The 57671-nt window shown below is 63.9% G+C and carries 55 protein-coding genes (2 of these 55 cut by a window edge); 19 read left to right on the forward strand and 36 right to left on the reverse strand.

Annotated elements, in window-relative coordinates; translation table 11 throughout:
• Window positions 1-1456: the 5' portion of an ATP-dependent DNA helicase UvrD2 gene (locus CPI83_RS18180; RefSeq protein ID WP_097387527.1), read on the reverse strand. Its footprint begins 683 nt before the window's first position; only the first 1456 of its 2139 coding nucleotides appear in the window; its start codon is at window positions 1454-1456; its stop codon lies off the left edge, out of view.
• Window positions 1457-1559: 103 nt separating this feature from the next.
• Here CPI83_RS18180 and CPI83_RS18185 point away from each other — a divergent pair, with 103 nt between their 5' ends.
• Complete coding sequence (locus tag CPI83_RS18185) at window positions 1560-1817, forward strand: mycoredoxin (protein ID WP_003942350.1); 258 nt, start codon at window positions 1560-1562, stop codon at window positions 1815-1817.
• 30 nt (window positions 1818-1847) lie between these two features.
• Here the strand turns inward: CPI83_RS18185 and nudC are convergent, their stop codons facing one another.
• Both nudC and CPI83_RS18195 read right to left on the reverse strand, forming a co-directional pair.
• Window positions 1848-2747 carry an NAD(+) diphosphatase gene (nudC, locus tag CPI83_RS18190; protein ID WP_007731249.1) on the reverse strand — a complete coding sequence of 300 codons (900 nt, stop codon included), beginning with the start codon at window positions 2745-2747 and terminating at the stop codon, window positions 1848-1850.
• Window positions 2748-2785: 38 nt separating this feature from the next.
• Window positions 2786-3853 carry a potassium channel family protein gene (locus tag CPI83_RS18195; protein WP_003942296.1) on the reverse strand — a complete coding sequence of 356 codons (1068 nt, stop codon included), beginning with the start codon at window positions 3851-3853 and terminating at the stop codon, window positions 2786-2788.
• A 156-nt stretch (window positions 3854-4009) separates the two neighbouring features.
• Here CPI83_RS18195 and CPI83_RS18200 point away from each other — a divergent pair, with 156 nt between their 5' ends.
• On the forward strand, window positions 4010-4411 hold the full coding sequence (locus tag CPI83_RS18200; RefSeq protein WP_019747824.1) for a membrane protein: 402 nt from the start codon (window positions 4010-4012) through the stop codon (window positions 4409-4411).
• Here the strand turns inward: CPI83_RS18200 and CPI83_RS18205 are convergent.
• Both CPI83_RS18205 and CPI83_RS18210 read right to left on the reverse strand, forming a co-directional pair.
• Window positions 4408-7800, reverse strand: a complete 3393-nt coding sequence (locus tag CPI83_RS18205; RefSeq protein WP_097387528.1) for an ATP-dependent DNA helicase — start codon at window positions 7798-7800, stop codon at window positions 4408-4410. The genes CPI83_RS18200 and CPI83_RS18205 overlap by 4 nt on opposite strands.
• Window positions 7801-11163 (reverse strand): ATP-dependent DNA helicase, encoded by a 3363-nt coding sequence (locus CPI83_RS18210; RefSeq protein ID WP_020969239.1) that lies wholly within the window; start codon window positions 11161-11163, stop codon window positions 7801-7803.
• A gap of 55 nt (window positions 11164-11218) precedes the next feature.
• Between CPI83_RS18210 and CPI83_RS18215 the strand changes: the two genes are divergently transcribed.
• Genes CPI83_RS18215 through CPI83_RS18225 form a run of 3 tightly spaced genes read left to right on the forward strand, consistent with a single transcriptional unit; the run spans window position 11219 to window position 14112 of the window.
• On the forward strand, window positions 11219-12004 hold the full coding sequence (locus CPI83_RS18215) for an alpha/beta hydrolase (protein WP_085989608.1): 786 nt from the start codon (window positions 11219-11221) through the stop codon (window positions 12002-12004).
• A gap of 10 nt (window positions 12005-12014) precedes the next feature.
• On the forward strand, window positions 12015-12311 hold the full coding sequence (locus CPI83_RS18220; RefSeq protein ID WP_019747820.1) for an MGMT family protein: 297 nt from the start codon (window positions 12015-12017) through the stop codon (window positions 12309-12311).
• A 49-nt stretch (window positions 12312-12360) separates the two neighbouring features.
• Window positions 12361-14112: an NTP transferase domain-containing protein gene (locus CPI83_RS18225; RefSeq protein WP_097388208.1), complete on the forward strand. Its 1752-nt coding sequence runs from the start codon at window positions 12361-12363 to the stop codon at window positions 14110-14112.
• Window positions 14113-14117: 5 nt separating this feature from the next.
• Here CPI83_RS18225 and CPI83_RS18230 read toward each other — a convergent pair whose 3' ends face one another.
• Window positions 14118-14471 (reverse strand): hypothetical protein, encoded by a 354-nt coding sequence (locus CPI83_RS18230; RefSeq protein ID WP_019747818.1) that lies wholly within the window; start codon window positions 14469-14471, stop codon window positions 14118-14120.
• Window positions 14468-15046: a hypothetical protein gene (locus CPI83_RS18235; protein ID WP_097387529.1), complete on the reverse strand. Its 579-nt coding sequence runs from the start codon at window positions 15044-15046 to the stop codon at window positions 14468-14470. Before CPI83_RS18235 ends, CPI83_RS18230 begins: the two co-directional genes overlap by 4 nt.
• 89 nt (window positions 15047-15135) lie before the next feature.
• On the opposite strand from CPI83_RS18235, the gene CPI83_RS18240 reads away from it, so the two are divergent.
• On the forward strand, window positions 15136-15903 hold the full coding sequence (locus tag CPI83_RS18240) for a hypothetical protein (RefSeq protein ID WP_003942311.1): 768 nt from the start codon (window positions 15136-15138) through the stop codon (window positions 15901-15903).
• A gap of 35 nt (window positions 15904-15938) precedes the next feature.
• Here CPI83_RS18240 and CPI83_RS18245 read toward each other — a convergent pair whose 3' ends face one another.
• The 7 genes from CPI83_RS18245 to CPI83_RS18275 all read right to left on the reverse strand — a co-directional run bounded on the left by CPI83_RS18245 (window position 15939) and on the right by CPI83_RS18275 (window position 24255).
• Window positions 15939-16586, reverse strand: coding sequence for a maleylpyruvate isomerase family mycothiol-dependent enzyme (locus CPI83_RS18245; protein WP_020969235.1), 648 nt, complete (start codon window positions 16584-16586; stop codon window positions 15939-15941).
• Window positions 16531-17280, reverse strand: coding sequence for a sirohydrochlorin chelatase (locus CPI83_RS18250; RefSeq protein WP_020969234.1), 750 nt, complete (start codon window positions 17278-17280; stop codon window positions 16531-16533). Before CPI83_RS18250 ends, CPI83_RS18245 begins: the two co-directional genes overlap by 56 nt.
• Window positions 17267-18427, reverse strand: a complete 1161-nt coding sequence (locus CPI83_RS18255) for a uroporphyrinogen-III synthase (RefSeq protein WP_019747814.1) — start codon at window positions 18425-18427, stop codon at window positions 17267-17269. The genes CPI83_RS18250 and CPI83_RS18255 overlap by 14 nt, the downstream gene beginning before the upstream one ends.
• Window positions 18424-18837, reverse strand: coding sequence for a nitrite reductase small subunit NirD (gene nirD / locus CPI83_RS18260; RefSeq protein WP_019747813.1), 414 nt, complete (start codon window positions 18835-18837; stop codon window positions 18424-18426). The genes CPI83_RS18255 and nirD overlap by 4 nt, the downstream gene beginning before the upstream one ends.
• Window positions 18838-18927: 90 nt before the next feature.
• Entirely contained in the window at window positions 18928-21429 is a 2502-nt protein-coding gene (gene nirB / locus CPI83_RS18265) for a nitrite reductase large subunit NirB (protein WP_097387530.1), read from the reverse strand.
• A 49-nt stretch (window positions 21430-21478) separates the two neighbouring features.
• Window positions 21479-22879 carry a nitrate/nitrite transporter gene (locus tag CPI83_RS18270; protein WP_097388209.1) on the reverse strand — a complete coding sequence of 467 codons (1401 nt, stop codon included), beginning with the start codon at window positions 22877-22879 and terminating at the stop codon, window positions 21479-21481.
• Between the two features lie 113 nt (window positions 22880-22992).
• Window positions 22993-24255, reverse strand: coding sequence for an MFS transporter (locus tag CPI83_RS18275; RefSeq protein ID WP_070796175.1), 1263 nt, complete (start codon window positions 24253-24255; stop codon window positions 22993-22995).
• A gap of 93 nt (window positions 24256-24348) precedes the next feature.
• Between CPI83_RS18275 and CPI83_RS18280 the strand changes: the two genes are divergently transcribed.
• Window positions 24349-25029 (forward strand): FadR/GntR family transcriptional regulator, encoded by a 681-nt coding sequence (locus tag CPI83_RS18280; RefSeq protein ID WP_020907120.1) that lies wholly within the window; start codon window positions 24349-24351, stop codon window positions 25027-25029.
• Here the strand turns inward: CPI83_RS18280 and CPI83_RS18285 are convergent.
• The 3 genes from CPI83_RS18285 to CPI83_RS18295 are packed head-to-tail and all read right to left on the reverse strand — an operon-like array spanning window position 25026 to window position 28162.
• Entirely contained in the window at window positions 25026-25880 is an 855-nt protein-coding gene (locus tag CPI83_RS18285) for a TIGR02569 family protein (RefSeq protein ID WP_007731227.1), read from the reverse strand. The two genes, CPI83_RS18280 and CPI83_RS18285, sit on opposite strands and share 4 nt — an antisense overlap.
• Before the next feature lie 45 nt (window positions 25881-25925).
• Window positions 25926-27113, reverse strand: a complete 1188-nt coding sequence (gene moeZ / locus CPI83_RS18290; RefSeq protein ID WP_019747808.1) for an adenylyltransferase/sulfurtransferase MoeZ — start codon at window positions 27111-27113, stop codon at window positions 25926-25928.
• A 47-nt stretch (window positions 27114-27160) separates the two neighbouring features.
• Complete coding sequence (locus CPI83_RS18295; protein ID WP_019747807.1) at window positions 27161-28162, reverse strand: DUF3152 domain-containing protein; 1002 nt, start codon at window positions 28160-28162, stop codon at window positions 27161-27163.
• Window positions 28163-28536: 374 nt separating this feature from the next.
• On the opposite strand from CPI83_RS18295, the gene CPI83_RS18300 reads away from it, so the two are divergent.
• Entirely contained in the window at window positions 28537-29208 is a 672-nt protein-coding gene (locus CPI83_RS18300) for a TetR/AcrR family transcriptional regulator (RefSeq protein ID WP_003942309.1), read from the forward strand.
• Window positions 29209-29277: 69 nt separating this feature from the next.
• Here the strand turns inward: CPI83_RS18300 and CPI83_RS18305 are convergent, their stop codons facing one another.
• The gene (locus CPI83_RS18305) at window positions 29278-29508 is read right to left on the reverse strand and encodes a DUF3107 domain-containing protein (protein WP_003942312.1); all 231 of its coding nucleotides are present in this window, start codon (window positions 29506-29508) and stop codon (window positions 29278-29280) included.
• 107 nt (window positions 29509-29615) lie between these two features.
• On the reverse strand, window positions 29616-30311 hold the full coding sequence (locus CPI83_RS18310; protein WP_029255047.1) for a ferritin-like fold-containing protein: 696 nt from the start codon (window positions 30309-30311) through the stop codon (window positions 29616-29618).
• A gap of 400 nt (window positions 30312-30711) precedes the next feature.
• Between CPI83_RS18310 and CPI83_RS18315 the strand changes: the two genes are divergently transcribed.
• Together CPI83_RS18315 and CPI83_RS18320 are read left to right on the forward strand one after the other, a co-directional pair.
• Window positions 30712-32316, forward strand: coding sequence for a DEAD/DEAH box helicase (locus CPI83_RS18315; protein ID WP_029537929.1), 1605 nt, complete (start codon window positions 30712-30714; stop codon window positions 32314-32316).
• Between the two features lie 9 nt (window positions 32317-32325).
• On the forward strand, window positions 32326-33528 hold the full coding sequence (locus CPI83_RS18320) for a PQQ-binding-like beta-propeller repeat protein (RefSeq protein ID WP_198586310.1): 1203 nt from the start codon (window positions 32326-32328) through the stop codon (window positions 33526-33528).
• Between the two features lie 15 nt (window positions 33529-33543).
• On the opposite strand, the gene CPI83_RS18325 is transcribed toward CPI83_RS18320, so the two are convergent.
• Window positions 33544-34341, reverse strand: coding sequence for an AAA family ATPase (locus tag CPI83_RS18325; protein ID WP_003940948.1), 798 nt, complete (start codon window positions 34339-34341; stop codon window positions 33544-33546).
• Window positions 34342-34412: 71 nt separating this feature from the next.
• Here CPI83_RS18325 and CPI83_RS18330 point away from each other — a divergent pair, with 71 nt between their 5' ends.
• Window positions 34413-35036 carry an acid phosphatase gene (locus CPI83_RS18330; protein ID WP_019747801.1) on the forward strand — a complete coding sequence of 208 codons (624 nt, stop codon included), beginning with the start codon at window positions 34413-34415 and terminating at the stop codon, window positions 35034-35036.
• 17 nt (window positions 35037-35053) lie between these two features.
• Window positions 35054-35533, forward strand: coding sequence for a GNAT family N-acetyltransferase (locus CPI83_RS18335; protein WP_003940724.1), 480 nt, complete (start codon window positions 35054-35056; stop codon window positions 35531-35533).
• A 26-nt stretch (window positions 35534-35559) separates the two neighbouring features.
• Here CPI83_RS18335 and CPI83_RS18340 read toward each other — a convergent pair whose 3' ends face one another.
• Window positions 35560-36030 carry a hypothetical protein gene (locus CPI83_RS18340; protein ID WP_020907115.1) on the reverse strand — a complete coding sequence of 157 codons (471 nt, stop codon included), beginning with the start codon at window positions 36028-36030 and terminating at the stop codon, window positions 35560-35562.
• Window positions 36031-36071: 41 nt separating this feature from the next.
• Between CPI83_RS18340 and CPI83_RS18345 the strand changes: the two genes are divergently transcribed.
• Complete coding sequence (locus CPI83_RS18345; protein ID WP_019747798.1) at window positions 36072-37028, forward strand: diacylglycerol kinase family protein; 957 nt, start codon at window positions 36072-36074, stop codon at window positions 37026-37028.
• A 255-nt stretch (window positions 37029-37283) separates the two neighbouring features.
• Window positions 37284-37538 carry a WhiB family transcriptional regulator gene (locus tag CPI83_RS18350; RefSeq protein ID WP_003940950.1) on the forward strand — a complete coding sequence of 85 codons (255 nt, stop codon included), beginning with the start codon at window positions 37284-37286 and terminating at the stop codon, window positions 37536-37538.
• Window positions 37539-37657: 119 nt separating this feature from the next.
• Here the strand turns inward: CPI83_RS18350 and CPI83_RS18355 are convergent, their stop codons facing one another.
• The 4 genes from CPI83_RS18355 to CPI83_RS18375 form a co-directional block, all read right to left on the reverse strand.
• Window positions 37658-39160: a histidine kinase N-terminal domain-containing protein gene (locus CPI83_RS18355; protein ID WP_019747797.1), complete on the reverse strand. Its 1503-nt coding sequence runs from the start codon at window positions 39158-39160 to the stop codon at window positions 37658-37660.
• 8 nt (window positions 39161-39168) lie between these two features.
• A complete protein-coding gene (locus CPI83_RS18360; protein WP_007731208.1) occupies window positions 39169-39384 on the reverse strand; it encodes a biotin/lipoyl-binding carrier protein in 216 nt (71 codons plus the stop codon).
• A gap of 313 nt (window positions 39385-39697) precedes the next feature.
• Window positions 39698-39979, reverse strand: a complete 282-nt coding sequence (rsrA, locus tag CPI83_RS18370; protein WP_003940722.1) for a mycothiol system anti-sigma-R factor — start codon at window positions 39977-39979, stop codon at window positions 39698-39700.
• Window positions 39976-40623, reverse strand: coding sequence for a sigma-70 family RNA polymerase sigma factor (locus CPI83_RS18375; protein ID WP_085989606.1), 648 nt, complete (start codon window positions 40621-40623; stop codon window positions 39976-39978). The genes rsrA and CPI83_RS18375 overlap by 4 nt, the downstream gene beginning before the upstream one ends.
• 258 nt (window positions 40624-40881) lie before the next feature.
• Here CPI83_RS18375 and ybaK point away from each other — a divergent pair, with 258 nt between their 5' ends.
• Window positions 40882-41376 (forward strand): Cys-tRNA(Pro) deacylase, encoded by a 495-nt coding sequence (ybaK, locus tag CPI83_RS18380; RefSeq protein WP_019747794.1) that lies wholly within the window; start codon window positions 40882-40884, stop codon window positions 41374-41376.
• A 24-nt stretch (window positions 41377-41400) separates the two neighbouring features.
• Complete coding sequence (locus CPI83_RS18385; protein WP_021332569.1) at window positions 41401-42114, forward strand: SIMPL domain-containing protein; 714 nt, start codon at window positions 41401-41403, stop codon at window positions 42112-42114.
• A gap of 3 nt (window positions 42115-42117) precedes the next feature.
• On the opposite strand, the gene CPI83_RS18390 is transcribed toward CPI83_RS18385, so the two are convergent.
• Window positions 42118-42870 (reverse strand): SOS response-associated peptidase, encoded by a 753-nt coding sequence (locus CPI83_RS18390; RefSeq protein ID WP_042951416.1) that lies wholly within the window; start codon window positions 42868-42870, stop codon window positions 42118-42120.
• A gap of 49 nt (window positions 42871-42919) precedes the next feature.
• Between CPI83_RS18390 and aroA the strand changes: the two genes are divergently transcribed.
• Both aroA and rsgA read left to right on the forward strand, forming a co-directional pair.
• The gene (gene aroA, locus CPI83_RS18395; protein WP_019747791.1) at window positions 42920-44233 is read left to right on the forward strand and encodes a 3-phosphoshikimate 1-carboxyvinyltransferase; all 1314 of its coding nucleotides are present in this window, start codon (window positions 42920-42922) and stop codon (window positions 44231-44233) included.
• Window positions 44182-45219: a ribosome small subunit-dependent GTPase A gene (rsgA, locus tag CPI83_RS18400; protein WP_007731200.1), complete on the forward strand. Its 1038-nt coding sequence runs from the start codon at window positions 44182-44184 to the stop codon at window positions 45217-45219. The genes aroA and rsgA overlap by 52 nt, the downstream gene beginning before the upstream one ends.
• Window positions 45220-45311: 92 nt before the next feature.
• Here rsgA and CPI83_RS18405 read toward each other — a convergent pair whose 3' ends face one another.
• The 6 genes from CPI83_RS18405 to CPI83_RS18430 all read right to left on the reverse strand — a co-directional run bounded on the left by CPI83_RS18405 (window position 45312) and on the right by CPI83_RS18430 (window position 51542).
• A complete protein-coding gene (locus tag CPI83_RS18405; RefSeq protein ID WP_019747790.1) occupies window positions 45312-46553 on the reverse strand; it encodes a fatty acid desaturase in 1242 nt (413 codons plus the stop codon).
• Window positions 46554-46691: 138 nt separating this feature from the next.
• On the reverse strand, window positions 46692-47954 hold the full coding sequence (locus CPI83_RS18410) for an acyl-CoA desaturase (RefSeq protein ID WP_097387532.1): 1263 nt from the start codon (window positions 47952-47954) through the stop codon (window positions 46692-46694).
• A gap of 24 nt (window positions 47955-47978) precedes the next feature.
• A complete protein-coding gene (locus CPI83_RS18415) occupies window positions 47979-49097 on the reverse strand; it encodes a ferredoxin reductase (protein WP_003940928.1) in 1119 nt (372 codons plus the stop codon).
• A gap of 92 nt (window positions 49098-49189) precedes the next feature.
• Window positions 49190-49690, reverse strand: coding sequence for a hypothetical protein (locus CPI83_RS18420; protein ID WP_029255041.1), 501 nt, complete (start codon window positions 49688-49690; stop codon window positions 49190-49192).
• A 23-nt stretch (window positions 49691-49713) separates the two neighbouring features.
• Window positions 49714-51123 carry a wax ester/triacylglycerol synthase family O-acyltransferase gene (locus CPI83_RS18425; protein WP_020969222.1) on the reverse strand — a complete coding sequence of 470 codons (1410 nt, stop codon included), beginning with the start codon at window positions 51121-51123 and terminating at the stop codon, window positions 49714-49716.
• Window positions 51117-51542: an HAD-IA family hydrolase gene (locus tag CPI83_RS18430; protein ID WP_097387533.1), complete on the reverse strand. Its 426-nt coding sequence runs from the start codon at window positions 51540-51542 to the stop codon at window positions 51117-51119. Before CPI83_RS18430 ends, CPI83_RS18425 begins: the two co-directional genes overlap by 7 nt.
• Window positions 51543-51597: 55 nt before the next feature.
• Here CPI83_RS18430 and CPI83_RS18435 point away from each other — a divergent pair, with 55 nt between their 5' ends.
• A complete protein-coding gene (locus tag CPI83_RS18435) occupies window positions 51598-52191 on the forward strand; it encodes an Rv3235 family protein (RefSeq protein ID WP_020969220.1) in 594 nt (197 codons plus the stop codon).
• A 52-nt stretch (window positions 52192-52243) separates the two neighbouring features.
• Here the strand turns inward: CPI83_RS18435 and secA are convergent, their stop codons facing one another.
• The 4 genes from secA to lpqB form a co-directional block, all read right to left on the reverse strand.
• Entirely contained in the window at window positions 52244-55087 is a 2844-nt protein-coding gene (gene secA / locus CPI83_RS18440; RefSeq protein WP_046378336.1) for a preprotein translocase subunit SecA, read from the reverse strand.
• A 130-nt stretch (window positions 55088-55217) separates the two neighbouring features.
• The gene (gene raiA, locus CPI83_RS18445) at window positions 55218-55898 is read right to left on the reverse strand and encodes a ribosome-associated translation inhibitor RaiA (RefSeq protein ID WP_003940893.1); all 681 of its coding nucleotides are present in this window, start codon (window positions 55896-55898) and stop codon (window positions 55218-55220) included.
• 175 nt (window positions 55899-56073) lie between these two features.
• Window positions 56074-56772 (reverse strand): ComF family protein, encoded by a 699-nt coding sequence (locus tag CPI83_RS18450; RefSeq protein ID WP_020969219.1) that lies wholly within the window; start codon window positions 56770-56772, stop codon window positions 56074-56076.
• Between the two features lie 48 nt (window positions 56773-56820).
• Window positions 56821-57671, reverse strand: the 3' end of a protein-coding gene (gene lpqB / locus CPI83_RS18455; protein ID WP_019747782.1) for an MtrAB system accessory lipoprotein LpqB. The gene runs 928 nt beyond the window's last position; the window shows 851 of its 1779 coding nt (coding positions 929-1779); the start codon falls outside the window, past its right edge; its stop codon occupies window positions 56821-56823.

The following is a 57671-nucleotide window of genomic DNA, read 5'->3' on the forward strand; positions in this document are numbered from 1 at the left end:
GGGCTGTGAGCTCTTGTAGAAGCCCGGAGAGCGACAGTTCGGGTTCGTGGACGAGCTGTTCTTCGGTCAGCGCCACGAGAGCCGAGAGCGACGCCCAGCGCTCGCGGGCTTGCGTGCCCGAAGGTTCTTCATTGGTCAGACCGAGTGGCGCGAGTACAGCGCGAACCAGTGAAACCAGCGCTTCGCCGTTGTCTGCGCCTTCGGGGAGGTCGTCTCGTCCGGCGGCCTGACGCAGTGCCGCCACTGCCTGACGGACCTCGGTGCGGGTGAAGAAGCCCTCTCCACCACGCACCTGGAACGGAATGCCGAGCTTGGTGAGTGCCTGCTCGTGCACCTCCGACTGAGCATTGATCCGATACAGAACAGCGATCTCGGCCGCTGGAGTGCCTGCCGCGATCAGCCGTTTGATCGCCCGCGCAACGCCGAGCGCTTCGGCAGGCTCGTCGTCGAACTCCATGAACTCCGGCTCAGGCCCCGGAGCGCGTTGCCCGATCAATTGAAGACGCGTCCCGGCGATCCGTCCGCGCGCTGCACCGATCACGCGGTTCGCCAGCGACACGACCTCAGGGGTGGAGCGGTAGTCCCGTTCGAGCCGGACGACGGTCGCTTCGGGGAATTTCCGCGAGAAGTCCAACAGATAGTTCGGGGTGGCGCCGGTGAAGGAGTAGATGGTCTGATTCGCATCGCCCACCACGGTCAGGTCGTCGCGGTCGCCGAGCCAGGCGTCGAGCACACGCTGTTGCAGCGGGGTGACGTCCTGATACTCGTCGACCACGAAGCAGCGGTACCGTTCGCGGAACTCGTCGGCAACCGTCGAATGCTCTTCGAGCGCAGCCGCGGTGTGTAGTAGGAGATCGTCGAAATCGAGGAGCATGCCGTCCTGGCCACGTGCCTTCAGCTCTTCGTATGCCGCGTAGACCTGCGCAACCTTGGTGGCATCGACCGGCGCCTCGCGATGAATCTTGGCTATCGCGCGTGGGTAGTCCTCGGGAGCGATCAGTGAGGCCTTGGACCACTCGATTTCGCTGGCGAGGTCGCGCACGCTTTCCGTACTGGTGGACAACCCGACACGAGCGGCGGCACTGCTGACAACCGCGAACTTCCGATCGAGCAGACGCCACGGCGTGTCACCGATCACCTGCGGCCAGAAGTACTTGAGTTGACGAAGAGCGGCGGCGTGGAAGGTGCGAGCCTGTACCTGCGGCCCACTTCCACCAACCCCCAGCTCACGAAGCCGTCCACGCATTTCGCCGGCCGCTCGCGCTGTGAATGTCACGGCAAGCACCTGGCCGGCGGAGACATGACCGTCGGCAACCAGATGCGCGATCCGGCGGGTAATGGTGCGGGTTTTGCCTGTTCCAGCGCCCGCGAGGACACATACCGGGCCGCGTGGCGCGAGCACGGCGGCCGATTGTTCTGGATCCAGTCCGGTGTCCGCAGGCATGGGGACCATCATGGCAGGACGTTCCGACACGCCATTCGCCGCGCCCGACGGTATGTGGGCAAGAGAACACGGGCCGATACGGAACAACGCTCTCGGTCGTGGTGTTATATCGGCCGTGACTTCTACCGAAAATGCGCCTGCCCTGACCATCTACTCGACCACGTGGTGTGGCTACTGCCGCCGCCTCAAGACGCAGCTCAACGCGTCGGGGATCGAGTACACCGAGATCGACATCGAGAACGATCCGGCAGCAGCCGATTTCGTCGGCAGCGTCAACGGTGGAAATCACGTCGTTCCGACCGTGAAGTACGGCGACGGCAGCGTCGCGACCAACCCGTCGCTCAACCAGGTCAAGCAGGCCCTGGGTCTTTAGAGCCTTTCAGGCAGCTGTCTGACCCAGCGCTTATTTGACCCAGCTCTCGAGCATTCCGCGAGCGATGGAGATCGAGCCGGGCAGCAGCAGTGGCGCGTCCGCTTCCGAACCCCAGTCGCCGAGTTCGAGAGCGGCACGCACCTCGTCCTTCGTGAACCAGGTGCCCTCGGCGATCTCGCCGTCCGCGAACAGAAGCGGAGCGGCGGGGTCGCCGATTGCGGCGAAGCCCAACATCACCGAGCGAGGGAACGGCCAAGGCTGGCTCCCGAGGTATCGAACGCTGTGCACGTCGATGCCGACTTCTTCCTTGATCTCGCGGACAACGCACGTTTCGAGCGACTCCCCGGCCTCGACGAATCCCGCGAGAATCGAGAAACGTCGCTGCGGCCAGGTCGGCTGACGAGCGAGTAGAACTCGATCGCCGCCGTCGTGCACCAGGCAGATGACCGCCGGATCCGTTCGGGGAAACTCCTCGTGGCCGGTGGACGTGGAAATGCGTGACCAGCCGGACATGGTGGGTTCACTCGGTGCGCCGTCGATAGCGCTGAATCCGGCACTGTCGTGCCAGTTGAGAATCGCGACGGCACCGGTCAACAAACCGGCGTCGGCGTCGTCGAGTGTTCCGCCGAGCATGCGCAACTCGGACAACGTGCCCGCCAGCAGCGACACCCGCACCGCCCAGACGTGGCGATTCTCCCGAATTCCCAGGAACACTGCACCGCGCACCGGTTCCGGACCCAGTTCGGTTGCCTCGGCGAAGACCAACTGACCTTCCGGTGAGACCTTGACCTGACCCCGTGAATTCACACGGAGGAGCAGCGCGTCCGCCCAACCCGTGGTCAGTGCGGCGGCATCCGACCGCAATTCCTCGGCGCGGCCGACGCTCGAGCGTGAGAGCAGCGGTGTTTCGGTCAGCTGGAAGTCGTTCACGCTCACGACATTACTGCGCGCACGAAGCTCGGCAGCACTCAGTTCGTGACGCGGCGGATGTAGAGCAGGCGATCGTTCTCCTCGACGGCGTCCACCTCGGGCGAACCGACGCGAACCAGACGGCCGTCGCGAACTACCCCGAGCACGATGTCGGAGAGATGACGCGGAGAGCCGCCGACCTCGTCACGTTCGACTGCGCGCTCGGCGATCGCGAATCCGGCTTCCGGGGTCAGAAGGTCTTCGATCATCTCCACGACAGTGGGCGTTGTGGTCGCGATGCCGAGGAGTCGACCTGCCGTCTCCGAGGACACGACCACCGAGTCTGCGCCGGACTGACGCAGAAGATGCGCGTTGTCGGCTTCACGGATGGCTGCGGCGATCTTGGCTTTCGGCGCGATTTCGCGGGCTGTCAGCGTCACGAGCACTGCGGTGTCGTCACGATTCGTGGCGACGATGATCGACGACGCATTCTGCGCGCCTGCCAACCGGAGTACGTCCGATTTCGTCGCCGAACCGAACACCGTCACCAGGCCCTTGCTCGCCGCGGAGTCGAGGACTGTCTGATCGGTATCGACGACCACGATCTCCGACGCCGGTACACCGTCACCGAGCATTGCTTCGATTGCCGTCCGCCCCTTGGTCCCGTATCCGACGACGACGGTGTGATTACGCACGTGCTGCCTCCAACGCTGAATTTTGAACGCCTGACGCGAACTCTCGGTCAGAGCTGAAAGTGTGGTTCCGACCAACACGATCAAGAAGAAGATTCGAAGTGGCGTGATCAACAGGACGTTGACCAGGCGCGCCGACGGAGTGAACGGAGTGATATCGCCGTAGCCGGTGGTCGAGAGCGAAACCGTCGCATAGTAGATGCAGTCGAGCAGCGACAGCTCGTTGTCCTGTGCGTCTCGGTATCCGGCGCGATCGATGTAGACGATCAACACGGCGGCGCCGAGAGCACCCAATGCGATGAGAACTCGCTTGTAGATGGCCCGCGCCGGACTGGTCTGTAGCTGGGGAATGCGCAGCACCCCGACAAGGGCGAAGTCAGGCTGATCGGTCAATGCTTCCGACCTGGTCAAACGCGCCCGGAGCTTACCGGCCATACATCGACTCTCTCACTCGAACTTACGAAATACCTACACGGACATCGGCAGGCAGCGTAACCCTCGAAGATCGACTTCGGAACTCGGGCGCCGAATAGCGCGCGGGTCGTGGCGCCGGTAGTGGCAAGAAGGTCCACCGTGAGGCAGGCTGGGCAAATGCCTTTCACCGGTTCGACGTCCACTCCCAGCCAAGCGGCCGCTCTTCGTTTGTCGGCCCTCCTTCTCGGCGCCGGCACCATGCATTTTGCAGCGCCCTCGTTCTTCGACAGCACCGTTCCCCGCCAGCTTCCCGGACAGGCCCGCACCTACACCCAGGTGTCCGGCGTCGCGGAACTGGCGATCGGCGCTGCCTTGGCCGTGCCGAAGACCCGCAAGCTCGGCGCGGGCCTTGCCGCCGCGCTCTTTGTTGCCGTGTTCCCCGCCAACATCCAGATGGCGATCGACTGGTGCCGAAGCCCGAAGACGTCCACACCGCAGAAGATCGGTTCGATCGCACGTCTCCCCCTGCAGGTCCCGCTGGTGACCGAAGCACTCAAGGCTCGTCGAAACGCAAGCTAATCTTGCGCGCCTGCCGTTCGGATGAGGCGAGCGAGAGCCTCACCGTCCGGCAGGTTCTCGGGTGCGATGGTGCGACCCGATCGAACGTAGTGAAACGCCGCCCTCACCTTGTCGGCCGGAAACTGTTCGTTGCGCCCCGCCGAACGAGCTCTGGCTGACATCAATTCGGCCCAGGCCACCCGATACGCGGCCAACTGCATCACAACAGCGTCCTCGTTGGCGGCCGACGGTTCGGCACCGGTCTTCCAGTCGATCACCGTCCATCCGCCGTCGGGATCGGCGAACACAGCGTCGATCCGACCGCGCAAAACCGTTCCGGCAATGGATGTTTCGAAAGGAACTTCCACTTCGATCGGGCTGCGATTGGCCCACGGGGACCGCAAGAACGCATCCTGAAGTTTCACCAGGTCGGTCTCGGGACCCGCGCCGGTATCCGCGGCGCCGGGTAGCTCGTCGAGATCCAACAGCCGAGTCGCACCGAACCTTCGCTCGATCCAGGCGTGAAAAGCGGTTCCACGACGAGCCAACGGGTTGGGCGGATACGGCAGCGGACGACGTAGGCGAGCCGCCAGTTCGTCCGGATCTGCCTTGAGGTCGACGAGCTGAGTCACCGAAAGCTGCGCCGGGAGAATCACTTCGGCACGCGCGTTTGCGCGGGCCTCGCGCTCGGCCAGGAGCACGTCGACGTCCGAGGCCCAGTTCTCCGGATCGTCCTCCGGTTCTTCCGCCTCTTCGCTGTCTTGCGGCAGCGAAGCGAGAGCGGACAGGACGCTCGCGGCTCCGGCCTCGACGGCGCCGCGCCGCGCACCCAGCGGATCCGGCGGCCACTGCGCCGTACGGGGCGTGGCGGCCAACGGGTTCTCGGTATCGGGTTCCGGGGCCGGCGCCCATTCCTCCACGACACCGATCGCACCGCGTGAGTCTTCCTCATCGGCATCGTTGTCGGCCGTGACCATCTGATGCAGCTCGTCCAGGAACTCCGAAGGCCCCTTCGGTTCCGAACCGGATTCCGCCCAGTGATGCGCCGAGATGAACAGCGCCCGTTCGGTTCTGGTCAGCGCGACGTAGAACAACCGCCGGTCCTCGTCCAGTCGACGGTTGGACAAGGCCTTCTTGTGCGCCGTTATCGCGTTCTCGAGGTCCTTGCGGTTGTAGAGCTCCTCGAGGTCGAGCACCGGAACTCCGTCGGCCGAATCCGCGTCGACCGCCCGGTCACCACGCAACGACGGTGGCAGTTCGGCGAGCGCCCCGAGCCACGATCCGGACGCGGTGGACGAGGGGAACACCCCGTCGCTGACATGCGGGATCGCCACTACTTCCCATTCGAGCCCCTTCGCCGAGTGCACGGTCAGGATCTGGACCCGATCCGGCGCCACCTCCACTTCGCCTGGCGTGAGGCCCTTTTCGATCTGTTCGGCTGCCGCGAAGAAAGCCAGCATCCCGGTCAGATTGGCAGTTGGACGCGTCGCGTAGTTGGCGACGACGTCGGCGAAGGCGTCGAGATGCTCGCGGCCCGCGGTCCCGACGACGCCGACTCGGGTCCGTGCGCCCGCCTCGATTCCGATCCCGAGCACCCGCTCGACCTCCGCCACCAATTCGGTGAGCGGCTGGCCGATACGTTCGCGCAACGACGCCAACTCTGCCGCTATCGCGTTGATGCGTGTGTACCCGAGAGCCGAATAGCGTTCTGCCGGGCCTGGATCGGAGATCGAGTCGACCAATCCTGCTTGCTCGGCGTTCTCCCCGGGCAGAGCATCGTGGACCGCCGAGGTGAGCGCCTCGGCGTCGGTGACCGCACCCGCCGTTCCGTATCCCGCGGAGATGGCAAGTTCGCGGGAGCGTTGAGAGAGTGCGGCCAGGTCCTTCGCGCCGATCTGCCATCGCGCGCCGGTGAGCAGCCGAACAGCTGCGCTTCCTGCAAGCGGATCGGCGACCACCCGGAGCATGGCGATCACGTCCGCAACCTCGGGTGTGTGCAGGAGCCCACCGAGTCCGACCACTTCGACCGGCAGACCTTTGGACCGCAAGGCCTCGGCCAGCGGAGCGGCATCGGCGTTCCGGCGGATCAACACCGCTGCCGTGGGCGTCGGGCGGTCTTCGGCACGTGCCGCCTCGTATTCTTCGGCGATCTTCTCCGCCACCCACTGACGTTCCTGTTCGACGTCTCCCAGAAGCGCCAGTCGAACGTCTCCGGCGACGGCTCCCGGCCGTGCACGCAGGGTACTGACGGCCACGCCGCGTCGACGCAACGGCGCCGAAGACAGGTTGGCCAGCTCGAGAGCCTCCGGCGGGTTACGCCAACTGGTGAGCAGTTCGAGCGTCGGAGCCGGTTTTCCGTTGGCAAGGGGGAAGTCGGTTGCAAACCGGGGCAGGTTGGCCGCCGACGCGCCGCGCCAACCGTAGATCGACTGCATCGGATCGCCGACGGCCGTCAGCGCCAAGCGGCCGTCGGTTCCCCCACCGAACAACGAGGACAACAACACTCGCTGAGCGTGACCGGTGTCCTGGTACTCGTCGAGAAGAACCACCCGAAAGCGCTCTCGCTCGGTCTGCCCGACCTCGGGATGCTCGGCGGCGACCCGGGCAGACAGCGACATCTGGCTGCCGAAATCCAATGCGCCTTCACGCCGCAGCGTCTCACCCAGCCGGGCGACGAGAGGCAACAGTTCGATGCGCTTATGTTGCACATCAAGGTAATTCAACAGCTCCTTGCTCGGTCCACCCCGCTGTTTCGGGCCGGCGGGCAGAGTGTGAATCAGCTTGTCCAGCTCGGTGTGTGCCTCGAGCAACTGCTCGGGATCGACCAGGTGCTCCGCCAACTGACCGGCAAGGGCCAGAACGGTTTCGGTGATCGAACCCGGATTCTTGTCGGTGTCCAGATCACTGTCCCAGCCGCTCACGACGCGGTGCGCAACCTGCCACAGTTCGGTCTCGGACAACAACGTCGCCGAGGGTTCGATGGGCAACAGCAGTCCGTGTTCGGAGAGCAACCGTCCCGCGTAAGCATGGTAGGTACTGACTTCGGGTTCGCCGGCCAGAATCCGGGAACGCACTCCGCCGGTCGGGTCGAGTGCCCGCAGAACGTCCGAACCCGCCAGCCGCGCCAACCGCTTGCGGATTCGCGACGTGAGCTGTTGCGCCGCTTTGCGCGTGAAGGTCAGGCCGAGAACCGCCTCGGGGTCGACGAAGCCGTTGGCCACCAGCCACACGACGCGAGCAGCCATCGTCTCGGTCTTTCCGGCACCGGCGCCGGCGACCACCAATGTCGGACCGAGCGGTGCGGCGATCACTGCTGCCTGCTCGGGCGTCGGAGGGTGCTGACCGAGCGCGACCGCCAGGTCGACAGGGTCGATCTTCGGTCGGCGTGCCTTCTGCGTCGCGGCAGCCACTTAGTTACTCACCTGTCGTCCCTCGTCGTGTGCCGGGCAACTCGAACGCACCGGGCAATGTCTACATCCGTCGTTGACCCTGGCCAGATACTGCGGCCCTTGGGTCGCTGCCGCTGCGTTGTGAATGACGTCTCGCCACATCTCGACAGCTTCGGCCGTCAGCGGCGGCTGAACTCGCTGCGCCGCACCGTCCTTCTTGTTGGACTTGGCCACGAATACCAGGCGCGCACCGCCGGGTTGTGTGGCCGGTTCGCCGGCAATCGCACCTTCGGCCGCTGCGACCTGGTACGCCGCCAACTGCGCATGAGATTGCGCGGCCTCGTTGCTGACGGGGTTTCGCGCAGTCTTGACGTCGACAACCACCGGGCGACCTTCGGTGTCGCGCTCGAGCCGGTCGATCCGGCCACGTAGCTTGACCGCAGGCGCTCCTTCTTCGCGCGGTTCGAGGACCCCCTCGACCGCGACCTCGACGCCGACTTCGGTCAGCTCACCGCGAGTTGCGTTCATCCAGGCGGTGAACGTCGCCAGCATCTCCCGAGTTCGATTGAGTTCACGGCGCGAGTACCACTGCGATCCCAGATCGATGGATTCCCAGGCATTTTCGAGTGCCTTCTCGACCTGATCCGGTGGAATCCGGCCGGCCAGTGCCTGCACCAAGGTATGGACCAGCGTACCGGCGATCGCATGAGTGTTGTCTCCGTCGCTGCCACCATGACGCTCGAACACCCATCGGAGAGGACATGTTTCGAGAAGCTCGATGGTGGACGGGGACAGTGAAACCGGTCCGTCCTCGGGCTGCCACATGGGAGCAGCGGTACTCGGCTCGGCTGTGCCGTACCACTGATCCGGATGCGCGCCTCGTACTCCGGCCGCAGCCAGACGGGCCAACTGGCGAGCAGCCCGAGAATGCTTCTCGGGGTCGAAATGCGCGATGTCGGGATCACACACCACGCTGCGAAGCTGTGCGACCAGTGCAGGCAGCGACAGAACCCGGGTATCCCCGGTCTCGGGTGCAACGACGTCGAGATCGGAGGACGGGTCGTCCGAGTACGCGTCACCACGGATCAATTCGTCCACGAACCGCGAAGGCACCAAGTCGGTGTCCCCCGAAGCCGATTCGACTGCGGTGATCAGCAGACGGCGACGAGCACGGCTACAGGCGACCAGGAACAACCTGCGTTCTTCGGCCAGAAGCGGCGCGGTTCGCGAGAGTCGTTCGGCAGCCGAGTCACTGCCGTCGGAGACTCCGTTGACCAGATCGATAAGTGCTTCGGTACGCAGTAGCGAGCCGCGTGCCCGCAAACTCGGCCAGAGCCCCTCCTGCACACCCGCCACCGCCACAACCGCCCATTCGCGCCCCGCCGCGGCGTGAGCGCTGACCACGGTGACGGCGTCGGGAGCGATGACCGATCGGCTCCGCGAGTCGGTCGGTATCTCCTGGCTGGTCAAGTAGTCGACAAAACCGGAGAGTTGCGAACGCGGCAGCCGGTCGACGTAGTTGGCAGCCGCGTCGAAGAGTGCGACTACGGCGTCGAGGTCTCGATCGGCTTGTGAGCCGATCGGTCCGCCGCGCGCCGACGCAGCCGCCCAGCGCCGTTCCAGCCCCGTCGCCTGCCAGGCCGCCCACAGAACTTCTTCGACCCCGAGACCACGCTCGAGAGGCACTCGGGCCTTGCGAAGGACCGACAGCACGCGATTGAGGGCCGCAGCTTCGACGTCTGTCAGCTTGCCCATCAGGCGCTTGGACTGCGCACGATCCTCGTCGATCAGAATGAGCCGCAACAACTCCGAGGAGTCCCGATCACTTCCCGATGCCAACTCGACCCGGCGCAGGCCACGACGCAACCGGCGCAGGGTGACCGGTTCGGCGCCGCCGATGGGACCGGCCATCAGGGCAAGCGCGTCGTCGCCGGTGAACTGATCGCCGCCGAGCGCCCGAAGGACCAGCAGCAGGCCGGACACTCCGTGTTGCCGCGCGAGCGGCAATTCAGTGGCAGCGGTCGTGACGGGCACCCCCGCCGCGAGCAGGGCTCGCCGGAGAGGGGCGAGAGTGCGCGGGACCGACCGCACGATGACGGCCATGTCGGACCACGCAATCCCGTCCAGCAGATGCGCCCGGCGCAAGGTATCTGCGACGACTGCCGCCTCTTTGGCCGTCGTACCGAGAACCCGCACCGACGCCCGTCCCGGATTCTCATCGGTGAGATCGGATGGAACCGCGATGCGATGAGCCAAGTTGCCGGGCAGCCGCGCAGCGATCTTGGCCGCGATCGACGCGACGTCGGCGTTGTTGCGATACGTGACGGGCAGAACGATCTGGCGCTCGTCTCCGCGCTCGGCCAGTCCGAGCAGGAACGCCGAATCCGCACCGCGGAATCCGAACACGGACTGATCCGGATCACCGGCGATGACCGTGCCCGCAGTTCCGGTTCCGATCAACCGAACCAGTTGCGCCGCCTGCGGATCCAGATGTTGTGCGTCGTCGACAAGGAGGTGCCGGATCCGAGCGCGCTCGGAGCGAAGCAATTCGGGATCGGTGGCGAACGCGGTCAAGGCCGCACCGATCAACTCGGCCGCGTCGAGCGCCGGCGCCGTCGCCTCCGGAGCCTCGACACCGACACTGCCGCGCAGCAGCACGCCTTGCTCGTAGGCCTCGGCGAACCGCCCGGCCGCCACCCACTCCGGACGGCCACGCTTCTTGCCGAGCTTGACCAGATCTTCGGGGCCGAGCCCGCGCTCGTTGGCTCGCAGCATCAGATCTCGAAGTTCGACGGCAAAGCCGTTCAAACCCAATGCGGGTCGCAGGCGCTCCGGCCACCGGAGCGCACCGTCTTCGATGTCGCCGCGCAACATCTCGCGGAGCACCGAGTCCTGCTCGGCGCCGGTGATCAGGCGTGGCGGCGCGTTGCCGTGTGCTGCGGCTTGAAGCCGGAGAACGGCAAAGGCGTAAGAGTGAACGGTGCGTACCAGCGGCTCACGGGTTGCCTGCGGTCCGCGTTCCTGTTGGTACCCGAGCAACCCAGCGGTGATCTGCTCGCGGACCTGCGTCGCGGCTCGGCGTGACTGGGTGAGCACCAGGACCGATTCAGGATCTTCGCCACCCGAGATCTTCTGCACTGCCAGATCCACGAGAAGGGACGTCTTGCCGGTTCCGGGACTGCCGAGTACCTGCCAGGGATTCCAAGCCGCTGCCGAACCGAAAGAAACAGGGCCGAACGCGAGCTGGAACGGATCCTCGGACGGCGGCGCGAAGAGCCGCGTCGTCCCTTCATCCCACGTTCGGGGTATCGGAGACGGCGCAGTTCGGTGCACCAACCGCGCCCGCGGAATGGTGACCTTGCTGCGTGTTGCCGTCTCACTCACCCAGGCATTCCACCAGAGCGCACCGACAACTCACACATCGCCTGCATCCGGCATGATTGACCTCGTGTCTGCACTCCATACGTATCTCTACGGACCCGTCGGGGCGCCGGAGATCCTTTCGCTGCACGGTCTGACCGGTCACGGCCGCCGTTGGCAGTCGATGGCCGAGAACCAACTGCCCCAAGCGCGCTGGATCTCGCCCGATCTGCGCGGTCACGGGCGCTCGACCTGGGCTCCCCCGTGGAACATCGAATCCCACGTGGAGAGCCTGCTCGAGACACTGGACGAACATGCAAACGGACCGGTGGTGATCGTCGCGCATTCGTTCGGCGGAATGCTGGCGCTTCACCTCGCGGCCACCGCGCCGGAACGCGTTCGTGGGCTCGTTCTGCTCGATCCAGCGATCGGCTTGGATCCGACTTTCATGCAGGAAGTGGCCGAACTCACAATCGGCTCACCGGATTACACCGATGCGGCCGAGGCGTACTCCGAGAAGATTCACGGCTCGTGGGGTGAGGTTCCCACCCAGGACCTCGACGTCGAGATGGCCGAGCACCTGATTCAACTGGGCAACGGGCGCGTCAACTGGCGCCTGTCCACGCCCGCAATCGTGACCGGGTGGGGCGAACTCGCTCGCCCGATCGTGCTGCCACCGCCTTCGATGCCGACCGTGCTGGTTCAAGCAATGAAAGTCCAGCCTCCGTACGTCACCGACGAGTTCCGGGCAGCGCTCACCGAGCACCTCGGTGAAAATCTGACCAGCGTCGAATTCGACTGTGACCACATGGTCCCGCACGTGCGGGCCGACGAAGTCGCCGCCCTCGTTCGCAGCGTGCTCTGAAGGAACCGACATGGCAGCCACCACCGAAGAGCAGATCGAAGAGGTACGGCGACTCATCGCGTCGATTCCGGCCGGTTTCGTGGCGACGTACGGCGATATCGCTGATGCTGCAGGACTTTCCAGTGCTCGCACGGTCGGTTGGATCATGCGGACGGACTCTGCCGACCTGCCGTGGCATCGGGTTCTCGGCGCCTCCGGCAAACCGTCGGCGCACCTGGCTCATCGTCAGATCGCCAAGCTCGAACTCGAAGGGGTACCGATCAAGGAGGGTCGGATCGACCTGAAGAAGGCACGGTTTCACTTCTGATCCCGTGTCACCGGTCGTCCTCACCCCGGCGATGGGGCAGCATGGAGGCATGACCACCACGCCGCCGACCGCCGCCGTCATTCTGGCGGGTGGTCGCGGGACCAGAATGGGTGGTGTCGACAAACCTGGCCTTCTCGTACACGGTCGCAGGCTCCTCGACATCGCGCTTTCAGCAACGTCGCATCTCGACGCCGTCGTCGTGGTCGGCCCGCATCGACCTGAACTTGATCCTGGAATCACCCAAACTCAGGAATCTCCGGCCGGAGCCGGCCCTGTCGCGGCGATCTGGGCCGGGTTGTCTGCGACCCGGTTACCCGATAACGCCGTGGTGGTGGTGCTGGCGTCCGACCTGCCGCACATCGAGGCCGAATCAGTCGACGCCTTGATCGCTGCCACGTCGACGGACAATCCGGTGACGTGTGCCGTGGACGAGAACAACCGAACCCAATTCCTGTTCTCCGCATGGACATTTCGCGAACTCCGGCAACGCCTGTCCACATTGCGGGAGAGTTCGGGGCTGGAGAACCAACCTATGAAAGCGATTGTCACCCAGCCGTTCTCGACGCTGAGTGTCGCTGGTACGACCGACTGCGACACACCGGAAGACATCGATCGCGCGCGAAGCCATCCGCGGCTGACGGTCGATCAAGCCCGCGCCGCCGTCAGGAACTCGCTGACAGCATTGCCGCCGCACCGTGCCGATCTCGCCGACAGCCTCGGAGCAACGCTCGCGCAGCCTCTGGTCGCCCTGGGTGATCTTCCCAGGTCAGACGTTTCGGCGATGGACGGGTACGCGGTCTCCGGCGAGGGCCCCTGGCGAATCCGCACCGAGATCCGCATCGCGGGCGCCGACGGACAACTCGAACTCGGCGAAGGTGAAGCGATTCGCATTGCCACGGGAGCACACCTGCCCCTCGGCGCCACCTCGGTAATTCGTGACGAGTATCTGTCCGTCGACGAGCCATCTCGGATGGTACGGAGACTGCCGGATTCGCCGCACCGCAACGACGCTCGACCACGAGGGGAAGATTGGACCACCGGATTCACGATCGCCCCGACAGGTACCGCGGTGACTCCGGCGGTGATCTCCGCAGCTGCCAGCGGTGAAGTGTTCGACGCCCTCGTCCGTGGTCCGGTACGGGCACGCCTGATAGTCACCGGCGACGAGATCCGGCGGACCGGTCCACTGCGTGAAGGTCAGACTCGCGACTCCGTCGGCGGGATTCTCCCCTACCTACTGGAAAGCAACGGCGTACAGTGCGTGGCGAATTCGCACCTGCGAGACACTGCGGACAGTTTCGAGCGGGTGCTCGCAGACGGAGTCGACCAGGAAGCCGATCTACTCGTCGTCATCGGTGCGACGGGAGGCGGCGCTGCCGACGAAATGCGCAGTGCGCTCGATCGACTCGGCGCTCGCACGATTGTCGGGCGAGTCGCCTCGCGCCCCGGCGGATCTCAGATAACGGCCGTCCTGCCCAGTGGTCTGGTGGTTCTCGGCCTCCCCGGCAATCCGTATGCCGCCGTGACCACCCTGTTGACGATGCTGCCCACCGTCGTGGCCGCCTTGACCGGAAGCGACACGCCGCCGCCACTACTCGGCATCATCGAGAACGCCGCTGCGGTGAGTTCCGATGCGGTACGCCTGTTGCCGGTGACACAATCCGAAGACGGTCGCTGGCGCGCCGATCCGTCTGTACGTACCGCACACCTTGCGGGGCTGATCGAACGCTCGGCGTTTGCACTCGTACCGGCACACTCCGACGACGGCGCCGTCGCCGAATTGGTCGTCCTCCCACGCTGATCGGGTCAGCGGTTTCGGCGCCTGCGCCGGCCGACGTCCGCCAGCACGATCACGCCGACCACGATCGCGAGCACCAGCGAATACACGCCCCAAAGCACCAAGAACGGCAGCAGCCAGCCGGCATCAACGGTCTGACCGCGCGGTCCGACGCAGTACAGCGTGAAATTGGTGGACGTACCGTCGCCGTCGGTAAAGGAATCCGAGACGACCATCGCGCTCGATGTCGGTTCTTCACAGAAGATCGGCGCCAAGTGCGCGACCTGGCCGGGCCAGATCACCGAAGACAGCAGTGCGGCAAAGATTCCCACGACCACGATCACCGCTACCGAGATCAGTAACGGAGCGATTCGGCGGCTCACAGCGGCTGCACCAGAAAGGGAGTTCCGTCAGGCTCGAAGACCACAAGTACTCGCGAGCGTGGGGATTCCACCATCACGGAGGCGTGTATCGACTCGGTGCGACTGACCGAGATCCCGGAGACTTCGCCGTCGTCGACTCCGCTGCTCGCCAGCGCGTCGTCGACCAACTTCTCGACATTCGCCAATGCCGGCACTTGATCCAGCGTGAACGATCGCGCATCGAGATCGTCGGTAACACTGACTTGCACGGGGATGGGCTCGCCGAGAATGACGCCGTCGAAAGAGAATCTGTCGAGCTGTGACGGCTTCCCGGGGTCACGAACGGTGGCGCCGAGCGTCTCGATCGGGCTGATGTCGATGCTGGTCACCGATATCGCGTCGACGCCGTATCTATGTGCGAGGCTGTCGAACCCGCCTCGCACCAACTCCGACGTCATCCCACCGCCACGTTCGCGCATCTGGTTGTCGAAATCCATCCGATCGACGGCACCGATGCATCCGCTCAGACCCGTGGCCGTCAAGGCGATGGCTACCGTCCACAGCGCCGGCCGCACCTGCGAGGACGCCAATTTCATGAGCGGAGCGTACCGCGAGTGTCCGGTTCCATCTCGGTGACCTGCGCGTCGGACGAATTCCTGTCGGCGACTCGTGGGATCATCGCGCCATGAATCGTGTCGACGAAGGATTCGAACCGCCGGACGCATTGGTCGAGTGGTGCCGCTCCCGCACCTTTCCACTGCACGTCCTCGACGACGAAGCGACCGTCGACCTGGATTGGTGGAACGCGCACCTGAAGGACGCCGGCCACACCATCAGCCTGCGCGGGCGTGACCTCGACGGCAAAGTGATCACCGAAGGCCGAGCCATCGTTCAACGCAACGACCTTCGCCCGTCGAGCGACCTCGTTGTCGCCCAGCACGACGGCCTCGGACTGCTCTTTCTCTGCGCGGCCTGGCAGGGCTCGCACGAAAGCAGACGATTCACGCGGCGGTTCCCCAACGTCTTCAATCCGCATCACCGCGAAGACGAGGATCCGCTGACCCAGATCACAGCCATTCTCGATCACTGTTCGAAAAACAAGTCGATGCCGGTCGTGCGACGCGACACCTGGTCCGGGTGGCCACTCACCCCCGGCGTGGGGGTATCACTCATGGCCGCTTTCATGTGGGCGGTGGGCGTACAGGACGAAGGCCGACGCGCTCAGATGATCGATCAGTACGGCGTCTCGACACTCATCCACGAGGGCTGGCTCGAGGATCCTTCCGTCACGGGCTTCACGACGCGTCGCTACCGCCGGTACTGCGAACTGCTCGACAGTTGGGCCTATGCCGCCGGCACCCAACCCGAGATCGTCGAGATGTGGTTGGTGAAACGGTGGAGTGCGCGGTTGGCCCAAGCACGCAACGACGTCAGCGCCCCCACCCTGTTCTAACTCTCAAAACGGCTGCATCTCAGAAAGGCCGTGTCTCAGAAAGGCCAGGCAGGGAGGGTAGGCAGCCCCACCCTCGTCGGCCTCCCGACCAACCAGGCCAAGGTCTCCGCATCCGACAGCGAAGGAACACGTACACCCGGGACCGCTGTCTCCAGTGCGCCCAACTGATGGGCGAGAGTGAATTCCACGAACTCGGCAGGCCAGTCGTGGCAGGTGTAGCCGATGTCGAGGTCCATCAGGTGAATCTCGATCTCGTTCCAGCGCAGAATCGGCAGATCGAATGCCGTCACAGGTTTGCGCCACGGCACCGGCGTGTCCAGTCGATCTGCCTGGATCTCGCACAACGCGTCGACCAGTCTCGTTCCCGAGAAGCGGTAGTCGAGAGCCAACAATTCAGCCGGGCGATCTGCACCTTCCTCGATTGCAGCATTGCGCGCGTCCGGTCCCCCGGGATACATCTCCCCCGATTCGCCGCCCTGCACTCCGGCAACAAATCTGCCCAGCGCGTCGGCGTTGCGCGACATGTGCGTCACGACGTGTCCCCGGCTCCACCCGGGGAGCCCGGAGGGCTCCCGCGCCTGCTCTTCGGTCAGTCCGCCGATGAGAGCCTGTGCCTTGACGTCGGATTCACGAACTGCGGCGACCAGGTCGGCATACGTCGGCGTTACGGAGTGAGACGTCATGCAGCGATACTAGTTCCCTTCGCGCACTCTCATACCGATTCACGACAAGGTCCACCACTCCCGGATCGACGCCGAGCGGTTCGGTCACACCATCGGCTCCTGCAGCGTGCAATCTTTCGTGAAACAGTCCGTGTGCGAGGAGGTACGAGGCAACGAACACTCGCTTCGCGCCGCGAACGCGTGCTGCTGCAACGACATCGGCTACCTTCGGTTCCCCGGTCGCGATGTATCCGATGTCCACCCGGACCCCCGCCGCTTCGGCGAGCATCAGCGCAGCACGCTCGACGTCTCGCAGCGCCCGCGCATCGGAGGACCCGGCAGCAGCAAGCACTATCGCGTCGCCTGGATTCCACCCCGCTTCGGTCAAGCGTCGGAGCAGCACGCGCGCAAGCGCCGGATCGGGTCCGAGTGCGGGCGTCACAGTCACAGCCGAGTGCTCACTGATCGCCACTTCGCGTCGAACGTCGGTGTGAACGTGGTAGCCGGACGCCAGGAAGGCCGGTACGAGAATCGCTCGCCCCGGAGTGTCCCGGAGGACTTCAGAAGGTGACGGACCGAGCACGTCGACAAAGGCAACGCGCGTGCGTCCGACGCGCGTGCAGACGGCTTCGGCAAGGGCGGCAACCATTTCCACGCCACGTGGGCTACGCGTGCCGTGAGCTACCAGTACGAGTACATCGTCATCGCGTTGCATAGTCACCTGGATTCTGTACGTAGTCGCCGGGGTCGAGGGCAAGTCGATAGCCCCGCTTGACCACGGTCTGAACGGCTTTGGGCGCACCGAGGCACGCGCGCAATCGGGCGACGGCGGTCTCGACGGCATGGGTGTCGCCGCCGCCTCCGGGAAGAGATGCCAGAAGTTCGTCGCGGGAGACGACTCGGCCGGGGCTGGCACCGAGAGTGCGGATCAACGACATCGCAGCCGGCGGCAATTGCTTCACTTCACCGTCCACGACGACGCAACCGCCGCGGATGCTGATTTCGTGTTCGCCGGCTTGAATCTTGTTGGCTCGCTGCGGGAGTTCGTCGACGATGTGTCGCGCGAGCGCCCCGAGACGTGCCCGCGCCGGGGCTGTGGTCGGTACATTCAAGGCTTCGAGCGGCGCCGAGGTGACCGGGCCGACGCACATTGCCGCCACCGGACCCCGCATCGCGTCGAGAATGTCGCCGAGATCCCCGGTCTTGTCGGCGCGCATCAACATCGACGCGACGGCCGGTGCACTGGTGAAGCTGACGGCGTCGATTCCGGCTGAAGCGATGGCGTCGATCATCCGGTCGAGCAGCGTCGGATCCTCCGGCGGTTCCCATCGATAGACAGGGACCGCGATGACCTCGGCGCCCGCGTCGCGCAGCACCTGACAGAAATCGGGAATCGGCTCCCATTCGGTAGTGGCGCCGTGCAGTTGAACGGCGATTCGTTTTCCCGAGACACCTTCTGCAAGAAGATGTTCGAGCACTTCGGCGGAAGACTCGGATGCCGGAGACCATTCTTCACGAAGGTCGGCCGCGCGGATTGCCCCTTTGGCCTTGGGTCCGCGCGCGAGCAGACGAGCCGAGCCCAACGCGGATCCGAGATTTTCCGCCTCACCCCACCCGTCGGCTGCTTCCAGCCAACCCCGGAATCCGATCCCGGTCGTGGCGACAACCACCTCGGGAGGATCCGAGATGATCTGCTGTGTCACCCTTTCGAGCTCGCGGTCGTCGGCGAGAGGGATGATCCGAATCGCCGGAGCGTGAACGACGTCCGCTCCCCGACGAGTCAGCAACGTCGCGAATTCCTCGGCGCGGCGCGAAGCGGTGATACCTACCGTGAATCCAGCCAACGGCATGTCGTCACTCACGAGACTGCATCGGCGACAGTCGAGCGAACGCCCTGCATCTGAAGGCTGTGTACCTGAACGACGCCTGCCCACACGCGAACTCCGTATACCGGCAGCGCGACCGCGGAGTCGTCCAGCGCTCGGCCGTCGACCAGCGAGAACGCCTGCTTGAGCAGCGGCGAGACCACGATCGGTTCACCGTCCCGGTCGCCGACGAGTCCGCGTGACATCACCGCGGCGCGGCCGTACGGATCGAAGTTGCTGACAGCCCGCAGTGTGCCGTCCTCTAGCAGGAACAGCGCCACCTGCTCGCCGCCGCGAAGAAGCACGGCGACCCCGCGTCCAGGGATCAGATGGCTCAGCGGGCAGGCCGACGTCCATTCGAGTCGATCCGAATCCAGCTTGGCGATCTGCGCATCGATGACACTCATCGAAGTCCTCCTGTCGATCCGGCGACAACGTCGCGCGGGTTCTTGTCTACGTTTCTACGGACCCCGTGTTTCCCACGGGTTACGCGACTATTACCGGCGCGTAGGGATGCTCGGCATACCCATCAGGACTGGAACCTTGCGCACTCCGGTCTCGTCGAACACAACCGTCGGGTCGGCTTCTTCCGGTGCGTTGACGAACGAGACAAACCTCGACAACTTCTCCGGATCACCCAGCACACCAGCCCATTCGTCCTGGTAGCCCTCGACGTGCTTGGCCATCAGAGCCTCGAGTTCTTCGCCGATTCCCAGGCTGTCTTCACAAATAACGGCCTTGAGGTGATCGAGTCCGCCTTCGAGTGATTCGACCCACGGCGCCGTGCGCTGGAGGCGATCGGCGGTGCGGATGTAGAACATGAGGTAGCGGTCGATGTACTTGACCAAGGTTGCGTCGTCGAGGCCTCCGGCAAGCAGCTGAGCGTGTTTGGGCGACTGTCCGCCGTTGCCGCCCACATACAGATTCCAACCGTTCTCCGTCGCGATGACGCCGACGTCCTTGCCACGCGCTTCGGCGCATTCACGAGCACATCCCGAGACGCCGAACTTGATCTTGTGCGGCGAACGCAGGCCGCGGTAGCGGTTCTCGAGGTCGACGGCCATTCCCACCGAGTCCTGAACGCCGTAGCGGCACCAGCTCGAACCGACGCAGCTCTTGACCGTCCGCAGGGACTTGCCGTACGCCTGACCCGATTCCATCCCGGCGTCGACGAGACGCTTCCAGATCGCGGGCAACTGTTCGACACGAGCCCCGAACAAGTCGATGCGCTGACCGCCGGTCACCTTCGTGTACAAGCCGAAGTCACGCGCCACCTCACCGATGACGATGAGCTGCTCACCCGTGACCTCGCCGCCAGGCATACGAGGTACCACGGAGTACGTACCGTTCTTCTGGATGTTCGCGAGGAAGTGATCGTTGGTGTCCTGCAACGACGCCTGCTGGCGGTGCAGGATGTGATCGGAGTCCGTCGATGCCAGAATCGAAGCGACTACGGGCTTGCAGATATCGCAACCGGCGCCCTTGCCGTACTTGGCGATCAGCGCCGAGAAGGTTCTGGTCTGCGTCGACTGGACGATCTGGAACAACTCGGCCCGCGATTGCGCAAAATGCTCGCACAGTGCCTTCGACATCACGACGCCGGAATCGGCCAGCAGCTGCTTCACAGTGGGAAGGCAACCGCCACAGGTGGTTCCGGCGCTGGTGCACGCCTTCACCGAAGCAATGTCGCATGCGCCGGCCGCGATTGCGCCGCAGATGGCTCCCTTGGTCACCGCGTTGCACGAGCACACCTCGGCATCGTCGGGCAGCGAGCCTGCACCCGGCTTCTCCCCCGCAGGCGAGATCAATGTCGCCGGGTCACCGGGTAGTTCGCGACCGACCAGCGGGCGCAGTGACGCGTAGGCCGATGCGTCACCGACAAGAATGCCGCCGAGCAGGATCTTCGCATCATCGGAGACCACGAGCTTCGCGTACGTCCCCTTGGACGCGTCGCTGAGGACAACTTCGAGAGCTCCCGGTGAGGTCGCCATCGCGTCACCGAAACTGGCGACGTCGACGCCCATGAGCTTGAGCTTGGTGGACATGTCGGCGCCCGGGAAATCCGCGGCGCCGCCGAGCAGACGATCGGCCACGATCTCGGCCGTCGTGTAGCCGGGAGCAACCAGACCGTAGCAACGGCCTTCCACCGCAGCACATTCTCCGACGGCATAGATGTTCTCGTCCGAAGTCACGCAGCCGAGGTCGGTCAGGATGCCGCCGCGCTCCCCCACTGCGATGCCGGCGTCGCGGGCCAGCTGATCTCGCGGACGAACTCCGGCGGAGAAGACGAGCAGCGACGCGTCGATGGTGGAGCCGTCGGAGAGTTCGACCATGATTCCGTTGTCGGCCTGCGAGATTCCCGCCGTCCCGACTCCGGTGTGAACGGTGAGACCGAGTTCGGTGACGAGGCGAGCGAGTAGTGCGCCGCCGCCCTCGTCGACCTGCATCGGCATCAATCGCGCATTGTGTTCGACGACGTGTGCCGTCATTCCCATGAGCGCGAGAGCATTTGCCGCCTCGAGTCCGAGAAGACCGCCGCCCACCACGACGCCGACAGCGCCAGGACCCGCCTTCTCGGCGGCGGCCCGGATACCGTCGAGGTCGTCGAGGGTGCGGTAGACAAAACATCCGTCGCCGTCGTGCCCCGGTACGGGAGGCACGAACGGATACGAACCGGTCGCCATCACCAGAGCGTCGTAGGAGATCGTCTCGCCGGTTGTCGTCGTGACCGTGCGTGCATCTTTGTCGATCGAGAGCGCGCCTTCCCCCACTCGGAGATCGACCAGGCCGTCACCGACGTAATCGTTACCGGCCAGTGCCAATTCCTTGGGGTCCCACGCTCCGACGTACGAGGACAGCCCGACTCGGTCGTACGCTGCGTACTGCTCGTCGCAGAGTACGGTCACCGACCAGTTGTTCGCTTCGTCGCGCGAACGCAGTGCCTCGACGAATCGGTGTCCGACCATTCCGTGTCCGATGACAACAACCGACTTGCTCATGACGCCTACTTCCTGAGGTACGAGATAGTTCTGAGATTCTGCGGACCGCTCACGCCGTGACTGCGACCTTCGCCTCGTCGACGTCTGTGGTCAGCGTCGACGGCTTGCGCAGGAAGACGAACCAGGTGACTGCGATGCAGGCGATGTAGAAGGCCAGGAACACCCAGAAGGCCATGGTCGCCGACTTCGCGGGGCTGCTGTACGACGCGCGCAGCACCAGGTTGATGCCTACGCCGCCCAAACCGCCTACCGCACCGGCAAATCCGATGAGAGCACCGGAGATACTGCGCGACCACGTTGCCTTCTCGCTTCGATCCATGTGATCGAAGCTCTGAGCCTTCGCCTCGAAGATCGCCGGGATCATCTTGTAAACGGATCCGTTTCCGATGCCGGAGAGCAGGAACAGGGCGATGAATCCGAGAACGAATGTCACCATGATTCCGGCGCTGGCGACGCCCGCGGTGTTGTCGTCCATCGTTCCGGCCGTCACGAGAATCGATGCAGCGAATGCCATGGCGACAAACGTCCACATGGTGATCTTGCCGCCGCCGATCCGGTCGGCCAGCTTGCCGCCGAGGGGGCGAGCGATCGAACCGAGGAGAGGACCGATGAAGGCGATCTGGGCTGCATGCAGCGCGGCCGCGGCCGGAGTGGCACCGCCGGCGAGGAAGTTGATCTGCAGAACCTGACCGAAGGCGAAGCTGAATCCGATGAAGGAACCGAACGTACCGATGTACAGGAAGCTGATCACCCACGACTCGGAGAACTTGAGTGCCTTGGCCATCGAGCGCAGGTCCGACTTCTGGTTGCCCAGGTTGTCCATGAACAGCGCGGCACCGACGGCAGCAGCGGCAATGAACACGAGATAGACAGCGCACACGATCCACGGAGCACGGTTACCGACGGTGGCGATCACCAGCAGACCGATCAGCTGGATCATCGGCACACCGATGTTGCCGCCGCCGGCATTGAGACCGAGCGCCCACCCCTTGAGGCGTTGCGGGTAGAAGGCATTGATGTTGGTCATCGACGACGCGAAGTTGCCGCCGCCGATACCTGCAGTGGCCGCTACCAACATGAACGTGGTGTACGACGCACCCGGATTCATCATCAGGTAGAGCGTGAGAAGTGTTGGTACGAAGAGGAACAGCGCACTCATGACGGTCCAGTTGCGACCACCGAACCGTGCGGTGGCAACCGTGTATGGAATGCGGAGGACCGACCCGACAAGTGTGGGCACTGCGACGAGGAAGAACTTTCCGGCCGCGTCGATGCCGTAGATATCCGTCGGCATGAACAACACCATCACGGACCAGATCGACCAGATCGAGAAGCCGACGTGTTCGGCTACCACTGACCAGATCAGGTTCCGCTTCGCGATGTCCTTGCCGCCGGATTCCCAGGCGCCGACGTCCTCTGCATCCCAATGCTCGATGTAATGACTCACCAGGGCCTCCTGAATATGTTGGAGACCCAAAGGTAGAAAACGGTTATTGCGCCGGTGCTGCGTGCGATGACCGCGAAGTCAATTGATCCTCACCCGGTAACAAGACCGGGTGTGAGCTAGTTTTTCGCAGGTGCGTGCCAGGAATCCTCGAGCATCCGAGGCTTGCATGCCTGGTAGGCGCCCAGGAGCACCACGATCACAGCGACGACGAGCAGGCCGAACGGCGCAGCGTATCCACCGGACACGTCGTGGAAAACGCCGAACAGGAGCGGACCGAGGCAGGCAACGGAGTAGCCGATGCCCTGGGTGAAGCCGGACAGTGCCGAGGAACCGATGTGCGAACGAGTACGCAGGTTGATCAGCGTGAGCGACATCGGGAACGTGCTCGGACCGAGGCCCAGGACGACAACCCACACGACCGGCGCCGCCATCGGGGCAAAGTACAGCCCGCCCATGCCAACCAGGTAGCAGACGGCACACGCGATCACGACAGGAAAGGGATTGGCCATGCGGGCGCACAGGGTCGGCGCACCGAACGCTGCGACGAGCCCGATCACCGAGAACATTCCGACCATCGTTCCGCCGAAGGCATCACTGGCTCCGGCGTCACGAAGGATCGAGGGAATCCACGTGAACATCGAATACGTGATCAGTGAGGTCATGCCGAACATGCCGGCCATCCCCCAGGCCACGGGAGAACGCCAGACCTGACCGCGTGGCTGTTCTGCCACTGCCGCAACCGAATCCGATGCATTCTCGACGGACCCGGCTGCGTTCGCGCGAGCCTTGCGCGAACGAGCGAGGGTGATCAACCACGGCACTGCTGCGGCGAAGCCGAAGGCGGACCACCAGCCGATCGAGAACCGCCACCCGAAGGCGTCGGCGACCGGGACTGCGACGAACGCCGGAACGATGGTGCCGATCTGCACGGCCACGATGTAGACCGAACTCATGGTGGCGAGGCGATCCGAGAAGTACCGCTTGACCAACGGCGGGATCACGACATTGCCGATTCCCATGCCTGCCAGTGCCAAAGCCGAGAGGGCCAGCAACGACCATGTCTGAGACATCATGGCGCGCAACAGCATTCCGACGCCGGCCATGAGCATCGCAACGAGGGCCGTTCGCTCGAGCCCGATACGTTTCGCGATGGCGGGAGTGATGAGACCGAAGATGGCGAACATTGCGGTCGGAACCATGCCGAAGACACCGACGATCGAGGCGGAGAAGCCGATCTCGTCGCGAATCTCGGCCGCCAAGGGCGAGAACGAGGTCACCGCAAGTCGAAGTACGAGCGCAGACATCGCAATCGCAGCGAAGACGAGCACACGGCCTTGTATCAACGAGCGGGTTTCGGTTCTCTCCAGTTGAGCAGTCACCGGCAAATCATAGGATGACCGGACGAACTCGCACAAGCGCGGTAATCTAACGTCACATTCACACCACTTACCCGGACCCGAGGAAACAACCACGTGCAACCCGTTCGACGCGCAAGTCTCATCTCGCAGGTCACCGAACAACTCCGCAACGAGATCCGGAGCGGGACCTGGCCGATCGGTTCCAAAATCCCCACCGAACCGGAACTGTCGGAGCTGACCGGGACCGGTCGCAATACCGTGCGCGAGGCGGTCCAGGCGCTTGTTCACGCCGGAATGCTGGAACGTCGTCAGGGATCGGGTACCTACGTCGTTGCTGTCTCCGACCTCGGTGGCACTCTCGGCAACTACTTTGCCGGTGCCCACCAACGGGACGTACTCGAACTTCGGCGCGCACTCGACATCACCGCGGCCACCCTCGCCGCCGCACGGCGAACCGAAGACGACATCGCCGAACTGACGCGACTACTCGAGCTTCGCACCGCGTCATGGGAGGGTCAGGACATCGACGCTGCCACCACCGCTGACGTCGCCCTGCACCGAGCAATCGTCGCGGCCAGCCACAACGAGGTCTACCTGGAGTTCTACGACTCCCTGCTCCCGGTCATCGAGACCACGATCCAACAGCACATCGATGCAACCGGCGAAGGATTCCACTCGCAGCACGCGAACCTCGTCAACGCTGTCGTCGACGGGAACACCGTGGCCGCCTCGAACGCCGCACGCGAGCTGTTCGAGGGCCTGGTCTCGGACTTCGGTACCGGCGCCCCGATCTAGAGCAGCAAGCGCACGATGTCGGAAGTACGGGCCAACCCCGGGAACGCGTCCGCCGTCGAGCGGGGATGCAGAACATGAACTGCCAAGCGGAACATCACCGCACGTAGAAGCATCTGCGGCCACTCGGGAAGGTCTTCCCACCGGCCGACCAGTGCCTCGTCGGCACCGCCCCACGAGATCGCGTCGACCACAGCGACGGCAGCGGCCCACGCAGCCGGTCGCCAATACGGCGTGATGTCGGTGATTCCGGGGGCCATACTGCCCGAGAACAGCACCGTCCCGAACAGATCGCCGTGCACGAGCTGGTCCGGGCTCTGCACCGGCTTCCGCAAAGTAGCGAGCCCGGCAATCAGTTCCAGACTTTTGCGACCGTCAGGAGTGGGCGTCTCGAGTTGCTCGACGCCCTTCGCGATCCTCAGCGGAACCGTTTCCCATGCCGCGCGATCAGCGGCGACGAATACGTCGACCTCGGCCCACGGCGGCACCGGCGGTTGTGCAAGGAAGCGCGGGCGCTCGAGCGAGGCCGTCGCCGCATGCAGTCGGCAGGACATCGAGACCACTTCGTCGTGACGTGGTTCCGGCGATCCGACGATGAATGTGTCGGCGCGCCAGCCCGAGACGACGTAACGACCGTCAGTCGAACGCACCGGTCGAGCCAGCCGAACGCCGTCGACTTCGAGGTTCTCTCGCACCTTCGCCGACCACGCTGCGCGGGCATGATCCGCGACTGCTGAAAGGACGACGTCTCCACACAGCCACCCGCCGTCCCAATCCGCACCGAGTGGGATGGGATCGACTTCACGGAGGCCGAAGGTGGAGCACACGTGCTGGGGAGGTTGGCCTGTGCTCACACCCCAACGCTACCGGTGCGCGGCGCCGCCTCCCGCGAGGCGCGCCTAGTAGACCGGCAGACTCGCATCCACCTGGTTCGCCCAGGCGATCGCGCCGCCTTGAACATGAACTGCGTCGGAGAAACCGGCGTTCTTGAGAAAGGCCAGTGCCTCGGCCGAACGAATGCCGGTTTTGCAGTACAGAACTATCTGCTTGTTCTGCGGCAACGTCGCCAGAGCTTCACCGGAAAGGATGCGGTCCTTCGGGATCAGCACCGCCCCCGGCAGATGCATGATGTCCCATTCAACCGGTTCTCGTACGTCTACCAGCTCGATCGATCGTCCCTCGCCGATCATGGCCTCCAGCTCCGGCGCCGTGATCGTAGAACCGACAGCAGCAGCGCTCGCCTCTTCGGACACGACGCCGCAGAACGCGTCGTAGTCGATCAAGGCGGTGACCGGCACGCGGGTCGGATCACGCTGAAGGCGGATCGTCCGGAACGTCATCGCAAGAGCGTCGTAGATCATCAGGCGCCCGAGAAGCGGTTCGCCGATCCCCGTGATGAGCTTGACCGCCTCGGTCGCCATGATCGAACCGACGGTCGCAGGCAGGACTCCGAGAACACCGCCCTCGGCGCACGAGGGGACCATGCCGGGCGGCGGCGCCTCCGGGTAAAGATCGCGATAATTCAGTCCCGCGCCGTCCGGGGCGTCTTCCCAGAAGACCGAGACCTGCCCTTCGAAGCGGTAGATCGAGCCCCACACGTACGGCTTTCCGGCGATGACGGCGGCATCGTTGACGAGGTACCGCGTCGCGAAGTTGTCCGTACCGTCCAGGATCAGGTCGTACTCCGAGAACAGTTCGACGGCGTTGGAGTTGTCCAGGCGGAATTCGTGCAACCGGACGTCGACGTGCTCGTTGATCTCGAGAATCGACTCCTTCGCGCTGACCGCCTTCGGGCGTCCGACGTCGGAGCGTCCGTGAATCACCTGACGCTGCAGGTTCGACATGTCGACCTCGTCGAACTCGACGATCCCGATGGTGCCCACTCCTGCGGCCGCGAGATAGAGCAGTGCAGGCGAACCCAATCCACCGGCGCCGATGAACAGGACTCGCGCATTCTTGAGCCGCTTCTGGCCGGTCATGCCCACGTTCGGGATGATCAGGTGCCGGCTGTATCTGGCAACTTCCTCCCGGCTCAACTCGGCTGCCGGCTCCACCAGTGGTGGCAATACGACGGGTGTTGCAGACACCGCGAAACACTCCTAGTTCAAGACGAGATCAGGGATTCTCGATCCGGTCACGCTCGGGGGTACGGCCACGGATTGAAGCGGCACGTGAGTCCGTTCATCGGAACGACGCCCTCGGGATCAAGCCTAGCGATGTCGTTGTTCGCGGTTCCGAAGGTCTGCTGCATCATGATCGGTGCGAGTCCACCTTCGGTCTCGCACGGCTGATGGGCGGCGTATCCGATGGCATGGCCGACCTCGTGATTGATCTGATACTGCCGATACGAACCAATGTCACCCTGGAACGAAATGGCGCCTCGCACCCATCGCGGTTCATTGAGCAGGACTCGGTCCATGCTCGGGTTGTAGCAGGATCCTTCGAGTTCGATCTCGTATCCGCAGCCTTCACGGATAGTCATCTGCGAGGTCAAGGAGATCCGGAAGTCCGGCTCGCCCGCGTCGACGCGCCGGAACGCGACCTTGGGATCATTGGTCCAACTCTTCGGATTTGCCAGCGTCTGATCGACCATGCGTCCGTACGATTCGTCACCGCCGAAACCGGTCGTGTCGACGCCGTCCTCGATCTCGACCGTGTACGTGAACTCGCGTTCGGTTCCCTGTCCGACCTTGCCCGTCGTACCCGGTACGACGTGCCACGTTCCGCCGCCCGCGACGGTGAACGGGCCACCGTCGGGGAGCGCGCCGGACGGTATCGACGACGCAAAGGTTCCGTCTCCGGCCGGCGGCGCACCGATGACGTCGGTTCCGTCGGTGCTGTGGGCGAGGTCGGCAGTGGCCGACGTCTTGCTCGCGGTGTCTGTGGCGTCCGGACGTACTGCGTCGACGATCACAAGGATGGTGAGCACCACGAGAACCGGAATCGCGTAGGCCCGCCAACCGTATGTCGAGACGAAGCGCCCGAGCTTGCTCTGCTTTCGCGCTGCCCGGTCCGGCCGCGGATTACGCGGGGTTCGGCCCACTTCTCGTTTGGTCGGATCCCACTGGGCACGCAAGGGCTGATGGGAGGAAATGCCGCGATAGTCGCGTTCGCCGTAGGCACGATCATCCGGCACCTCTGGCCGACGTTCGTCGCGGGGCGCTCCAGTTCCGCTACGCATTCGACGTTCCTCACGTTCAGGGTTCTGCGTAGTTCGTCCACGCATGCGCGGTCCCCCTGGGTCAGTCACGTCGTCCAGAATCTCACACACGGCAAGTCGCTCGCCCGGGCTGACCGAAACATGCTGGTCCTGGCGTGTCATGGCAACCCGTCCTGTAACGAGAAAGACCGCTGGTCTCGCTCACCGAGGCACGCGCGACTCGCCCGGGCGACACACGGTATCGTTCATTCGGCTACGACCGGTGTGACGGAGGATACTGGCGGGTACGCACACGCGACTCGCGGATCCGCGCGCCGACCGAATTTACTTTTGCTCAGATTGGAAGCGACATGACAGAACTCGCGGATCGGACAGACTCCGATCGCGGTACAACGGCTGGCAAGCCTGCCGGAACACGTCGCAGCACCCGACTCCCCCGCGATGCGCGCCGCCTCCAGCTCCTCGCAGCTGCAAGTGAGGTATTCGTCGCGAACGGGTACCACTCGGCCGGCATGGACGAGATCGCCGAGTGTGCCGGTGTCAGCAAGCCAGTCCTGTACCAACACTTTCCAGGCAAGCTCGAACTGTATGTCGCAGTCCTGCAGAGTTATGTCGACAGCCTCATCTCGGGTGTACGCCAGGCCCTGCGATCGACGACGGACAACAAACAGCGTGTCCGCGCCGCAGTCCAGGCTTTCTTCGACTTCGTCGACAACGACTCGCAGGGCTTCCGCCTGGTGTTCGAGTCCGACATCATGGGCGAACCTCAGGTCCAGACACGCGTCGAACAAGCCACCGAAGCCTGCGTCGACGCCGTGTTCGACCTGGTCAGTCAGGATTCCGGACTCGATCCGTACCGCGCGCGCATTCTTGCGGTCGGTCTGGTCGGTGCCAGCCAGTTCACGGCGCGGTACTGGCTCGAAGCCGCGCGGCCGATCCCCAAGGAAGAGGCCGTGGAAATCACCGTGACACTGGCGTGGGGCGGTCTCTCACACGTGCCGCTGCAGGCCGAAACCAAGTAACCGGAACCCGAACGAGAATGGGCGGGCAGTCTCACGACTGCCCGCCCATTCTGCTGTTACAGCTACGCGTCAGACGGTAGGCGCGAATCCGACCTTGCGGATATCGGACGGACCGATCTCCACGTACGCCACACGAGAAGCCTGCACCAGGAACTTGCGGCCCTTGTCGTCGACGAGAGCCAGAACCGGCTCGCGGCCACCGAGGACAGCCGCGACCAGTGTCTCGACCTCGTCAGGGGTCTGTTCGCTGTTGACGATGAGCTCACGCGGGCTGTCGATTACACCGATCTTGACCTCCACGGTCAACCTCCGAACTGTTCGTGAATTACATCCGTTGTCGACGCAAGGCTAATGCAGCAGCGACCGCCCACGCTCCTCTGCACGCTGTGCCCAGAGCGAACAGGCACCTAGACGAGTCCGAGAATCGCCATCCGCTCGGCGTGCTTTGCCTGCATACCGTCGAACAACGCGACAACTCCGTTGAGGTCACCCGAGGCCGAGATCACCAGATCCGTGAGGTCCTCACGCTGCGCCAGCACGAACTGCGCCTGCGTGATTGCTTCACCCAGAAGACGGCGTCCCCACAACATCAGCCGGTCCTTGGCGCGGGTGCTGGCCTCCACTGCTGCCTTCACCTCGAGCACCACGAACTCCGAGTGGCCCGTCTGGGACAGCACGTCCTCGACGATCTCGGCGACATCCGCCGGGAGGGAGTGCCCGATCTCGCGGTAGAAATCGGCAGCGATTCCGTCGCCGACGTACGCCTTCACGAGCGATTCCAGCCACGTCGACGGTGTCGTCGACGCGTGATAGTTGTCGAGAGCACGAACGAACGGGTCCATGACGGCAAAGATCTCGTGGCCGCGTTCCGTCAGCGCCGTTTCCAGAGTCTCGAAGTGGTCCATCTCGGCGGCGGCCATGCTGGCGAACGCCACCTTGCCTCGCAGGTCCGGTGCCATTTGTGCGTCCTCCGCCAACCGGTAGAACGCCGAAATCTCGCCGTAGGCGAGAACGGCAAACAAATCGATCACGCCGGGGTGATCGGAAGCGACTCGGCCTCCGGTTCCAGCGTCCGTCGAAGCATCAAGATCGTGTGCGCCCATGACTACGAACTGTAGTGCTTCGACGGCCGACGCGACCGCCAAGGACCGCATGTCCGATTCGGTGATCTTCGACATGTCATCGCGAGGGGCGGACAACGTGCAGCTACAATGGTCTTGGGAGTTCGCCAGTTCCCCCGGCTCTTATGATTAGCCGGGACGGCTGCTTTAGATCAGCCGACACGACTGTGCTCACGCGGACCCCACCGATAATGTGCGCGCACCTGCATCGACGGTTGTTGCCCGCTTCGCCGAGATCTCCGGACGGTTCGAATTCGTCCGAGTGGAATTCAGTGCTGAGGCGTAGGCATGACCGAAGAAAAAGAGGGCATCGACATCGGCCGATTTACGGCCTGGCCCCTTACCTTGTGCGTGCGTACCGCCACGAGGAAAGGCTAGTCCCCTGAGCAAGATCACTGTCGACCACGAAGACGAAGCAACCGAGAACACCGTTTCCGTCCAGCTCGACGACACCCATGTACCCCCGAGCTTCGCCGAACTCGGTGTACGCGACGAAATCGTCCGCGCACTGAACGAGATCGGTATCGAGCGCACCTTCGCCATCCAGGAACTCACCCTTCCGTTGGCTCTCGCCGGTGACGACCTCATCGGTCAGGCCCGCACCGGAATGGGCAAGACCTTCGGTTTCGGCGTCCCGCTCCTGCATCGCATCGTCACCGCCGAGAACGGCACGGCTGTCCTCGACGGCACGCCACGCGCTCTGATCATCGTTCCCACCCGCGAGCTGTGCATCCAGGTCGCTCGCGACCTCGAGAACGCCAGCAAGTACCTCCGAGTCGGCGACCGCGGTCTCCAGGTTCTGCCCATCTACGGCGGTCGGCCGTACGAGGCGCAGATCTCGGCACTGCAGAAGGGCGTCGACGTTGTCGTCGGCACCCCGGGTCGCCTGCTCGACCTCGCCAACCAGTCGCACCTGATCCTGGGCAAGGTGGGCGTTCTCGTCCTCGACGAGGCCGACGAAATGCTCGACCTCGGATTCCTCCCCGACATCGAACGCCTCATGGGCATGGTCCCCGACAAGCGTCAGACGATGCTCTTCTCCGCCACGATGCCCGGCCCGATCATCACCCTGGCGCGCACCTTCCTGACGCAGCCGACGCACATCCGCGCCGAGGAAGCCGAATCCTCCGCAGTGCACGACCGCACGAGCCAGCACATCTACCGTGCGCACGCTCTCGACAAGGCCGAGATGGTCGCCCGCGTTCTGCAGGCCGAAGGCCGCGGCGCGACGATGATCTTCACCCGCACCAAGCGCACAGCCCAGAAAGTCGCCGACGATCTCGCCGAGCGCGGTTTCTCCGTCGGTGCCGTCCACGGTGACCTCGGACAGATTGCCCGCGAGAAGGCCCTGAAGGGCTTCCGCAACGGCAAGGTCGACGTGCTGGTCGCCACCGACGTCGCCGCACGCGGCATCGACATCGACGATGTCACCCACGTCATCAACTACCAGTGCCCCGAGGACGAGAAGACCTACGTCCACCGCATCGGTCGTACCGGCCGCGCCGGACGCACCGGCATCGCTGTCACGCTGGTCGACTGGGACGACATTCCTCGCTGGCAGCTCATCGACAAGGCACTGAGCCTCGGAATCCCCGATCCGGTCGAGACGTACTCGAGCTCGCCGCACCTCTACGAAGAGCTGTCGATTCCGGCCGATGCCAAGGGCACTGTTCGCAAGGCCAAGCCCGCCCCTGAGAAGGCTGCAACCGACAAGGCGGCAACGGACAAAGCAGACGCGCCGAAGACGGCTGACGCCGACGGCAACGAAGAGAAGGCCGCGCCTCGTCGCAACCGGACTCGCCGCCGTACCCGCGCCGGTGCTTCGACCGACGCCGCGACGTCCACCACCGCCGGCGCCACCACAGCTCCCCCTTCGGCACCGGCTGCAACCGCTACCGAGAACTCGGACGAAGACGGAGCGGCCAAGCCGCGTCGCCGTCGGCGTCGTCGCCCCGCGGCTTCCGCGACGGCAGGCGCCGCAGAGTAAGCTGCCGATGTGCTGGCTCCCGAAAGGCGTACTCGCTCAGATGTGATCGGTGCGCTGGCAATCGCGCTGGCAGTAATCGTGGCGGTGACCGTGGTGTGGTTGCGCAGTGATGCGCGCGGAACCACCTCGGTCACCGCCGAATCTCCACTCCCACCTCTGTCGACGTCGGTGTTGTTACCCGACGTCCTGCAGCAGACGTGGGAATCTCCCAGTGCCGACTCGACGGCACCCATCACCGTCGGAAATGCCGTCGTCACCGCCGACGGTTCCGACGTGATCGGCCGCGACCCGGCAACAGGCGAAGAAGTATGGCGATACGCGCGCAACATTCCCCTGTGCGGTGCGATCGGTTCGTGGGATCGCGTCGTCAGCGTCTATCAGGACAATCGCGGTTGCTCTCAGGTCACGTCACTGGTCGCCGACACCGGCGCCCGAAAGGACCAGCGCAACAGCGACGCCGATTCCGCGGTCACCTTGTCGGCGGACGGCACCTATCTGATCTCACGCGGCAGTGAGCGAATGGAACTGTGGCGCTCGGACCTCGTCCGAACTCTCGAGTACGGCAGGGTCGACGCGAAGGTCAATCCGAACAAGCAACCCCGCACCGGATGCACGCTGCTCGACGCTGCGTCGAGCGCCAACCGAGTCTCGGTACTCGAGCGCTGCCCGGGTGAAGCCTCCAACAGGTTGACGGTGATGAACCCCGCACCGAAGGACGCCCAGGAACCCGAAGAGTACGGATCCTCGATTCTCCTCGACTCCGAAGGCGCCCGCCTGCTTGCCGTGGCCGGCGAGAAGACGGCCGTCTACCTCCCTGCCGCCAACGGAACCGCTTCTCGCATCACCATTTTCGACGGAACCGGCAATCCGATCGTCGACTATCCGATCGAGGGAGCGGTGACCGAAGGGGCCCGCACCCACGCCGACAAAGCTTCGATCACCTGGTGGACCGGCTCGCAGACCGTCAACCTCCGCCTGAGCGATCTGGCTCCGACGTGGATAGTCAACGGAACGTCCGGGCCCGGAAGCATGGTCGCCGGTCAGATGCTCATCCCCGTTCCGGGCGGCATTGCAGCCGTCAGCCCGTCGGACGGAGCGGTGCAGCGCATGATCGCAGTCGACCGCGGTGAGACGACGACGCCGATCGTGCTCGCCAGTGCGGGCGAGACGATTCTGGAACAGCGCGGCGATACCTTGTTCGCGCTGCGCTAGAAGCTCTCGCCTTCCTCAGAGCGCCAGTTCCGGCGCGAAAGTCACGACTTCATTTCCAGCCCAATGCTTTACGAGATTGTCGGCGAGTTCTCGATAGGCATCCGCGCCCTTGTTCTTTCGCCCGGCAAGGACCGTCGCGCCGGAAGCAGAGGCCTCGGCGAACTTGACGGTCCGTGGAATCGGCGGCGCCAGAACGGCGAGGGAGTAGCGGTCACTGACGTCAGCGAGTACGTCGCGACTGTGCGTGGTTCGAGCGTCGTACAGAGTCGGAAGTGCGCCGAGCAGAACAAGATCCGGGTTGGTGATCGCTTGGACTTCACGAACCGTACGCAGCAGCTGTCCGACGCCGCGGTGTGCGAGGGTTTCGCATTGCAGTGGAACCAGAACCGACTGCGCCGCAGTCAATCCGTTGAGTGTGAGCACACCCAACGACGGTGGGCAGTCGATGATGATGACGTCGTAAGAACCCAGGAGCGGAGACAGCGCCCGCTTGAGCGCGAACTCTCGACCGGGTCGCATCAGGAGCAGCGCTTCGGCGCCCGCGAGATCGATGGTGGCCGGCAGGAGATCCATACCGTCGTCCGTTTTCAGCACGGCGTCGACCGCGTCGAGATCACCCGCCAGGACCTCGTTGACCGAACGCTCGAGGCGATCGGGGTTGTGTCCGAGCGAGAACGTCAGGCAGCCCTGCGGGTCGAGATCCACCACCAGAACTCGTTGTCCGAGCGCGGACAAAGCCGCACCGAGAGAAGCGACGGTAGTGGTTTTAGCCACGCCGCCCTTTTGATTCGCCACTGCGAGAACCGTCGTCACACGTAGATCCTTGCGCACTTCGCGCCAGGAGGCGAGCTACACACGCGAGGCAGCCTGCAATGATGGTCGACATGACCTCCCAGTCCGCCCCCTCGTCGATCCCCCTCGGTGCTCGCGTCGTACTCATGCGCCACGGTGAAACCGAGTGGGCACGCACCGGGAAACACACGGGCCGGACCGAGGTTCCGCTGACTCCGCTCGGCGAGATGCAGGCAACCGCGACCGGAAATCGCTTGCGAACCCTCGACCTCCGGAACCCCATGATTCTGACGAGTCCGCGGCTGCGCGCACAGTTGACGGGTGATCTCGCCGGCCTGCCGGAAGAGCGAACCTGGGATGCACTTTCCGAATGGGACTACGGCGACTACGAAGGCCTCACGACGCCCGAGATCCGCGCAACGGTGCCCGATTGGACCGTCTGGACACACCCGTGCCCCGGCGGCGAGCAGACCGATCAGATCCATGCCCGCACCGACATGGTGCTGTCGATGGTGCGTTCGCAGCTACCCGAGCGGGACGTGATCCTGATCGGGCACGGCCACTTCTCACGCGCGCTCATCGCCCGCTGGCTCGAGCTCCCGGTCACCGAAGGAAAGCGTTTCGCGTTGTTCCCGGGCGCTTACACGGTTCTCGGTTACGAGCACGGCGCCAGCCACCTCGTCCATCACAACGTGCCGCCGCTAGTGGAGGCTTGAGGCTTAAGATTCTCCCCATGATCCGACGCGCCACGCCCGCAGACGTCCAGCCGATCACCGACATGATCTACGAGTTGGCGGACTACCAGAAGGCCCTCGACGAGTGCACCGTGAAGGCGGAACAGATCGGCGAGGCATTGTTCGGGCCGGCCGCGACGGCCTTCGCGCACGTCGCTGTGAATTCGGCTGACGACGTCGTCGGCATGGCGCTGTGGTTCCGCAATTTCTCCACGTGGGACGGCGCCCACGGCATCTACCTCGAAGACCTGTACGTCAAGCCCAGCCAGCGCGGATCAGGCCACGGAAAGGCTCTTCTGGCCGCGCTCGCCAAGGAGTGCACCGACAACGACTACACCCGGCTGTCCTGGTCGGTGCTCAACTGGAACACGCCCTCGATCAAGTTCTACGAGTCACTCGGTGCCGACGCGAAGACGGAGTGGACCACGTATCGCCTGACCGGCACCCACCTCGGAGCTCTTGCCGCCGAAGCTGAGTAGGACTGAAGCAGGGTAGGCGTTCCGTCCTACTTGTCCCGCGGCTCTTCGGTCTCGTCCGGGTGTCCCTCTTCCGGCGACACCTCGTCTGCGTACGCTCCGTACTCCGCTGCCATCCATCGAGACGTCGGAGCCGAGAACAGGCAGCCCAGAGCGCCGAGAACGACGACACCCAGAACGATGCCGAGCGGCACCTGATGCGAATCGGTCAGGAGCGACCAGGCGACCGGCAGGAGCAGCAACTGCGCGACGACGGCGATTGCCCGGCCCCACCGGCGGCCCGTCAGCAAAGCGATACCGGCAGCCAACACCGCGCCGCCGAGGATCGCGACCCAGGCGGCAAATCCGTATCCGTTGGTGACGCTCTGATCGTGACCGGTCGCGCCGCGAATCACTGCGACGATCGCGAACCCGGCGGCAACCAGCCCTTGCAGCGTCACGAGGGCACCTGCCCATGTGACTGTCTTGGGCAGGGCGTTCGGACTGGCGGTATTCGGCACGAGGCCAGCCTAGAACACGACACCGGATAGGCTCATGCCCCGTGCGCGCACTGCTGATCGTCAACCCCAATGCCACCTCCACCACTGCTGCCGGTCGTGACCTGTTGGCACACGCCCTCGAGAGTCGGGTGCGACTTACTGTGGCGCACACCACACATCGGGGACACGCCGCCGAACTGGCGCGCGAAGCCCACGAAGACGGCTTCGGCTCGGTGATCGTCCACGGCGGCGACGGAACGGTCAACGAAGTGGTCAACGGACTGCTCGGGTCACCGCATCCCGCGTCGATGAAATCGGTTCCGGTCGGTCCGATCCCGACGATCGCTGTCGTCCCGGGAGGCTCGGCAAACGTTTTCGCGCGCTCACTCGGTATTGCCGCCGACCCGATCGACGCCACAAACCAACTCGTCGATCTACTCTCGGAACGAACGAGACGCCGAATCGGGCTCGCACACTGCGACAACCGTTGGTTCACGTTCAACGCCGGAATGGGCCTCGACGCCGATGTATGCGAGGCCGTCGACGCCAGCCGTAAGAACGGTGACGCCGCCACACCCGCCCGGTATGTCCGAACCGCAATCGCGGCGTTCTTCCGTGCCAAGCGAGCCGAGCCCGCCCTGACAGTCCACCTCCCCGATCAGGATCCCGTCTCCGGAGTCCACTACGCGTTCGTGTCGAACTCGAGCCCGTGGACATATCTGGAAGAGCGTCCCGTACACACCAATCCGGGAACGACCTTCGACAGTGGACTCGGCATCTTCGCCATGACGAGCACCAAAGTCCTACCGTCTCTGCGGGTTGTGCGACAGCTCCTCGCACGCGGCGCAGAACCGAAATCGAAGGTCCTTCTACGCACCGACGACGTCCCGACAATCACCATCGAATCGTCGCGACCGATCGGACTGCAGATGGACGGCGACTACATCGGACTTCGCGAAAAAGTCGAATTCACCTCGGTCCCGGATGCACTGGAAGTGTTCGCACCGATTCCGACGTGAGTCAGGCAACACGTTTGACCTGCAAAAACTCTGGTGTCAAATAGTCGAAATCGGGTAAAATGCCGGTGACGCCCAGGTGGCCGTCAGGTGTGTCACAAATTAGTGAGTTGGCCCACGAACCCGTTCAAACCTATTGACATACCGCGAGTTCGTGAAAGCATTCACAAGTAACAGTGCGGAAACATTGATGACGCACACACAAACTCATTGGTACCAAATGGTGTGAATACACACCCAATTAAGGAGCGAAAAAAGATGGACTGGCGCCACAACGCAATCTGTCGCGACGAGGATCCCGAACTGTTCTTCCCGGTGGGAAACAGTGGACCGGCCCTCGCTCAGATCGCTGATGCCAAGGTTGTCTGCAACCGCTGCCCCGTCACCGCCGAGTGCCTGTCCTGGGCTCTCGAGTCCGGCCAGGATGCAGGCGTCTGGGGCGGAATGAGCGAAGACGAGCGCCGCGCACTCAAGCGTCGTAACGCACGTACCCGTGCACGCACTTCCGTCTAGGTAGAACCGAGACGTTCGACTCGCGGCGGAGAACAGCCCCTCCGCACAGTCGAAGACGACAGCCCGACACCACATGGTGTCGGGCTTTTTGTCTGCTCGAATCGCTAACGCTGCTCGAATCAGTAACGCGCAGTGCGTCTACCGAGCGGCACACGCAGAACCGCGTCGGTGCCGCCACCGCTTCCCGGGTGCAATCCGAGCGAGCCACCGAGTTCGGCGCCCAGCAAAGTCCGCACGATCTGGAGTCCGAGCCGATCGGACTTCTCGAGGTCGAAGTTCTCCGGCAGGCCGCGCCCGTTGTCGTGGATGATCACGTCCAACCAGCGCGCAGAACGCTCGGCGCTGAGTGTGACCGTGCCGGTCACTCCCGGATCGAAAGCGTGCTCGATCGCGTTCTGCACCAACTCCGTCAGCACCATGACCAGCGGGGTGGCGCGCTCGGCGGAGAACACTCCGAAACTGCCCTCACGCCGAATCGCCACCGGCACACCCACTCCCGCGACATCGGAGAGCATGGGAACCAACCGGTCGATCACCTCGTCGAGATCCACCTCTTCGTCCACCGACATCGACAAGGTGTCGTGAACGAGGGCGATGGACGTCACGCGCCTCACCGACTCTGTCAACGCCTGTCGCGCTTCGTCGTTGCCGGTTCGCCTGGCCTGTAGACGCAGAAGCGCCGCGACGGTTTGCAGGTTGTTCTTCACTCGATGGTGAATCTCGCGGATGGTTGCGTCCTTGCTCAGGAGAGCGCGATCACGACGCTTGACCTCGGTGACGTCGCGGACGACGACCGCCGCACCGACATGCCGGCCGCCCGGCTTGAGAACCAGGGCTCGCAGCAGAACGGTCGCCCCGCGCGCCTCGATCTCCATACGGCGACCGGGCTTGTCCGCCAACGTATCTCGGATGTATCCCGCAGCTTCCTGAGACTCGAACGGGTCGGTGACCAACGAACGGGTCAACGCCGCGAGGTCTTGGCCCACCAGATCCGAACTCAGACCCATCCGGTGATAGGCCGAGAGCGCGTTCGGGCTGGCATAGACGACGGTGCCTTCGGTATCGAGACGGATGAAGCCGTCGCCCGCACGTGGGCTCGAGTTCGTGTCGGAGCGCGATTCTCGGATCGGGAAGGTTCCGTCGCTGATCATCTGACACAGGTCTTCGGCGCAATCGAGATACGCGAGCTCGAGCGGACTCTGCGCTCGCTGGTGCGACAGGTTGGTGTCGCGGCTCAGAACCGCGATGACTCGCCCGTCCAGACGCACCGGAACGGCTTCCCGACGCGGCGGCATTCCTTCACGCCACGTCTCGTCTTCCCCGCGCACGACGCGGCCCTCGACGAGAGCGCGAAGAACCTGCGGGTGCTCGGACTCGGAAACGACCGTTCCGACTGCGTCCTCCGGAAAAGCCGTCGATGCCGTTGTCGGCCGGCAATGCGCGACGCAGATGACCGTCCCCTCGGATCGGTTCTTCTCCGATTCGGTGCCCACCCACAGGAGAACGTCGGCAAAGGAGAGGTCGGCGAGCAGTTGCCACTCCCCCACGACGCGCTGGAGATGGTCGACCGCCGCACCGGGAAGATCGGTGTGTTCGGCGAGGAGGTCACTGAGAGTGGACATCGTCCGGCTTAGGAGATCACGGCGATCAGATCGCCTTGCTGAATCACGTCGCCGACCTTGACGCCCACCGTCGTCACCGTTCCCGGAACCTCGGCCAGGACGGGAATCTCCATCTTCATGGATTCGAGGATGACCAGGGTGTCGCCGTCCGCAACGACGTCTCCCTCGCTCACGACGACCTGGTAGACCGTCGAAACCATCTCGGCGCGCACGTCTTCTGCCATCGTGAACCTCACTTCTGTCGGAACTGCACTCTGACCACGAAAATACGTCGACGGATCACTCGATCGACCTGCCAATGGAACCACACCGGCATCGGCGTGAAACAATGACGCGAAAGAAACAGAAGGGAGACCAATCATGGGTAAGCGTGGTCGTAAGAAGCGCAGCCGTAAGGGCAACGCCGCTAACCATGGCAAGCGTCCAAACGCCTGACATGTAGCGCAACAAAACGTCCGAGGGGCGGGGAAGCATTGCTTCCCCGCCCCTCGGCGTTACTGCCTTCCGACTGCTGCCGCTCAGATCTTCGCTGACGGGCTAGCTGTCGGTTTCGGTAGTCGTTATGACGATGGTCCGACGCAACTCGACGGTGAGCCGCTGACGCAGGCTTTCCGGCGCGTGGTCTCCACCGCACTTACGGTTGATCAGGCTCTTGACCTTCTCCTCGATCCCGTAGGCCTCGAGGCACGATCCACAATCGTCGATATGACGCTGCAGGCGAGCACGACTTGAATCGTCGCATTCACCGTCGAGCATCAACCAGACGTCGGCGATGACTGCCGAGCAGTCGAGCCTTTCGAATTCGTCCTGCTCACTCATCGTGTGACACCTTCCGTCTCGGTGGCTGCGACTGTGGCTGTGTCGACCGCGCCGTCCCGATTGAATCCCCGGTCTTTTGCGACATCGGCCAAAAGACCACGCAATTGCTTGCGACCACGGTGCAGTCGCGACATCACCGTTCCGATGGGTGTGCCCATGATCTCCGCGATCTCCTTGTACGGGAATCCTTCGACATCGGCGTAGTACACGGCCATACGGAATTCCTCGGGAAGCGACTGCAGCGCCGCCTTGATGTCATCGTCAGGCAACGCGTCGAGCGCCTCCACCTCGGCCGATCGCAGCCCCGTCGAGGTGTGCTCGGCGGTGGCAGCCAACTGCCAGTCGGTGATCTCGTCCGTCGGATACTGCGCGGGTTGGCGCTGCTTCTTGCGGTACGAGTTGATGTAGGTGTTCGTGAGAATCCGGTACAGCCAGGCTTTCAGGTTGGTACCGGCACGGAACGAACGGAAAGCGGTGTACGCCTTGACGTACGTCTCCTGCACGAGATCCTCGGCATCAGCCGGATTCCGCGTCATGCGCAGGGCAGCGCCGTACAACTGGTCGAGCAGCGGGAGCGCGTCGCGCTCGAACCGGGCAATCAACTCATCCGCAGTTTCGGGCGTTTCGGACACAGCGCCGTCGATAGGTTCAGTTACCCCTGACGGTTCGTCCTTGGGCCGGTCGTGTTCCAGCACTCTGATCCCTTCACTAGCCGTAGGGATCAAGGTTACCGCCAACTGAAGATCCGACCCACGGGCCGGTGGTGGCTCACACACAGCCAGCACGGTCGCTCCTTCGCTTCTCGGGACAAGTTTCATCAACTGGTACCAACACGGGAGTCTGCGACTCTGTTCCCGGCCTGGTCGGATGCACCTGTCGGCGATCCACATAGGGTGTTCCTCATGGCCGGAACAGCGACCCCTGCGACCGTACTTCTCGACAAGTCGAAGACACCGCACCGCGTTCACAGCTACGACCACGATCCTCGCGCCGAATCGTTCGGCGACGAGGCGGTCACTGCACTGGCCGAGTTGGTAGGAGTCGAGGCCGCACAGATCTTCAAGACCTTGGTCGTCAAACTCGACACCGGCAAGCTCGCCGTCGCGGTCCTGCCGGTCCCGAACAAGCTCTCGCTCAAAGCCGCAGCCGCTGCCCTCGGTGCAAGCAAAGCCGTCATGGCCGATCGCGCCGAAGCCGAGCGCTCGAGCGGCTACGTCTTCGGCGGTATCTCACCGCTCGGCCAACGCAAGAAACTGCCGACCGTGATCGATGCGTCGGCGCTCGACTGGGACCGCATTCTCTGCAGCGCCGGTCGACGCGGGCTCGAGATCGAGCTGGCTCCGACGGACCTCGCGCAGTTGAGTGGCGCGGTCACGGCGCAAATCACGGCGGGCTGAGTATCCGGTCGCTACGGTCTCACCATGCGACCACACCTGAAAACTCTTGCACTGACCGCTGCAGCGGCGGCTCTCACCGTCTCGCTGACGGCCTGCGGGAGTTCGGACAATGCCGCCAAGGAAGTCACGGTAGTCGGATCAGGGCAGGTCCGCGGGGCGCCGGACATCCTCAATGCCGACATCGGCATCGAGGTGGTTGCCCCGGATGTATCGGGAGCGGTCTCGGAGGCGAATGACAAGGCCCGTCAGATGATCGACGCGATAGTCGCCGCCGGTGTGGCCCCCGAGGACGTGCAGACAAGCGATCTGTCCGTCCAGCCGCAGTACGACGCCAGCGGCGGACCGTTCGTCGGCGGCAACGTGACCGGCTACCGGGCAACCAACTCGGTACGAATCGTCGTACGCGATCTCGACAAGGCCTCTTCTGTCCTGGACGCCGGCATCGCGGCGGGCGGAAACGCGGCACGGCTCGGCAACGTCGCCTTCGCCATCGACGACGACTCTCAGCTTCTGGCCGACGCTCGCACCCGGGCCTTCGAGGACGCGAAGAACCGTGCCGAGCAGTACGCGGATCTGTCCGGTACGTCGCTCGAGAACGTCGTGACCATCACCGAGGCACACGACACGAGCGGCGGTCAGACCATGCGCGCTCCCGACGCCTCGATGTCCGACATGGTTCTCGCCCCGGGAACCCAGCAGGTCTCGTTCGAGGTGACCGTTACCTGGGCTCTCGGCTGACCACTAGAGCAGGCTGATCTGCTCGCCGGCACGGTCGACGTCCGGCTCGATCAACTCGTGCCCGTTGTTCTTGACACTGTTGACCAGCGGCCGGACTCGATCGACGTCGATCCGCTCGAAGAGGTCCGGTACCGGTTCGAGCAGAGCCGAATCGACGGTGTTGTCGGGATCGAGCCATGCCTCCCAGCGGTCACGAGGCAGGGCGAGGGGCATGCGGTCGTGAACCTGCTCGAGGTGACCGAGAGAGTCGACTGTGACGATCGAGCAGCTCAGGACGGGGCCCGCGTTCTCGACCCTCGGGTCCCGCCAGGCAGACCACACGCCCGCCATGAACAGCCGTGATCCGTCGTCGGGGTGCATGTAGTAAGGAATCTTCGCTGCCTTTTTCCCGCCGGTGGCCTCGGTCTGCCACTCGTACCACCCGTCCATGGGGACCAGGCAACGCTTGAACTTGAAGGCGGTCCGAAACGCCGGCTTCTCCGCCAGCGAGTCGGCGCGGGCGTTGAACAGGACCGGGCCTTTGCCCAGCTCCTTGGTCCACGACGGCACCAATCCCCACCGCATCCGCCGAATCCTCTTGGTCGGATCGCTGTCGGGGTTCTCCCGATCGTGGCGTTCGACGACGGTCAACACCTCGGTCGTGGGGGCCACGTTGTAGTCGGCTTCGACGGGCGCCGAGTGGTCCGTCTCGTCGAGCGCATCGAGTTCCACCGCCAGGGTGGCCGGGTCCGCTGTGGTCGCATACCTTCCGCACATGACACCCAGGGTGGCACGGTTTCGACCATTCCCCCATCGATGAGAGAAGATGGACCATGTGAGTCTGAGTCTGTGGAGCGCCCCGAGGGCCCAAGCACCCGTCGATGCAGTGGTGACGCTGCCCGGATCCAAGTCCATCACCAATCGAGCTCTGATTCTTGCCGCACTTGCGGATGGCCCGTCCACGATCACCGGTGCACTTCGCAGCCGTGACGCCGACCTGATGATCGCAGCTCTGCGTGACCTCGGCATCGGAGTCGAGGAAGCCGGCGATCCGACCACGCTTCGCATCACCCCTGGGCCCCTGCGCGGCGGCGAGGTCGACTGCGGCCTGGCCGGCACCGTGATGCGCTTCCTGCCGCCACTCGCCGCGATGGCCGACGGCATCGTCCGCTTCGACGGCGACGAGCAAGCACGCACACGCCCCCTCGGCACCATCTTGGAGGCACTGCGCGGTCTCGGCGCTCGGATCGAGGGTGACGCACTCCCGTTCACCGTCACCGGAACCGGATCCCTACGCGGAGGAACGGTCACCATCGACGCATCCGGCTCGTCGCAGTTCGTCTCCGGTCTCCTGCTCTCGGCTGCTGCCTTCGAAGAGGGTGTCACCGTTCACCACGACGGCAAGCCCGTCCCGTCCATGCCACACATCGACATGACCGTCGAGATGCTCCGCCAATCCGGAGTTTCCGTGACGACACCGGCCACGGGCGGAGACGCAGACACGTGGCGGGTGGCACCGGGGCCGGTGCGCGCCGTGGACTGGGCGATCGAACCCGATCTCTCCAACGCCACACCGTTCCTGGCCGCAGCCGCTGTTACCGGCGGAACCGTCAGCGTCCCGATGTGGCCGTCGTCGACGACGCAGCCCGGCGACGCGATCCGCGGGATCCTCGCCTCGATGGGCGCCGACGTCACTCTTGCCGACGGCGTGCTGACCGTTCGCGGCCCGGAGAAACTGCGCGGCATCGACATCGACCTCCACGACGTGGGAGAGCTGACCCCCACCGTCGCGGCCCTGGCCGCTCTCGCCGAGGGCACCTCGCATCTGCGAGGTATTGCACACCTGCGCGGGCACGAGACCGACCGTCTGGCCGCCCTCGCCGACGAGATCAACAAGCTCGGCGGTTCCGTCACCGAAACCGACGACGGCCTGACGATCGTTCCCGCGGAACTCCACGGCGGACAATGGCTCTCGTATGCCGACCACCGGATGGCAACAGCCGGCGCCATCATCGGCCTGGTCGTCGACGGCGTCGACGTCGACGATGTCGGAACCACAGCCAAGACACTGCCCGGCTTCGAGAACATGTGGATCGACATGCTCGAGAGTTCGCCGGCGACACCGAAGGCAAGCTTCTGAGTCCGCGGCAGTACGACGAGTCCGACGTCCGGGTACGTCCCGGCCGCGGATCCCGCCCCCGTACGAAGACTCGGCCCGAACATCTCTCGGCCGAATCGGGGATGGTGGTGTCGAAGGATCGTGGCCGTTGGGGTTGCGTCCTCGGCGGCGACCCCGACCGACTGATCGTCACGATGCGTGCCCGCGAACTTGGCCGAACCCCCATCGTCGTCGGCGATCAGGTGGACATCGTCGGCGATCTGTCCGGCAAAACCGATACCCTCGCCCGTATTGTCCGGGTCTCCGAGCGTTCTACGGTTCTGCGACGGACGGCCGACGACACTGATCCCTTCGAACGCATCGTCGTCGCGAACGCGGAGCAGTTGCTCATCGTCGTGGCACTCGCCGATCCCCCACCGCGCACCGGTTTTGTCGAGCGCGCACTGGTCGCCGCCTACGTGGGTGGCCTGACACCGATCGTCTGCCTGACCAAGAGCGACCTCGAACCACCCGAGGAATTCGCGAGCACTTTCGCCGACCTCGACATCCAAGTGGTCGTCGCCGGTCGCGACGATCCCCTGGACGAACTGACGCAGATCCTCGAGCACAAGTTGACCGCCCTGATCGGACATTCCGGTGTCGGAAAATCGACATTGGTCAATCGCCTTGTCCCCGATGCCAATCGAGCGGTCGGCATCGTATCCGGCGTCGGCAAGGGCCGGCACACATCGACGCAATCGGTGGCACTCCCCCTCGCCGGTGGCGGCTGGGTGATCGACACCCCGGGCATCCGTTCGTTCGGTCTGGCGCACATCTCGCCCGAGAACGTGGTGGCTGCATTCTCGGATCTCGCTGCGGCGATCGAGGATTGCCCGCGCGGATGCACGCACCTCGGGCCGCCGGCAGACCCCGAATGCAAGCTCGACCTGCTGGAGGGCAAATCCGCTCGACGCGTCGTCGCTGTGCGACAACTGCTGGAAGCGATCAAGTCCAACGATCAGTACTGAGCGACACCCCTTAGCGAGAACAGCAAAGCGGCCCGGCACCATGTCGAATGGTGTCGGGCCGCTTGTTGCGTATGGTCAGCGCAGGCGGGAAATCAGCGCAGGCCGAGGAGGCTGCGCAGCTTTCCACTCTTGCGCTTACGTGCGATGGCGCTCTTGAGACCGTTACGACGCCCGGTCACGGGATCGACAGTCGACGTCAGTTCGCCGTCGAACATCCGCTCCGACGCCGTCTCGGGCGCATTGTCGACGGTGTCCTTGAGGTACTTGTTGGGCAGCGACAGCTTGGCGATGGTGCGCCAGGACTTGGCGTACTGCACGGCAAGTGGGCCCGTCGTGTACGGCAGGTCGTACTTGTCCGCGAGCTGACGCACCGTGACCGCGATGTCCTTGTAGCGGTTGCTGGGCAGATCGGGGAACAAGTGATGCTCGATCTGGTAGCTCAGGTTGCCCGTCATGAAGTCCATGAGCGCGCTGCCCTCGATGTTGGCGCTACCGAGCATCTGACGCAGGTACCACTGAGCCTGCGTTTCCTTGTCGATGTCTTCCTTGGTGAACTTCTCGGCACCGTCCGGGAAGTGACCGCAGAAGATGACCGCGTTGGTCCACACGTTCCGCAGGGTGTTGGCGGTGAAGTTGGCCGACAACGTGCTCTTCCACGCCGGGCCGGTGATGGCCGGGTAGATGACGTAGTCGCGCAGGACCTGCTTGCCGATCTTCTCGCCGACCTCGCGGAGCTTGCGCTGGGTCTCTTCCTTGTCGGCGCGGCCCTTGGCCACCTTGCCGAGCTCGAGGTGCTGTGCGGCGATGCCGTACTCGAAGAACAGCGCGAGCAGCGTGTTGTAGACCAGATTGCCGGCGTTGAAGGGCTTCCATCGCTGATCGCGGGTGACGCGCAAGAGTCCGTATCCGACGTCGTCGTCCATTCCGAGGACGTTGGTGTACTTGTGATGCAGGTAGTTGTGGGTCTGCTTCCAGTGCGCAGACGGGCCGGTGACGTCCCACTCCCACGAGGTGGAGTGGATCTCCGGGTCGTTCATCCAGTCCCACTGACCGTGCATCACGTTGTGCCCGAGTTCCATGTTCTCGATGATCTTCGAGAGCGTCAGCAGGCCAACTCCGGCGAGCCACGCCGGACGGCGACGGCTGGCGAAAAGCACTGCGCGGCCGCCGATTTCGAGTGAACGCTGCAGGCGAATGACGTTGCGCACGTAGCGCGCGTCCTTTTCGCCGCGCGACTCCTCGATGTCGCGACGAATCGCGTCGAGTTCGCGGCCGAGCGCCTCGATGTCGGCGTCCGTGAGATGTGCATATTCCTTGACATCTGCAATCGCCATGGAAAGCCTCCTAGCAGTGAGTTAGGCGCAAAGTAGTAAGTGCAGAACGATCATGACTTCGAATCGTTCAGATCAACTGCACCTACTGTAGCGTAACTTACGGCACCGTAGGTTAGGTTTTTCCCGATGTAACCTATATCACTTCCGGCGCTTCGGCATGCGAGAACGCGCCTGCGACTTGAGTGCGGTCAACAATCCGAGGCGCTTGCCGGTGACCGGATCGGTACGCAGGTCCTCGACCATCGCCATGGCTGCGCCCCGGAACCCTGAGTCGCGGAACCGTAGTTCCGAGGACGTTTCCGGAGCATTGTCCGAGGTCGCAGTCAGCCACTTGTCCGGCAAGGCCAGCTTGTGGATCGTGCGCAGCGCCAGGAGATACTGCTTGAAGAGCGAACCTGTGGTGTACGGGAGATCGAACTTCTCGCACAATGCACGCATCTTCACGGCAATTTCGGGGTAGCGGTTGCTCGGCAGATCAGGGAAGACGTGGTGCTCGATCTGGTAGCTCAAGTTGCCGCTCATGAGTCCCATGAGCTTGCCCGAATTGAAGTTCGCGCTACCGAGCATCTGGCGCAGGTACCACTCGTGACGAGTCTCCTGCTCGAATTCGGCAACGGTGAACTTCTCGGCGCCGTCCGGGAAGTGACCACAGAAGATGACGACGTACGCCCACAGGTTGCGCACGAGATTCGCGGTGGCATTGGCCGTCATGGTCGACTTCCACGCCGGCCCCGTCAGCGCGGGGAACAAGATGAAGTCCTTGCCCACCTGACGAAAGATCTTGCGCGCGAAGTCTTTGTTCGCCTGCGAGTTCAGTTGCCCCTTTTCCGCGCCCTCCAACTCGGCTGCCGCCGTGAGGTCGTGCAGCGCGATGCCCCACTCGAACGTGGCCGCCAAGATTACGTTGGCGATCGGCTGGAAGAGGTTGATCGGCTTCCACGGCTCGTCACGCGTCATACGCAGGATCCCGAAACCGAGGTCCTCGTCCATCCCGACGACGTTGGTGTACGTGTGGTGCTGGTAGTTGTGCGCACGCTTCCAGTGCTCGGAAGGACCGGTCTGATCCCACTCCCACGAAACGGAGTGAATCTCGGGATCGTTCATCCAGTCCCATTGCCCGTGCATGACGTTATGCCCGAGCTCCATGTTCTCGATGATCTTCGACAGGCTCAGCAGGGTCGTGCCGACCAGCCATGCCGGTCGGTACCGACTGCCGAACAGCGCGATACGCCCACCGAGCTCCAACGCCCGCTGGACGCGAATGACGCGACGAATGTAGCGGGCGTCCCGGATTCCACGAGAGTCTTCGATGTCGAGTCGAATCTGATCGAGTTCACGTCCGAGAGCTTCGACATCGGCCTCGGTGAGGTGCGAAAACTCTTTGATATCGGTGATGGCCACCGTGGTCCTCCGTGTGCCTAGAAGCTATGCGTCCAGCGTACAGTCGCCGGCGGCAGCGGAGATGCACGTCTGAATCCGCTCGCCCTCCGCGTGCTGTTTTCCCGAGCGTAGGTCGATTGCGTGGCCGGCGACGAGAGGCACGACACACGTCTGGCAGATGCCCATGCGGCAACCGAAGGGCATCAAGGCGCCGGACTGCTCGCCGGCTTCCAGAAGCGTCGTCGCGCCGTCGACGGTGATCGTCTTACCCGACTTCTCGAACGTGACCGTGCCGCCGTCCGCCGAGGCGTCGATGCGTGAAACCGCGAATCGCTCCATATGGAGTCGATCCTCGATGCCTTCCGCCTTCCAGACGTCTTCGAGCTCGTCGAGCAACGGAAGGGGTCCGCACGCCCAGGTGTGGCGCTCACGCCAGTCGGGGCAGACCGTGTCGAGAGAACTGAGTTTGAATTTTCCGTCGCGGCGAGTGAGCTGAACGTGACTCACGAAGTCCTCGTGCTCGGCGTGCAGTGCCGTGAGTTCGTCGGCGAACATCACGTCGGATTCCGTCGGCGCCGAGTGGATGTGCATGACGTCGGGCAATTGACCGCGCCGGTTCATCGTCCGCAACATGCCCATGACCGGAGTGATGCCACTGCCGGCGGTGATGAACAGGATCTTCTCCGGCGGCGGATCCGGCAACGCGAAGTTGCCCGAAGGCGTGGCCAGTCGAACGATGGTTCCCGACGGCACGGCCCCGCTGACGAGGTGGCTCGAGAGAAAGCCCTCTGGCATGGCCTTGACCGCGATGGAAATGCGCTTGTTCTCCCAGTTGGGAGGCGAAGTAAGTGAGTACGACCGCCAATGCCAGCGTCCGTCGATATGCAGACCGATGCCGATGTACTGCCCCGGCTGGTAGTTGAAGTCGAATCCCCACCCCGGCTTGATGACGATGGTCGCCGAATCCGTGGTCTCAGGCCGGACTTCGACGATCTGACCACGCAGCTCGCGGGCGGACCACAACGGATTTGCGAGGTGCAGATAGTCGTCGGGAAGCAATGGTGTGGTCAGCCGAGCCGCCGCACCACGAAGCAGATTGAGCTTCGACCGCGCTGCCGGAACTACCGACGCTGCCGGTGCCTCGATCCAGTCCTTCAGACCCATCAGACCTCCACCTCTCACCTTCCGAACCCACTGCCTACGGTACCGTAGGTTATCAGGTTACGGTACCGTAGGTTACTTCACGGTAAGCACATTCACAGCAGGTCGAGCAAGAACGGCAACTCCTGCGCGGCGTACCACGCCAACTCGTGGTCCTCCGCGTCGCCGAGCGTGAACTCGGCATCAGCATCGCCGAGATCCGCCGCGTCGACTATGCCAGCAGCGCGCTCGATGTCCGATTCTGCCTGTTCGAGGTCGACATGCACAGATGCAACCTGAGCCATCGTCAGAGGACCCGCCAATCGAACTACAGAATCGTCCAGATCGGGCCGCAACTTCACATCGGCATCGTCGACGTCGGCGGCAACGACAGCACGCCGGAAGGTGACGTCACCTTCGGTTCCGGCGATCAGACGCAGCGACGCACGCGCAGCCTCCCCCATGGCGACCTCGGCCAACTCGTCGTCGTCGCCCGCCGCGTACGACTCACGCAGAGTCGGCGTGACCGCAAAAGCCGTCCGGCTCATCGGGTCGAACTCCTGATCTGCGACCAACTTCTGCAAAATCTCGACCGTCGCCGGTACGTACACCCTCATGAGACCACCTTCATGCTCGTTCGTCACCGACTCGCATCCGTCAATTCCTCGAGTGACTCGAAGATCAGCGAACGAACGACGTCGACGTCCGACATCGCGTCACGGTCGGCATTCAAACCGTAGTAGACATTTCCGTCGTACGACGTCAGGGCGATGCTGAGTGTCTGATTCTTGAGCAGTGGCGACACCGGATACATCTCCAGCATCCGAGCCCCACCGAGGTAGAGCGGGAACTGTGGCCCTGGCGCATTGGTGATCATCAAGTTGAACATTCGCTGCGACAGACTACTGGCCGCACGGGAGCTCATCGCATGCAGCGTCGCCGGCGCAAACCCGGACATTCGCACCATCGTCTGCGCGGTGACCCGCCGACCCTGACGCGCGAATGCCTCCGTCGCATGCGCCACGTGAGAGAGCCGAACAACCGCGTTGGGTTCACCGACAGGCAGGTCGATGAGGAACGACGAAACATGCCCCGGCGCCTGCGGATCGTCGACGTCGGGACTCTCGGGGCCGTCCGTGTACACCGACATGGGCACCATCGCCCGCACGATGGTCGCCTCGGTCACCGGCTCACCACGCGAGAGCAGCCAGTTCCGCATCGCACCTGCGATGACGGTGAGAATCACGTCATTGATCTCGCACCCGTACCGCGCGCGAATACGTCGATAGTCCTCGAGAGACGTCTTGGCCACCGCAAGGCGTCGATTGCGCGAGATGGTGGCGTTGAGCGGGCTCGACGGGGCCACCTGGGTCGCCGTTCGAACCACTTCCGCGAGTTTCCCGAGTGCACTCACAGCCTCGGTGACGGATGTGGTCACGTCGTTGAACGCTGCACGCGCCCGCGCGATCCCCTCCCCCGGGCTCGTCACGAGATCTGCCATTGCACTGACCAACAAGCTGGTATCGCTCGGCGGCCTGGCGGGCATCCACAATTCTTCGGGGCCTGGAGCTCGATTCTTCTCCGGATCGAAGATCACCTGACTGATCTCTGGAGCCGCCTCGCCGTCCACCAACGACGAATGAGACTTCGTGAAGATGGCAAATCTGTTTCTGCTCAGCCCCTCGACCAGGTACATCTCCCACAACGGCCTCGTGCTGTCGAGGGGTCTCGACGTCAGCCGCGCGATCAGATCCATCAGCTGTTCGTCGGAACCTGGTTTGGGCAGAGCCGATCGGCGTACGTGATAGGTGATGTCGAAATCCGAGTCGTCCACCCAGACGGGGCGGGCCAGGCCGAACGCCACCTCACGCACTCGCTGGCGGTAACGCGGAACCGATCCGAGCCGCTCTTCGACCAGACGAAGCAATTCCTCGTGATCGATCCCGTTTCGCAGTTGCCGGAAGATCCCCAACGAGCCGACATGCATCGGCGTCGTCCCGGCTTCGAGGAAGTAGAAAGCAGCATCCTGAGTCGTCAGTCTGTTCACCATGGCTTCGTGTCCCCTCCGTCGCCGAGATCGAACAGAATCGACAACTCCTCGATGGTCGATTCCGAGCCGCCGTGGTGGACCCCGACCATCCCGACCGCCACCGCCGCCCGGACGTTGATTTCGAGATCATCCACGAAAACGAAGTCCTCCGGCTCGACGCCCAAACGACTCGCCGCCAACAGATAGATCTCGGCGTCGGGCTTCGCCATCTCGACATCACCGGACAAGATCACGTCGTCGACCAAGACCCCGTCTCCGAGATCCCGCAACCACTGAGCATTGGCACCGCCGGGATCGTTGCTGACGATTCCCGTCACGATTCCGCGGGCCTTCACCGCGCGCACGACCGCGCTCAAGCCGTCGAGATCCGATCCCGGACCGAACAGCACGCCACCGACATCCAACAGAAGTCCCCGCACGCCATCACCCTAAGTCGCGATGGTGATCACGGCGACATCTCGAGCGTTTCGTGTCATGCTTCTCACCATCGCTCGGGGGAGCGAAGTCCGAGACGACCATCTCGGACGCACGATCATCCGGGGGGATGTCATGGAGCAGGACTGCACAATCATTCTCGAGCCGGCACCACAATTCGAGCCTCACGCGCATACCGTCGCGCTTACGCGGCCGCAGTGCCGACCCGACCGAGCGCAGTGCCGAACAGACCGAATGCTGCGTCGCCCACGAAAGTCGCCACACAACGGGACGTCGCCCAGTGCCGGTTTCACTCACGTGCTGGAACCGCAGTTGGCGGGTGCCGACATCTTCTGGAACCGATCACTTCGCCTGGTTCTCGAAACCGTCGACCGGCGACGAAATCCGCGGCAACTCAAGGGCGTATTGACGCCGTCCGTCCTGGAAGTTGTTGCGCGACTTTATACTTCGGAATTTTCGGCCCGGAAGCTGGGCGGCGCGGCCGTTCACCGCACCCACGTTCAAGCAGTGTCGAAGAGTACCGCCGAAGTCTGTGCGACGTACACACGAGGCACGCAGACATTTGCCGTCGCGGGTCGGATCGACCATACAGACGGAACAGGCTGGACGGTCACCGCACTACACGTGGTGTGACCGTCCAGCCTGCTGAGTACTAACTGCGCTGGTAGCTCAGCTGTACTGAACCTCAGCGCTTGCGCTTGGACTTCGGAGCTCGATTGCTCTTCGACTGCGTCCGTGCTGCTTCACGACGTTCGCGGCGCGAGGCGGCCCCGTCACCGGAGTCGGCGGCCGAGTCGCGGGTTGCCTTCGCCTTACCGTCCTCGTCCGGGCCGGTGTACGTCAATCGCGACGGACCTTCGTCGTCAAGTCCCTTGGCGCGCAACGCCGTCGGGGCAGCAGTTCCGGTTGTCCTGGCTGCGGCTTCCTGCGTCGGGAGCGGCTTGGGCGCCGTGGCGGACGCCGCAGCGGCCGAGCCGGCCGTGACGGAAATTCCGCTCGCGGGCTGCGCCGGAGCTGCCTCGACCTGCAGGTTGAAGAGGAATCCGACGGACTCTTCCTTCAATCCGTCGAGCATGCCGATGAACATGTCGTAACCCTCGCGCTGGTACTCGACCAGCGGATCGCGCTGGGCCATCGCACGCAGACCGATTCCCTCCTTGAGGTAATCCATCTCGTAGAGATGCTCACGCCACTTGCGGTCCAGGACCGAGAGGAAGACACGACGCTCGAGTTCACGCATACCGTTTTCGCCGGCGATCGCATCGATCTCGGCTTCGCGCTTCTTGTACGCCGCGTGGGCGTCTTCGAGCAAAGCGGTTCGCAGGTCGTCACGGCTCAGGTCACTGTTGATGCCTGCGCCGTCCTCCCCTGCCAACGTCTTGTGATCGATGCCGACCGGGTAGAGCGTCTTGAGCGCGGTCCACAGCTGCTCGAGATCCCAGTCCTCGACGTATCCCTCGGCGGTCGCACCGTCGACGTAGGCGGTGACCACGTCAGTGATCATCTGCTCGACCTGGCCCTCCATGTCCTCACCCTCGAGGATCTGGCGGCGCTCCTTGTAGATGACCGTTCGCTGCTGGTTCATGACCTCGTCGTACTTGAGGACATTCTTGCGAATTTCGAAGTTCTGCTGCTCGACCTGAGTCTGAGCGCTCTTGATGGCCTTCGAGACCATCTTGGCTTCGATCGGGACGTCGTCGGGAAGGTTGAGGCGCGTCATGATCGACTCGAGGGCCGAACCGTTGAAGCGACGCATGAGCTCGTCACCGAGCGAAAGGTAGAACCGCGATTCGCCGGGATCACCCTGACGTCCGGAACGACCGCGCAACTGGTTGTCGATACGACGCGATTCGTGACGCTCGGTGCCCAGAACGTACAGGCCGCCGGCGTCGCGGACCTTCTCCGCGTCTGCCTTGACCTCAGCCTTGACCTCGTCCAGGACTGCGTCCCAGGCTGCTTCGTACTCGTCCGGCGTCGTGACCGGATCGAGGCCCTTCTTGCGCAGCGCGATGTCCGCGATGATGTCCGGGTTACCACCGAGAACGACGTCGGTACCACGGCCGGCCATGTTGGTCGCGACGGTGACCGCACCGGAGCGACCGGCCTCGGCGATGATGGTCGCTTCCTTCTCGTGGAACTTCGCATTGAGGACGTTGTGTGCAACGCCGCGCTTGGTGAACTGCTTGGACAGGTACTCCGAGCGCTCGACGCTGGTGGTACCGATCAGGACGGGCTGGCCGTTCTCGTGGCGCTCGACGACGTCGTCGACCACCGCGTCGAACTTGGCTTCCTCGGTCTTGTAGATGAGGTCGCCGTTGTCGACTCGGACCATCGGACGGTTGGTCGGGATCGGGATCACACCGAGGGTGTAAGTCTGGTGAAGCTCGGCAGCTTCCGTCTCGGCGGTACCCGTCATGCCGGACAACTTGTCGTACAGACGGAAGTAGTTCTGCAGGGTGATGGTGGCGAGAGTCTGATTCTCCGCCTTGATCTCCACCTTCTCCTTGGCCTCGATCGCCTGGTGCATGCCCTCGTTGTAGCGGCGGCCGACCAGCACGCGGCCGGTGAACTCGTCGACGATGATGACCTCACCGTCGCGGACGATGTAGTCCTTGTCCTTGGTGTAGAGCTCCTTGGCCTTGATCGCGTTGTTCAAGTAGCTCACCAACGGAGAATTCGCGGCTTCGTACAGGTTGTCGATACCGAGCTGGTCCTCGACCAGTTCGACGCCCGCCTCGTGCACACCGATGGTGCGCTTGCGGATGTCGACCTCGTAGTGGACGTCCTTCTTCAGCAGCGGCGCGATGCGAGCGAACTCGCTGTACCACTTGCTGGAGCCGTCGGCCGGGCCCGAGATGATGAGCGGGGTTCGGGCTTCGTCGATGAGGATCGAGTCGACCTCGTCCACGATGGCAAACGCGTGGCCACGCTGGACCAGGTCGTCCAGCGAATGCGTCATGTTGTCGCGCAGGTAGTCGAAGCCGAACTCGTTGTTGGTCCCGTACGTGATGTCGGCTGCGTAGGCGACGCGGCGCTCGGCCGGCGTCATGCCCGACAGGATCACACTGGTCTCGAGGCCGAGGGCGCGGTGAACGCGACCCATCCACTCGGAGTCACGCTTGGCGAGGTAGTCGTTGGTCGTGACCACATGGACGCCGTCACCGGCGATCGCGTTGAGATAAGCCGGAAGAACCGACGTCAGAGTCTTGCCCTCACCGGTCTTCATCTCGGCGACGTTGCCGAAGTGCAGGGCCGCGCCACCCATGATCTGCACGTGGAAGTGCTTCTGGTTGATCACGCGCCACGACGTCTCACGGGCCACGGAGAATGCCTCGGGCAGCAACTCGTCGAGAGTTTCCCCGGCGGCATAGCGCTCACGGAACTCGGTGGTCTTGGCTTTGAGTTGCTCGTCTGTCAGGCCTTCGACATCGGGCGACAGAGATTCCACATGCTCGGCGATGTGCTTGAGCCGCTTGACCATGCGACCTTCACCAACACGGAGCAGCTTCGATAGCGACAGCGACGGCACAGTCTTCTTCGTCCTCAATCTTCGGCGACAGGGGTCACACACTGAAAATCCGGCCGGGGTCCGAAAACTCCGGCCGGATTCCATGGTAGGCGCTACCGGCGGCGAGCGAGCAAACCCACCACCGATTGGGTCATGTCAGGCGGATCAATCCGTAGTCGAAAGCGTGACGACGGTAGACGACGGACGGCTTGTCCGACTCCTTGTCATGGAAGAGAAAGAAGTCGTGTCCGACCAGTTCCATCTCGTACAGAGCGTCGTCGATGGTCATCGGCTCGGCCGGGTGATCCTTCGTGCGGACCACGCGTCCCGGGCCGTCGTACTCGTCCGGCTCTTGGCCGTTCAGCGAAATGTCCGGTGTGACTCCGAGTGAGTCTGCGTCGACGAGGGAGGCGGTTGCCTCCGCGACGGACACCGGTCGCTTGTCGCCGTAATGGACCTTCTTGCGGTCCTTGGTTCGACGGAGGCGACTCTCGAGCTTGTCGATCACCGATTCGAAGGCGGCGTAGAAGCTGTCTGCGGACGCTTCGGCTCGGGCCACCGGGCCTTTACCTCGAGCGGTGATCTCGACGCGCTGGCAACTCTTGGCCTGTCGTCGGTTGCGTTCATGTTGAAGTTCCACGTCGAAGTGGAATATGGAGGGGTCGAAGTGTTCGAGTCGCGCCAGCTTTTCCGAAACGTAGATTCGGAAGTGATCGGGGATCTCGACATTTCGTCCCTTGACCACGACGTCGGATCTCGGAGCTGCGGCATTCTCGGAACGCTCGATGGTGGCGTCCTCGATGAAAAACGAGGCTTGCGAAGGGGTCGTCACTCGTACCTCCCAATTACGGCCCCGCCCCACGGTGGGCGGCGGCAAATTCTGCAAGTACCGAGAGGGGATCCGCCCGGCACCAGTATCGAAGTACCACCTCCTACCAGTATTTTCGGGTGTGCCGCCGACGCTAGTACGTAACGCGCGCGAGTGCCACTGTTCCAACGAAATTCATCTAAGCCCCTGCAAGAACAAGCACGAGAGTTGTCCGAATCCCACTGAGCGCGAGAGCCCGAACCGACTCTGCCGCAGTCGCTCCCGTGGTCAGGACGTCGTCGAGCAGGACGATGTCGCCGTCCCCGACAATCGAAGAGACTGCAGTGGTGTCGAGAGACACATGACCGTTCACATTGGTCACCCGGTCGGCCGCGGACAGTCCGACCGAGTCACGTACTCCTCGCGTCATCCGGAGAATCGGACAGACACGTACCGGACGCCCCTCGACAGAACCAACTTCCCGCTTTTCGCGCACACTCTCGGCTATCCGGCGAACCGGATCACCCCCGCGAGAACGCGCCGCTCGGGCGCGTGTGGGAGCCGGCACCAGCATGATCGGCGTACGACCCCCGCCGCCGACCTCGCCCCACCGTTCCAGAGTGCCCAATGCGCCGGCCACAGCGATCCCCAGAGGCGTCGCGAGGTCTCGACGACCCCGTTCCTTCATCTCGATCACACTGCGCCGCCTGGGGCCGTCGTAGCGGCCGAGTGCCCAGACCGGCACGCCCGGGTCTACGCGCGGACTCAATTGAACCGGATGGTCACGCAGCAGTTCCGCGCACTCACCGCACCACAGTGTCCCCGTGCGGCCACACCCACCACACTCGCGTGGCAACAGCAGATCGAGCAATCCGGCACCGAATTTCTTGTCCCCCATGGCCGAATCATGAATCAGAGCACCGACATGCACCAGAGCACAGAGACGTCAGCCGGGTAGAACCGGAATCGCCTTCTGTCCGGTCAGCACAGTCACTTCACGCCAGCGTCGATCCCCGGCGGGGTCGTTGTTGTTCAGTTGGAACACCGCACGCGCGTCGGCGACGTACTCGGTGGTCGGCGACGCATCCACGGAGGTGACGGGAGCGGTCAGGTTTCCACTCGGCAGCGCGTCCATTCGTGAACCGTCTATGGCGACCTGGACGACCGGTATGTCGGCTCCACTGCGCGCGATCACGATGGTGTCGCTGTTGCTCCAGTCGAGTGAGAGCGCGGTACTGCCCAAGCCGGACGCCACCGCACGCGGACTCGTCAGGGCGTAGACCCCGCTGGGTGTGCGCACGACCACGGCCAGGTAGACCTTGCCGTCGATGATCATCGCGGCTCGCACGCCGTCGCGAGAGAGACGCAATTCCGAGATCGTGGAGCCGACCGACGTCAACGCCCCGACATCGACGTTGGTGACCGACACCCGACCGGTTCCTGGTTCGCGGACGACCCGAACGACGGTATTGCCGTTCACCGCCGCCCAGACAGCATTGTTGTCCAGCTCCCACGAAGGTCGGGTGATGGCGCTGCCTTCGAGCACCGGAGCGGAACCATCGCCGTATGTACCGAGCGACAAGTCGAACCGGGTGGCTGGATCCGGCCGAGCGGTGTCTGCGACGGCTGCGACCAACTTGCCGTCCCGCGAGAGAGCAGCCGCCGTGAGGTTGCCCGCATTGCCCGCGAAACCGGGCACCGGAGTCGCCTCCTGCTCGCTGACGCTCACCAGTGAACCGTTGCGCAGTGCGTGCAGTCCGACGGTCGCACTCGTGGTGGCCAGCGGGTTGGTCGACG

The organism is Rhodococcus sp. H-CA8f (assembly GCF_002501585.1).
In the GTDB taxonomy this organism is placed as follows: domain Bacteria; phylum Actinomycetota; class Actinomycetes; order Mycobacteriales; family Mycobacteriaceae; genus Rhodococcus_F; species Rhodococcus_F erythropolis.

Coding starts and splice junctions, on each gene's coding strand:
- CPI83_RS18195 (WP_003942296.1), bottom strand. CDS start 3,853: ATGGCCGGTAAGCTCCGGGCGCGTTTGACCAGGTCGGAAGCATTGACC.
- CPI83_RS18200 (WP_019747824.1), top strand. CDS start 4,010: ATGCCTTTCACCGGTTCGACGTCCACTCCCAGCCAAGCGGCCGCTCTT.
- CPI83_RS18220 (WP_019747820.1), top strand. CDS start 12,015: ATGGCAGCCACCACCGAAGAGCAGATCGAAGAGGTACGGCGACTCATC.
- CPI83_RS18225 (WP_097388208.1), top strand. CDS start 12,361: ATGACCACCACGCCGCCGACCGCCGCCGTCATTCTGGCGGGTGGTCGC.
- CPI83_RS18235 (WP_097387529.1), bottom strand. CDS start 15,046: ATGAAATTGGCGTCCTCGCAGGTGCGGCCGGCGCTGTGGACGGTAGCC.
- CPI83_RS18240 (WP_003942311.1), top strand. CDS start 15,136: ATGAATCGTGTCGACGAAGGATTCGAACCGCCGGACGCATTGGTCGAG.
- CPI83_RS18245 (WP_020969235.1), bottom strand. CDS start 16,586: ATGACGTCTCACTCCGTAACGCCGACGTATGCCGACCTGGTCGCCGCA.
- CPI83_RS18250 (WP_020969234.1), bottom strand. CDS start 17,280: ATGCAACGCGATGACGATGTACTCGTACTGGTAGCTCACGGCACGCGT.
- nirD (WP_019747813.1), bottom strand. CDS start 18,837: ATGAGTGTCATCGATGCGCAGATCGCCAAGCTGGATTCGGATCGACTC.
- nirB (WP_097387530.1), bottom strand. CDS start 21,429: ATGAGCAAGTCGGTTGTTGTCATCGGACACGGAATGGTCGGACACCGA.
- CPI83_RS18300 (WP_003942309.1), top strand. CDS start 28,537: ATGACAGAACTCGCGGATCGGACAGACTCCGATCGCGGTACAACGGCT.
- CPI83_RS18310 (WP_029255047.1), bottom strand. CDS start 30,311: ATGGGCGCACACGATCTTGATGCTTCGACGGACGCTGGAACCGGAGGC.
- CPI83_RS18330 (WP_019747801.1), top strand. CDS start 34,413: ATGACCTCCCAGTCCGCCCCCTCGTCGATCCCCCTCGGTGCTCGCGTC.
- CPI83_RS18335 (WP_003940724.1), top strand. CDS start 35,054: ATGATCCGACGCGCCACGCCCGCAGACGTCCAGCCGATCACCGACATG.
- CPI83_RS18350 (WP_003940950.1), top strand. CDS start 37,284: ATGGACTGGCGCCACAACGCAATCTGTCGCGACGAGGATCCCGAACTG.
- CPI83_RS18355 (WP_019747797.1), bottom strand. CDS start 39,160: ATGTCCACTCTCAGTGACCTCCTCGCCGAACACACCGATCTTCCCGGT.
- CPI83_RS18360 (WP_007731208.1), bottom strand. CDS start 39,384: ATGGCAGAAGACGTGCGCGCCGAGATGGTTTCGACGGTCTACCAGGTC.
- rsrA (WP_003940722.1), bottom strand. CDS start 39,979: ATGAGTGAGCAGGACGAATTCGAAAGGCTCGACTGCTCGGCAGTCATC.
- ybaK (WP_019747794.1), top strand. CDS start 40,882: ATGGCCGGAACAGCGACCCCTGCGACCGTACTTCTCGACAAGTCGAAG.
- CPI83_RS18385 (WP_021332569.1), top strand. CDS start 41,401: ATGCGACCACACCTGAAAACTCTTGCACTGACCGCTGCAGCGGCGGCT.
- CPI83_RS18390 (WP_042951416.1), bottom strand. CDS start 42,870: ATGTGCGGAAGGTATGCGACCACAGCGGACCCGGCCACCCTGGCGGTG.
- aroA (WP_019747791.1), top strand. CDS start 42,920: ATGGACCATGTGAGTCTGAGTCTGTGGAGCGCCCCGAGGGCCCAAGCA.
- CPI83_RS18405 (WP_019747790.1), bottom strand. CDS start 46,553: ATGGCGATTGCAGATGTCAAGGAATATGCACATCTCACGGACGCCGAC.
- CPI83_RS18415 (WP_003940928.1), bottom strand. CDS start 49,097: ATGGGTCTGAAGGACTGGATCGAGGCACCGGCAGCGTCGGTAGTTCCG.
- CPI83_RS18420 (WP_029255041.1), bottom strand. CDS start 49,690: ATGAGGGTGTACGTACCGGCGACGGTCGAGATTTTGCAGAAGTTGGTC.
- CPI83_RS18425 (WP_020969222.1), bottom strand. CDS start 51,123: ATGGTGAACAGACTGACGACTCAGGATGCTGCTTTCTACTTCCTCGAA.
- CPI83_RS18435 (WP_020969220.1), top strand. CDS start 51,598: ATGCTTCTCACCATCGCTCGGGGGAGCGAAGTCCGAGACGACCATCTC.
- CPI83_RS18450 (WP_020969219.1), bottom strand. CDS start 56,772: ATGGGGGACAAGAAATTCGGTGCCGGATTGCTCGATCTGCTGTTGCCA.